This window comes from Bacillus sp. RE35 (genome assembly GCF_052146655.1).
Lineage (GTDB): Bacteria > Bacillota > Bacilli > Bacillales > Bacillaceae_G > Bacillus_A > Bacillus_A cereus.
This window is the reverse complement of record NZ_CP197377.1, coordinates 1553719-1610469: the sequence shown is the minus strand read 5'-3', so window position 1 is coordinate 1610469 and position 56751 is coordinate 1553719. Positions and strand designations below refer to the sequence as shown.

The following is a 56751-nucleotide window of genomic DNA, read 5'->3' as shown; positions in this document are numbered from 1 at the left end:
GCGGCACGCCTCCGTACTTTTTCACATTGCCAGGACCAGCATTGTAAGAAGCAAGTGCCAATACTAAGTCACCGTTATTTTTCTTTAAATAACCACTTAACTCTTTCACGCCACCTTCAATACTTTCAGCTGGTGAAAAGGGATTCTTCACACCCATCTCCTTCACATTCGCTGGCATAAGCTGCATAAGACCCATCGCACCGGCATGTGACACCGTTTTCGGATTAAAATTAGACTCTACTTCAATCATTTTTTGAATTAACGTTTTTGGAATTCCATATGTACGACTTACACGATCAATAATATCCTCATACTTCCCTTCATTGGAAGAACGTATTTTTTGAATATTATACTTCTTCGTTAATTCCCACGTATCAGCAGCCTCATTTTTCGTTTCTGGGAAACGTCGTTCAAACTCTTTTTGCGCAACTTGCACTTCATCTGCTTTCTTCGTTTCAGCCTTTTCTTCAGGCTTACTCGCTTCCTCTACTTTATTAATAGTTTCTACGGGTTTATTAACAACCGCTTCTATTTTCGTAGATTGTACCGGCTGCGTAGTAGCCTTCGTCTCCTTCGCAGGTTCACTCTGCAACTTCTCTTGAAAACGACTACTAACGAATGCTTGTGGGCTACTTAGCTTTTGCTGAATTTGCCCTTTCTTATATGCAAGCACTTCTTTTACTATATTTCCAACTATCATAATATCACCTTTTCGGTAAACAAAGATAATCTAATATTAGAGTTTTTTTTTAAAGTTTGCAATAATCCTTTTAATAATTATGTAATAAAAAAATGAATATATTGTTAAACTGTTATTTTTTTATATTTATTAATTCGAATTTTTAGTTGACACCCGTTGTGGCAAGGATTACAATAAATCTCGAAATTGATTTTTTCGCATATTACCGTTTTTCAATTTGCAGAAAAGTCAATATAAAAAAATGGGGGTTTCTTAACATGAGAATTAATACAAACATTAACAGCATGCGTACGCAAGAGTACATGCGCCAAAACCAAGCAAAAATGAGCAATTCTATGGACCGTTTATCAAGTGGTAAACGTATCAACAGCGCAGCTGACGATGCAGCGGGTCTTGCAATCGCAACTCGTATGAAAGCTCGTGAAGGCGGCTTAAACGTTGCTGCTCGTAACACACAAGATGGTATGTCATTAATCCGTACTGCAGATTCAGCTTTAAACTCTGTATCTAACATCTTACTTCGTATGCGTGACCTTGCAAACCAATCTGCAACTGGTACAAATACTACAAAAAACCAAGTTGCTTTAAACAAGGAGTTTGCTGCATTAAAAGAGCAAATCACTTACATTGCTGACAATACTCAATTCAACGACAAAAATCTATTAAAGTCTACACAAGAAATTAAAATCCAAACTCTAGACTCTGATGCAGCAGCTCAACAGATTGGAATTAAATTAGAGGGTGCAAGCCTTACAGATCTAGGTATCGCAGACTTAGCAATTGAACCTCCTTTAACAGATGATGCAAAAAAATCTAATGATGCTTATAAAACATTACAAGAAGAAATGGCAGCAGCAGGTACAGATGTGGATGCGCAAAAAGCAGCTGTAGCTAAATTTGGAACTGCTTTTAAAGCAGCTGGATTTGAAAGTGCAGATGCAAGTAAAGTTGGAGCAGCAGCTACTGCTTTTGCAACAGCTGCAACAAATGAAACAACAGCAGCTACTGCTTACGCTAACATTGTAAAAGCATTTGATGCAATTAAAGATACTGCAAAAATAGATACTACAAAACCATCAGCTTTAACTGCAGTTGGGCAACTTGATGCCGCTCTTACAAAAGTGGCTGATAACCGAGCTACTCTAGGTGCTACATTAAATCGTCTTGACTTTAATGTAAACAACCTTAAGAGCCAAGAAAACTCTATGGCAGCTTCAGCTTCTCAAATCGAAGACGCTGACATGGCGAAAGAAATGTCTGAAATGACTAAGTTCAAAATCTTGAACGAAGCTGGTATCAGCATGCTTTCTCAAGCAAACCAAACTCCACAAATGGTTTCTAAATTATTACAATAAGCCATTTGAGTTAGTTTCCTAAATAAACCTCTCTGCTTGCAGAGAGGTTTATTTTTTCTATATAGATAGATTATTTATAAAACTTTCTTTTTTGATGTAAGAGAGCATCTGCGGTGCATAGAAGCGGTTAGTGCTTATCTTACCCCCCTCTTATGTGAAAACACAAATAGCAAATAAGCATAAGCCTTTTTATCTTTTCATAACCCTTTATTAGCTTCAGAACACTAACTATATTAATCTATAAGGAGTGTCTATTATGCGTATTGGTACGAATGTTTTAAGTATGAATGCTAGGCAGTCGTTGTATGAGAATGAGAAGTGTATGAATGTGGCGATGGAGCATTTGGCGACTGGTAAGAAGTTGAACAACGCTTCGGATAATCCAGCGAATGTTGCAATTGTTACTCGGATGCATGCCAGAGCAATTGGTATGCGCGTGGCGATTCGTAATAATGAGGATGCGATATCGATGCTTCACACGGCGGAAGCTGCCCTTCAAACTGTGACAAATATTTTACAGCGTATGCGTGATTTAGCCGTTCAATCTGCGAACGGTACAAATTCAAATAAAAACCGTCATTCGCTGAATAAAGAGTTTCAGTCTTTAACAGAACAAATTGGCTATATTGGCGAGACGACTGAGTTTAATGATTTATCTGTATTTGACGGTCAAAACCGCCCTATTACACTAGACGATATCGGTCATACGGTAAATATGACGAAACATATTCCCCCTTCCCCTACACAACATGACATCAAGATTCCAACGGAACAAGAAGCAAGAACGGCAATTCGTAAAATCGAAGAGGCTTTGCAAAGTGTGTCACTTCATCGTGCCGACCTTGGTGCAATCATAAATCGTTTACAGTTTAATATTGAAAATTTAAATAATCAAAGTATGGCGTTAACAGATGCTGCATCTCGAATTGAAGATGCAGACATGGCGCAGGAGATGAGTGATTTTTTTAAGTTCAAATTATTAACTGAAGTTGCCCTTAGTATGGTTTCACAAGCGAACCAAATTCCGCAAATGGTCTCTAAACTACTACAATTATAAAAATTAATCTTCCATCTTTGGAACGATTCCATACAAAACAAAAGGGAAATACATATAAACTATGTATCTCCCTTTTGTTTTGTACCCAAATTTTATTACTGTGTTACCGTCATAACTTGTCCGCTACGGTCAACCATTATTTTCATTTTTCCGTCTTGTGCATTATATAGACCTAGTTTATGTAATTCCATTTTACAATCTTGTACGAAAGTTGGTAATTTACGTATTTGATCAATATCAGAACTTGTAATGAAATGAATTAAAAGCTGCGTCATACCTTTAATATCTTGTACAAGCTCTTCTTTCTCTCGTTTTAGCCTTTCATTTTCCAGTTGTAACGACTGCAATTCACCTTCTAGACTACGTGTATTCTTTGCTTCTCTAGAACGCCCTGCTGCCATGCTAGAAAGCTTATAAATACCTTCCATAAACTGATGTAGTTCGTCTTCTTTCCTTTCACTACATTGATTAATTGTTTCAAAGTTATCAACGATACCAGATATAACTGTTACAAGATTTTTTTCATCCTCTTTATGCTGGATTTCTTCTTTTAATTCGTACTCATTTTTTTGTTTTCTTGCAACGATTGTCTCTTTTACTGGTATATATTTTCGCTTTCGTCCTGGTTTTTGTTTTTCAATATTTTCAAACGGTATTTCACGTTTTTTCAATTTATAATACGTATTTTGCAATTGACTTTCTGTTTTTGGAAAAAGATTTAGTTCATTTTTACTTACGTATTTTGAAATATTTAAAATGTTTAAACCGTGACGTTGACAAAATTGATACACTTCATACAGTAGCTCTAGTTCAGACTTCAGCCATGTAATTGCTGATTTTTCATATGCTCGCATCCCGCCATTTTTTTCTATATCTATTTGAAATAATACCATTCTATTATGTAAATCAACTAATTCTTCATACTTTACTTGGAATTCTTTTTCTATTTTTTTAAATTCCACCTCTAGTTGCATATCGTTCATTTTATTATTTGACATGTTTTGTAAAAGACCTAATACATTAATTGCTGTGTGGTGATACATAATCTGTGCCACTCCCCCTCATCCTTTCACAATTCTCATCTGACTCCCATGTCTTTTAAGAAAATAGCAATTTTTACATATCCATATTATAACAGTTCGAAATTATCTGTCAAATAATTAACATACAAAAATGTATAGAAAGTATAAAAATTTGGAAAATGTTTTTTTATTAATATGTAAAATTGCATATTAATTACATTTAATTATATTATATGGTATTTTGAATATTTTTTCACCGAAAAAATTTGCGTTACCACGAAATGTTACTAAAATAACCTTCGAAAATACGTTTGCTTATATTTTCAAATCAAAAATCTTCATTTGAAGATTTTTTCATACATACAGCGCCAAACATCTCAGAAACCTTTCATTTTTCTGCCAGGTTAGAGTATAGAATACCAAAAAGGAATTAGCCAATGCTACATATGGCTAATTCCTTCCTCTCTCTAACAGAATAGAGTTATAAACCCAATCTTCAAATCCTCAATCAAAGTCTCACTTCTTCTTACCTAAAACTACTTCATACCTCTGAACTCACATCGCATGAGACTCTATTAATCACTGAAAACTTACTTACATAAGTAGTTTCCCCTATTCCTACTAAATAGAAAAATGTTATACACCAGCTCTTCTAGTTACCTATATCTCAACATCGCATAGGGCTCTATTAAGCACTGACCGCTCAACACTTAGCTAGAGCTTCTATTCTGGCTAAATAGAAGCTTTTAAAGCACTAACTTATCAACTAAACCAATTAGCTCTTGAATATCTGGCTTACTTACTTGAGCATTTGCTCCTACAGCTTCACCTTTATGGAATAATTCATTTGTAATTAATGAAGAGAAAATAATGACTGGTAAACGATTCATTACTTCACTATCCTTAACCACTTTCGTTAAATGATGTCCATCCATTTTTGGCATTTCAATATCCGTAATTAGCAGGTGAATATGTTCAAACATTTTTTCACCTTGCTCTTTCGCTAATTTTTCAATTTGTGCTAACGCTTCTGCACCATTGCTGAAGAAGTTCATTTTCGTATATCCAGCTGATGATAATGTTTCTTCTAATATTTGGCGAAGCATCGCTGAATCTTCTGCAATATAAATTACTTTTTCAGCTCGATCTGTTTTTTGTTCTAACCCTGCAATTGATTTATTGTCATAACCAGTGCCGCTAATTTCACATACAATTTTTTCATAATCTAATAGTAAGATGATTTTGCCATCTAGTTTTACAATACCAGATGTCGTTTCTTCTAGTCCCATAGATAATGAAGCTGGTTCATCAATTTGTTCCCACGAAATACGTTGAATACGATGCACTTCATCAACGCGGAAAATAACTTTCATTTGGTTTAATTCTGAGATGATAAATTTCGTTTGATCAAGTGGCTTTGTTGACTTTAAATTAAGAGCCATTGCCAAGTTAATAACAGGTAAAATTTCACCACGTACTTGAACAACACCTTCAACTGCATGATGAGATTCTGGCACAGTTGTAACAGGGAATGGATTAATGATTTCACGTACTTTCATAACATTAATACTAAATAGGTTTTCACCAACAGTATACGTAACAATCTCTAATTCATTTGTTCCGCTTTCTAATAAAATACTTTGTGCTTGTGACATAAAGGTGTCGCTCCCCTTCCATTAATTCCGTATATCTAATTATTAAGCTTTATAAAAGAGAAAAAGTCAACTACCTATATAAAAAATATAGATAGTCGAACGATTCATTTTATTAAAAAACAATTAATCTTGTATAAACGAAGCAAGTGCTTCTAACAACACTTCTTGCGCTCCTACAATTTCTGTCGGCATTGCTTCCCATTTTTTCGAAAGCTCCGTCTCTACTCTTATTCTCAGCTCAGAATTCATTTCTGCTAGCACATATTCTTTCGTTGCTATATCAACATCAAGTAGCGCGAGTGCATATAATTCCGGGTCATTTATTTTTTCGAATAATCGTTTTAATACTACCGGTGCTATATGTTTTAATTTTTCAATATGAATTTCCTTATCCGAAAATAGTAACTCATATTGAATAAACGTAACATTTTCTTTAATCACTTTAAAATAACAATTATTTTTTTTATCATTCACAAAATAACCGTTTGGATCGGCAATAATACTCTCTACTTTACGGATTAAATCTGGCAAACTATTCGCCGCCATTACAGTCCGCTGCTCAACCTCACTCGGCGAAATGAATGTAACGCGATACTTATTTTGCGCCATCCTCCTCACCTCTCCTTTTATAGAAATTCAGTCTAATTGTATATACAACTACCTTAAATTAACTTAAAACTATTTTATATTACCACTTCTTACACTACCACACTACTCTAGTAACGCTACATATCTCTGGTCTTACACATCGGTCGGGACTCTATTAGGCACTAACCGCTCCAAAACATCGCCAGGTCCTCTCTCAAAACCTAAAAAGTGCTTTTAAGAACCTTTCAATAACTCTATGTTATTAAACCAAAACGCTATCTGCTGATCCGTAATGTTTGGCAACATAACAAAAAACTCACGACACTTCATCTCATCCTTAAACAGTTGATACTTCCAAACGCTATCGCTACCAACACTTATGAAATAAAACTCATGGATACGGCCAATGATTGCTTGTTTTTCACCAAATGAATACGGAGGCACTTGCTTAATTTCAAATTGATCTGGTAAATATACATGCTCTTCTCGTTCTATTTTTAATACTTGCTCGGCAAGTTCACGTTTATTTTCGAAAAAAGGCAATTGTAAAATTCGCTCTTGTCTTGTCATACGAATAAAAAACCCTTTCTACTCCATTACATTTTTTCTTTACGATATATTATCGAATTAAGTTTACAACTTCATTTAATACTTCATCTGAAACTTTAATTACTTTCGCATTTCCTTGGAATCCGCGTTGGTATAACATTAAGTCAACGAACTCTACAGATAAATCTACGTTTGCACCTTCTTGTGCACCACCGCGTACTTTACCTGCACCGTTTTGACCAGATGCACCAAGAGCTAAAATACCTGTTGTATTCGTCGCTGTATAGTTACCATTACCTGTTTTCATTAGTCCGCCTTCGTTCGGGAACATCGCAACAGCTAATTGACCAGCTGATTTCATACTTCCATCAGAATATTTTACCATTACATATCCACCGTCAGCAATGAAGCAATCTTTAACCGTCGCTGCTGCTCTACCATCTACGTCTGTTACTGATAATGTTTTATCTGTTGGATGATTTGTTAATTTACTAAAATCTAAATTTACTGTTCCACCAATAAACGGAATATTCGCTCCTTGTTGCGGCGGAGTTGGATTTCCCACATTATCAAATTTCAATGTACCTGTTGATCCTGCACCTGTAACATCTTTAAATGTTGTTTCTTTTTTTGAATCATTACGCATTTGTACTTTATATGTATACTCATGTTCATTAGTTTTCGTAAATTCTACACGCATCGTCCACGTATTACCAGCATTATCATAAACAGGTAAATCTTGTGTGATTTTATTTTCACTAACCGGAATATTCCCTTTAATTGTCCCTTTCGTTGTTTGAATACCACCAATTGCTGTTCCCATTGGAATTTGCAACGGTCCTGGAATTCCAGATAAATCAACTTCACCAGTTGCCTCATTTGCAGGGTATGCAAATACGTATTGACCTTCAGTATTCGTAATATAGTAATCTGAAGATATCGCAAACGTACCTTTACGAGTAAATTCCATATTTCCGCCATTTGAATCACCTACAACGAAGAAACCATTACCTTCCATTGCTGCTTGTGTTTTACCACCTGTTAACGTAATTGTACCATCACTATAATCCGTAACCGTACCACTCATTTTCACACCGTTACCAATACTTTTCGGATTTGTTCCGGCGTATTTACCGTCACCTTTTGCACCAATCGAATTGTTATATAATAAATCATCAAACATTGCTTTTTGTTTTTTATAACCTACTGTTTGTGCATTGGCAATATTATTTGAAGTTACACTTAATGCATTTTGTGTTGCATTCATTCCTGTAATACTTGTATATAACGCTTTAATCATAACGTATGGACACTCCTTATGAATTTGTAGTTTTTACTTCTTCAGTTACTTTTTGATCGTCTTTCTTTGCGTCTTCTGGATTCGTTTCTCCAATCGGTTTATCAGACACTCTCTCAACGAAACGAAGAGATACAACTTTATTATTAATAACGAGCTGCACATCGTTATTTTCTGCAAGGCGAACTGTCTCTACTTGACCAGTTACTTTGTTTCCTTCGCCGTCAACACCTCTTACGTATTTCCCTAAAAACTTCATTCCACCATCAAGTGCTGTTGAATACATCGTTGATTGCAGCTTATCTACTGCTTTCGTCATATTCTGTACTTGTTCCATAAGAGATAACTGCGCTGTCTGATTCATCATTTGATTCATATCCATCGCATTAAATGGATCTTGATGTTGGAAACTTGATAAAAATAATTTTAGGAAATCATCTTTCCCCATTACCCCAGGAGTCTTTTGCGCTCCTGCCGAAACTCCATTACTTTGTTGCACTGGCGGTTGTACACCATTAACAGGTATATTACTTTTTTGCGCTCCTGCTTGTAACGGAATATGATTTGTACTCGTTGTATTTAATCCAACTGTTGGCACGCTTTATTCCTCCAATAATCCCGCAAATTCTGTTGATTGTTGTTTTTCATGATTTGTATTTGCTAATTTTTGTTTTTGCCTTTGCTCTTGTTCTCGCTGTTCTTTACGATTTTCATCTTTATCTGAATAGCTAATTTGAATATTGATTTCTTTTTCTTTTAACTTTAATCTCAATTCATCAAAAATGATTTCAACACGTTTTTTCGCATCGTGTTTTTCCATTTCTACGTGAACGTCAATTTGATCTCCGTGTTTTTTCATAAACACTGTTAATGTACCAAGTTTTTCTGGATTTAACTGGAATAAAACACGTTCTTGTTTCACTACAAATTTTTGCAGCGCTTCTACTTGCGCTTCCATTTTCTTTCCTAAGTCAGGTAATGAAACTTTCTCAGCACCACTATTTGATTTCCCTACTTGTTCGGTACTCGTCGTTTTATTTAATAATTCTGCACCTGCAGAGCTCGAATCGTTTAATGCATCAACTTCTGGCAACTCTACCTTTGCATCATCGCTCTCAAGTTTCGGAAGATCTACCTCTTTAGACTCTTCTTGTACCTTTGCAATATTACAAGTTTCTGTTTCTACAACCTTCAATGCTTGCATCATTTGCTCTGGCATCTTCATTTTGTCTAATACCATTTGCATTGTATCTTCTAAACATATAGCATTTTTGATATTCATATTTGAAAGAAGTTCTTGTAATTGTTGTAATTCAGCTGCAGGTAATTCATTAAGTTTAATATTGCCATATTCTTTATATAGCTCTTGTATTTTTTGTATGTATTGATATAACAATTCCGGCTGCACATGTAATTGCTCAATTGCAACCATTTGCTCAGATACAGCTAATAACAACTGTTCTGTCTCTTTTTTTTCTTCTTTCTTTACAATTGGTTCTTCTTTCGTTACCGATGGTTTAGAAAGGTTATATTCTTTTTTCTCTTCTTTTGGTGCTTCTTCTCGTTTCGTTTTCTCCGTTTTCGGCTGCTTTTTATTTTCGATTCTCATCGTACGATCGAATGAAGAATCTTCATTTTTCGATTGTACTTCTAGCCCTTTTTCTTTTTGCGGAGGTAAACTTTGTTGCACCGGTAATACAGACTGTATCACTACATTCACCTCATCCATTCATACACATTTTCAAATCCAGAAGCATTTTTTCTTCCAGCTTTTCTTGTGCTTTCGCAAGCTTTCTGCAATCTTCTTGATACATCTCATCAATGACACGTTCTTTTTCTTTTACTTGCTCTAAAAGGCTTTCATTTTTTTGAATAAAACCTTCTGTTTTTTTAATTTTTCGATTCCATTCTTCTATTCTTTCAGGTGAAAACGTATGTGAAGAAAGCATGCCAGCCATAATACGTTGCCCAGTTTGTACGACTTTACTACGCGATTTCACAACATATAAATCATATTCTTTTTTTTGTTCTATTTTTCTTTTTTCAGCTGTTAATTCATACACTTCTTTTAAAATATGCTCTTTTTCTTGATTTATTTGCAATTTTATTGTGTCGTACTGCTGTTTATCCACCTGTTTTCATAGCCCCTTCCTATTATAACGTTCTCTTTTTCTATTATATAGTTTTTTTCCAAAAAAATCTGTGAAATATTAAAAAACAAAAAAATAAGACCTCTTGGGCAGAGGCCTTATACTATATGGTGTATCGCTTCAACGATATCATCAAATGGGAAACTATCCGATCGGCCTTGCTTTAAAAATGTATTTATGCCTTCTACTTTATTTTTACATTCAAAAATATAAGCATTTTCTTCATTTTCTTGAATCGTTCCTAACTTAAAATACAATTCATTTTCTTTATAAATTGATAAAATCTTTCTCATTTCATTTGCAAGTTGCCAATGATGTGGTGAAACGATTTCTTCCATAATCCTACTTACTGAATCTAATACTGAAATTGCAGGATAATGACTAAGCGTTGCAAGCTCACGCTTTAATACGATATGTCCATCTAAAATACCACGTGCTAAATCTGGTACAGGACCATTTAAATCGTCCCCATCAACAAGTACCGTATAAATACCTGTTATAGATCCCTTTTGTGTTTTACCGGACCGCTCTAACAGCTTCTTCATATAACTTTCCATTAATAGTGTTTTACCACCAATCGGTAACTCTTTAACAGCAATATCAACACTTCTTCGTGCATCGGCAAAACGAGTAACAGAGTCCATCATAAGTAATACGTTATTACCTTGATCACGGAAGTATTCAGCAATAGACGTTGCGAGTTTCGCTGCACGAAGTTGCATAAGATGACTTTCATCTGACGTCGCTACAACAACGACGCTTTTTCGCATACCTTCCTCGCCTAACTCTTTTCGAATAAAGTCTTTTACTTCCCGGCCACGTTCTCCTACTAAACTAATAACGTTTATATCAGCTTTTGCATTTTTTGCTATCATTCCAAGTAAAGTAGATTTACCAACACCTGACCCAGCAAAAATACCAATCTTTTGACCGATACCAATTGTTAGCATAGAATCAATTGATTTTATTCCTGTTTCAAATACATCGGTAATCTCTTCACGTTCAAATGCATGTATAGGCGGTGCATCTAGTTTTATTTTCTGTAATGGAATGTTTTCAGCTTTCTCATTTAACACTTCACCATTTGCACTTAACACTTTTCCGAGCAAGTGATTACCACGTGGTACAACAACATCTTCTGAAACTAGTGTCACTGAATCTCCATAACATACTTTTTCTGTCTGTTCAAATGGAAGTAGCATATTATTTTCTTTTTCAATAGCAATCACTTCACATAAGACGTTATGTTCTCCAACGAAGCAAACATCTCCGATCTTCGCTTTCGGCCCTTTTGCTACGAAAAACTGTTCTTGTACACTATGAACTTTACCTACTTTCGTATACAGCGGTGTTTCAATGAACTTATTCCATTTTTCGTTCTCATTCATTAACAGGCGGCTCATACATTTTGCTCCTCAAATAACTTCTCTTCTTCCCATTTCTGACGAAGTTTCGCAAATATAGGTGCAAATTTAAATTCAAAGAACTCTTTCTCTTCTTCCAGAACAAATTCACCAAACTGCAGGGAGAAATCATATTTCCATTCTACTAATTGTAGTAACCAATATTCTTTCGTATTCTCCTTCTCTTCTTGAATACGTTCAAACGTTTCTGGATGTACTGTAATGATTAATTTTTCAAACGAAGTTGGCAATGTTTGCACGATGCCAGTTAAAATAGGTAGCACATCAAGCAATCGTGAATCTACCGCTTGATTCACGATTTTTTCTGCTAAATGAAATGATTGATCCCATAATAACTCTGTCCATTCATATGCTATTTCTTGTTGTTCTTTTTGAAACTGCACACGCGCTGCTTCCATCTGTTCCATTTGTTCATGAATATGCATTTGAAATTGTTCTTTATCTTGTAATAACTGCTGACGCTCTCGTTCTAGCATTTGCTGCTCTTGCCTTAGCTGATTCATTTCCATATGTAATGATTCTTGCTGGGCGCGAAGCTCTGCATGATCTGCTTGTAATTCTTCCTCTTCTATTTGGACTGAAGCTGGTTTTGGAAATTGTAATTCATACGTTTCTTCAGAAAAAGAAACAGAATTCTTCGGAATTCTGTTTTTAAATAAGGACATCCTCTTCACCTCTTTGAACGATAATTCTTCCTTCTTTCTCTAGCTTTTTCACTGTACCAGTGATCGTTTGCTGCGCTTTTTCAGCATCCGTCATCTTAAGCGGTCCTAAGCCATCTAATTCTTCTAGAATCATCTCTTTACGGTTTGAAGACATACATGTAAATAATTTCTCTTTAATTTCTTCTTTTGCAATTTTAAGTGCTTTCGCAAGAACACCGTTATCTGTAATTTCTTCTAATACACGGCGAAGCGCAAGATCTTCAAGACCAAGTAAGTCTTCAAAGACAAACATATTTTCTTTAATTTTCTCAGATAACTCATAATCGACTTCATCCAGTTTTTGAAAGACTGTTTTTTCAACACCTCGTGAAACATTATTTAAAATGTTTACGATTGTTTTCAAGCCATCAGTTTTATTAATTGCACTAAATGCCATATTATTTAATTTCGTTTTTAACAACTCACCAATTTGATTAATTAATTCACCATCAACTTGTTCTAGTTTCGCAATACCCATTACCGTTTCTACTCGCTTATGATCTGGCAATCTCTCAATTAATTGAGACGCAAGTTGCGGTTTAATATAAGAAGCGATAATTGCAATTGTTTGTGGTGACTCATCATTAAGCACTGTAAGAAGTGGTTCTAAATCTGTAAGTGAATTTAAGAATTCAAATGGATTATCTTTGTTATACCAAAGGTCTTCCAATAATTTTTCCAGTTCGTCTTCTGGCATGTTTTTAAATATACGACGAATATACTCTTTATCTGGAGTGACTAAGTTCAATTCTTTTACATTTAGTTCATATAAGAACTCTCCTAGTACATTCTCTAACGTTTCTGGTTTATATACACGAAACTTCGCAATTTCACGAAGTAATACTTCTTTTTCCTCAGCTGTCATATATTCAATGACTTTTGCTGCCACCCCTTCGTCTAATGTACGAATGAGGATGGCAGCTTTTTCTTTGGAGGAGATTTCATCTAACATCGTTGTTCCTCCCTTACTGTCCGTTTAACCATTTTTTAATTACTTTTGCAGTACCTTCTACATGTTCTTTCGTAGCATCCTGCACTTGTTCATCTAACGTTGGTTCTTTCGGTTCTTCTGGTTCAGGTTTTGGCTCTGGCACTATTTTTTCTTCAGGAATTTCCAAGATACTTTCATTACTTGCAGCAATTTCATCTTCTGCTAAGTATTCTTCATATTCCTCTTCTTCTTTCTTTCTCTTACGTCTTGCTAATAAGAACCATACTAGACCACCGATTGCTAATAAGCCAGCTGTAATTCCACCGAATAACCACCAGTTCATACCACTTTTTTCTGGCTCTTTCTCTTTTTCAGCTTTCGGCTGATCGAACTGAACAGTTACAACGTTAACTTGACCATTTATAAAGTTACCGTTCGGATCAGCTTGAAGTCCTGCCGCTGTTCCAATTGCTTCTTTGAAAGTAGTCATATCAATTCTTCGTTTTACTAACGTATCATTATCTACCCATACAACAACATTTGTTTTCGTTAATTCTGGGTGTTTCTTAATTGTTTCAACTGTTTTATCTATCTCATAGTTTTCGATTTTGTTGCCATTTTTATTATCGTAGACAACTTTACCATTTTGATTATTGTTCGTACCGTAGTTTGGCACTTCACCGTTCGCTGTAATACCAGCACCTTGCTTCGTATCTGCCCCTTCTTGCGCAGTAGAGCTTTCTTCTTGCTCTTGTTTACTACGAAGTACACCTTTATCACCATACTTCTCTGACTGACGTGTAACTTCATCGTAGTTTACAGATACTTTCGTATTCACTTTATATTCATTCGGTTTAAACATCGTCATTAACGTTGCATCAATATCTTGCTTTAATTTACCTTCAAGTTGGTGCTGCATCTCTACTTCTTTCTCATAAGAAGAGGAACTACTAGAATGTGCTTCATCTGCTCCTTTTGAGATAACACCTTTTTTACTATCAATAACACTTACTTCTTCTGCTTTCACACCAGGAACCGCTGCACTAATCATTTGCTGTATACCTGCAACTTGATCAGCCGTTAACAATTGTCCACGTTTCACTCCAACCGTAATCGCCGCTGTTCCTTTCGCTTTTTCTTCATCAAAAATTGTCTCTTTTTCAGGCAATGTAATTTGAACATTTGCCGTTTCAACTGTCGCAAAGTTTCTTACAATATCTTGTTCCAATTGCTTCTTCGTACCGACAATTTGCTTCATTTTTTTATCTTGTTCACTTGAACCGAGAGAGCTTTCTAATAAAATTTCTTCACCGCTTTTCGAATTAAACGGTAAGCCCATCCCATTCATTTCTTTTCGAACCCATGGAGCATCATTCTTTTGCACACGAATTGAACCATCGGCCGCTAATTGGTAATCGACACCTAACTTCGATAATTCTGCTGTAATCTCTTGTTTATCTGCATCATTTAAATTTTGATATACAACAACATATTTATCTGGCAAGGTGAAGTATAAAAGCGCTCCTGTTACAATCGCTAAAAGCGCAGCACCGATTACTAACTTATGCCACGTTTTTAACGATTGGATAACATTTTTCATCTTTTCCATTTAAACACACCCGTCCACTTTCCTAAATTTGCATATTAATTAGTGACTTATAATTTTCAATAAGATTATCACGTACGAGAGCAGCCGTTTTCATTTGAGACTCAGCTTTCTTTTGCTGAATTAAAACGTCATGTGTTTCTCCTACCCCTTTAGTTAGTAAATCATATACTGCTGTTTGTGCATTGTTTTGCGTTTGATTCATATCTTCCAATAAATCAATAAACTTTTTCTCCGGAGCTACCGATGTTTGAGAAGTTTTCGGTGCACCAATTGATTGAATTGCTCCAAATGGTTGTGTATGTAACATTGGTTGAATTTTCATATTACGATTTTCCCCCTTATCCTCGGCCGATTTCTAAATCTTTATCAAGCATTTTTTTATTCGCATTTAATACACTCGTATTCGCTTCATACATTTTTTGAGCAACCATTACATTCGTCATTTCAGCAGTTACATCAATATTTGGATAACGTACATATCCTTCTTCATTTGCGTGCGGATGCGTCGGATCATACACTAAATTTTCCGTTTTGTCTGCTTCAATACTTTTTATTTTTACTCCATTAGTAGGAGCCCCATCTAACATACTTGCAAAACTATTGTTTGATTCTAACACCACACTACGACGCTCATATAAATCTGCCCCCGGAGCCGCCGTCGTATTTGCATTTACAATATTGTTAGAAGTAACTTCCATCCACTTTCTCGCTGTCGTTAGCCCTGAGCCACTTGCATTAATTGCCTGAAACATCCGTTGTCTCTCCTTCTACTTTTAACGTCCGCGTGCCGCTTGGTTAATTGCATATTGTGTATTAATTGCGTTTATTGAAATACCGTATAACTGATTTGCTTTCATTAAATCTAGCATTTCTGTCGTTACATCCACACTATTTCCGTCTTTATTCGTTTGCATTGATTTCGTTTGAATCTTTGCATATGTATTTTTCGTATTTACTGTCGGTAAGTGCATTTCATTCGTTTGATATAAATCTGGATTGCTCTTTAAATCAGCCGCATTATTTTTATATAAGGCACTACTTTTATTCATCTGCTCAGCAAATGTTACATCTTGTGCTTTATAGCCAGGTGTATTCGCATTTGCAATATTACTAGAAACAGTATTTCGTTTCGTCACTAAATAATTCATATAATGGCTTACATCACTCACTAAATCTGGCATATTCCACACCCTTCCTTTTCTAACGTAATGATCCACTGATAGAAGTTTCACTTCATTATTTATTTTCTTATATGCGTTTATTAAAATATTTACTATTATGTACCCTTACATATTTTATTCCATTTTTTCATTGTTGTCTTTAGAAAAATACAAAAATATAAAAAAGAATGCAAAAAACTGTATACACATAGTAATCTATAGAACATTTCAATATATAAACTACAAACTAAAGTCCATTTTTCTATTATTTAGATTACTATTATTTTTTCATCACAGTCATAAAATGAAACCTCAATCAGCGGAGTTCTTTATGTAAACGAAGGAATAGACCCCCTTTTAAAAGGGGAATCTGTTTCCAAACGTTATTATTAATATTTACCGTAAAATGAATTAGCCTTCATTCGCCCATCATTTGTCATAATCATTTCTTCCAAAATCTTTTGCTTATCCCGAATATGCTGAGCTGCCTTAATAATGAACGGGCTTACTTCTGCTGCAACTTGCGCACGCGTTTCTTCATCCAATGTCATCATCCAGCGATTTAACATCTCACTCTTCTCAGCAAACTCTCTGTCTGACACTTGCAATTCACCGATTTCATTAAAACAGCTGACAAACGTCCGATAAATATCATTGTTCATTTTCAAGTGCTCCGCGGTAACCGTCTATTAAATCTTGTAACACTTTCACAATTGCATCAATATCTTTCGCTTCACGCGTTACTTTCATCGTTTGAATTTGAATGCTAATCCAATCATATAAACCATAGAGACTATCATATAAATCTTTCGTAATTTCAGGATTTAATTGAAGCTTTAGCTCTTCAAAAATACGTTCTAATTTTTCAAGAAGTGCGTCCCCTTCTTGTAGTTTAAAAGTATGTAAAAGTTCTTCTAAATTACGAAACTCTACAATACATCTTTCATAAATAAAAATTGTATTTTTAATCGGATTACTCGTCATAATATCATTTTGCATATAACGTTGCCATGCTTGCATACGATCACTTCCTCAACTTTCATTAATCATCACTTTTTTGTTTTGTCATTGCTTTAATTGTTTTTAGTTGGCTATCAAGCGCCGCTAATGTACTCTCTAACTTTTGATACTTCTTCACAATTTCATCTTGCTTTTGCAAGTTTTGCGTTTCAATATCTTTAATCTTTTTATCTAAATCACTTACACGTGAATCAATATTTTTCACACGTTCTCCAACTACACCTTTATCACCGAATATTTTATCAAGTGGTTCTTCCATCATTTTTCCTAAACCGTTAGAACTAAAGAAAAATTGCTTCGCTGCATCAGGTTTTTCTTTTAATGCTTGTGTTAATTTTTCATCATTAACTTCCATCGTTCCATCTTGCTTTAATTGAATACCGAATGTGAATAAATAATTACCATCTTGAGAAAATGTTGCAACATTGTTCATCGCTTGACGTACGCTTTGCATAATTACCTGCCCTTGGAAAACTCCATCTTTCCCAGCAAAAAGGTCAACTGTAGAAACAGCTTTATTATACTCTGCTACCATCTTTTTAATAATATTGGCTGTGTCTGTTACATTAGAATCACTTACCGTAAATTTTAATTCTACACCTTTTGTTTTTGGATCTGTTGTTGTACCGGCATCTGGTGTCCCTTCTACTTTCGGCTCAGTTACTTTTAACAATTCAATTTTCACACCCGGAAGAGCCTCAATTGTATTAGTAAAACTTTCAGCTTCAATACCATTAATACTATATTTGGCATTTTGTGCTTCATTGATTGTATTAAGCGCTGTGCCATCCGCATTAGCTAAACCAATATCTTGAAATAGTGTAGATGTGTTCCCCTCAAACTTAATTACTCCATCTGTTCCTTCTTTTTTCGAGGTCATGAAAATTTTATTTCCAAGTGTATAAGCTGATACGCCATAATCTCCATCATTAATCTTATTAATTAAATCTTTATATGTCATATCAGTTGTTACTTTTAGTTCTTTACCGCCTAGTTTTAATGTTTCATCTTTAGGAAGCTTCGCATTTATATCTTTAATGTCATTTGAAGCTATTTGATGACGCTGCGCAAGCTGTGTAATTGTCATATTAAAAGTTCCTGCAATCGCCCCACCATCAGCTTTCACATTAATGTAGCCGTCTTGTGTTGTCGTTACTTTTTTCTCATTCCCTTTAAAAGCTGCTAAATCTTTAAACACTTGAGTAAAAGGAGTAAATTGTGTCTTTAAACTTGCATATACTTGTTTATCTTGCGTAAGTTTTTGCTTCTCAGTAGTATACGGTGTTTTTCTCATATCTAACGCTTGCATCTCTAATTCTACTAGGTTAGAAGTATCGATCATATTATTTCCGAGGTTCCAAATTTGTTGTCTACCACCAATACCTGTCATCGTTGTTCCTGCCATTTTTCTCACTCCTTATAGATTACATGTAGTCTAAAATACTTGTTTTACTCATCGTACTAACCGCTTTAAGCGTCGCTTCATACGTTGCATTTATATATGCCAAGTCAGAAATCGCGACCGCTAAATCGACATCCTCAATTTCTTTACGGTTTTCTTGAAGCGCTAAGTTTTGCTCGCTTAAAATTGTTTTAAACGTCTCCATCGTGTTCATTGTTGAACCAACTTCAGTTGTACGGTTAATGATGCCATCTAAGTTTTTCTTATTTTCCCCTAATAACGGTTGTAACGCTTTTTGGTCACCTTTTTGCATCGCTTCGCTCATCTGTTTTAACGTTTTTATAACCGGGGATAATAATGCTTCTCCGTTACGGAACGCCTTGAATTCATAACCGTCATTTAGTTGCCAGTTCACATCATTTTTTCCGCCCTGGTACGTACCATCTTCTGTAAATGGTGGATTCTCTGCACTATCACCACCGAAAATATAACGACCTTGCTCTTTCGTATTCGCTAAATATACAACTTGTTTTAAAATTTGATCAATCTCTGCACCGATTGCTTTCAATTCTTTTTCACCATTTTGCTCACTTAATGCTTGTACTGTTAATTGATCTGCTCTCGTTAAAGATTTCAAAACACCTTGTAAAGTATTTTCAGTTTGTGTTAGTACATTTTTCGAATCCGCTATATCTTTTTGCATTTGCTCCATATTTGCCAATGAATGTTGAATCGCAAATGATTTACTTGCTGCAAGTGGGTCTTCACTCATAAGAAGATTTTTCTTCCCTGAAGTTACTTGGTTTCTATGGTATTGTTGTTGCACATTCAAATCCATTAACTGATTCTTTGCCCAGTTTGCATTTTGAAATGTAGATACTCTCATTTCTATCTCCTCCTTATATATTTCCAATCAATTATTATCACTTATCGAATAATCGAAAATAGACTATCAAACACTTCATTCATCGTAGTAATAGCTTTAGAGTTTGCGACGAAATATTTTTGGAAGGCCATTAAATTTACCATTTCCTCTTCCATATTTACACCTTCAACGCTCATTTTTTCTTGTTGAATACCTTCTAGTAAGTCGCCATGAATTTTTTGATAACCATTTACTGCACTTTTATCAGATGCAACACGAACTATAAATTGGTCTAATGCTTGTTTATAAGAAAGACCTTCTTTATAATCGTCATCTGTAACTGCTGCTAGTTTATTTGCTGTTTCAGCAGACATTTTCATTTTCGAAACATCTTTTTGGAATTCTGGATTTAACTTCATCTCTTTCGCATAATCTCCAACGAAGAAATCTTTTCCCATCACTGTATTCACTTGATTTTTCATCGAACTCATTAAGTCTTCGAGATTTTTTTTATAATCAACAATCTTCGCTTTTGTATCAATCGCTGATTTTATCGCCCCGCTAGTTACAGAGATTTCTGAACCGTAAATCTCAACTGACATTGGGTCTTTTTCTTTATTTAATTGAAGTGGATATGTATCTTGTCCATTTACTGTTAAAATACCATTCATTCTAACACTCGCGATATTAGGATTCATAGATTCATAAGATACTTCGATGTTTGCATACTTAGACATCTCTGTAACGATGCGATCTCTTTCGTCTAAAAGTTGATTCGGCACTTGTGTACCTGCTTGTCCAATTTTATGATTCGCTTCTGCTAAACTAGCAGCAAGACGATTAAATTCATTAACATGCGCCTCAATATCTTCTGCTGTCTGTGCTTCCACTGTATCTAAGTTTTTCGCAAGACGATTCACTTGACTTGTGAACTTCCCAGTTTCAGAAATTAATGTATCGTAGTAGTTTGGTTGTTCTGGATTTTTTGCCACTTCACGAAAGGCATTAAAGAAACCGTCCATTAAACTAGATAATGAATTCTTTCCTGTCGTTCCAACCATAGACTCTACACGTGATAAAGTCGAATTCATGTAGTTATAGTAAGAGAGTTGAGATAATTGATCATTAAACTGCTTCGTCTTTACCTCATCAGTAATACGGTCAACACCTAGCGTTTGTACACCGTAACCAATTCTCTGTTCTGGCGTATGACCATTGCTTGCTCCAACAGATCCGTAATTCACCATTTGACGCACATAACCCGGTGTATGAATGTTAGACAAGTTTTGTTTCGTTGTTTGTAACCCCATTTGAGCCGCTAACATGCCCGATAGCGGTGTATTATAATCAGATAATCTCATAAAGCTTCACTTCTCCTTTACAATAGTTCGTTCATAAAGATTTGCGAATTATTGTTTCGCTCTAAATTATATTCAGAAACAGAATCCACAATACTTTCTGTAGTTTTTAATAGTACGTTTAAGTAATATTGATTTTTCAAAAGAATCATTTTTACATTCTCTTCTAATCCAGTTACGTTTTTTTGTAATTCTTTCATTTTTTCAATTTCTTCTTGAGAAAAATACGAAAATAACGCACTTACACGAAACGATTCAACTCCTTGTTCTTTACAGAACTGAACAACCATTTCTTCAAATGAGCTTGATAACCCTTTTAAACCGTCAATGTACTGCAATTGCTCTACTTGCAACTTTTGAACTGCATTTACATTTTTATTTTTTAAATTCTCATATATTTGCTCTCCAAGCGCTTGAATATTTTCATACGCTTTTTGAATAATAACGAGTTTTTCATATAATTGTATGTACATATAGCTTCCTTCCTTTTACAAGACTAAATTCACAATTAAACCATGGATTTCTCCAATTTGATTTAACATTTCTAAATGTCCTGTTTTCGTATTAATTAAGTTCATCACATCTTCTAATTCATTCAATCCCATTTCTGCCTGTTTCACAATCGTCATTTTCTGTGAATATCCGTAACGTGGGTGACGAGACATGACATCTTTATACTGCAATACATTATCAACGTAAAAATTCAAAAATGATTTTACTGTATTTTTGTATTCCATTACATTATCAAGCGTTAATTCCATTTCAATTTTCTCTTTAATTTCTCCAATATTATCGACAAACGCTTCCATTTGTTCTAGTAATTTATCTTTTTTCGGATCTGCATGCAAATTATCCGAAAATGCAAGTCCTGTCCTGACATTTGCTTCTTTCGGCATTTGAGTAGCAGGTGGTATATGCGATAAAATTGGATTATGCGAGATAGAACGTAGCATATATATCACCTATTTATTTTTTTATTTCTTCCTAAACTTAATCGTAAAATCCAGTTATTTATAATTATACTCTGAACAGTAATATTTTGCAGTTATTTTTTATAAAAGATATGTTACAATTTAGCATGAGGTGGCACAATTCTATGAATATTTTCCTTTGTGGTTCAAATCAATTAACAGCATTAGATCAAGAAGAAATTAAAAAATTTTTAACTGACTATGCTCACAAACATAAAATTTACATATTATGTTATAAATCTATTGAAAATGAGGTTCTTCGTTTTTTCGTTGAGAATGAAAGACTCGCTCAAAATTTATGCCTTTACACGCTGCAACCATTGCAAGCAATTACAGATGAATTCCAAGAAGTCGTTGATTACTTAAAAAAACACGGAGCCGAATATGTTGCTTTTGATCATCCTTCTGACTCCATTTACCGATCAGATTATATGTTTTTTGTTAAACAAATTATTGAAGACACTGATTTAGTTCTCTGTTTTTATAATGGGGACAAACATACATCTGTCATCCCTGTCGATGTTGCAAAAGAAGCAGGTATTGATGCTGTCATTTATGATTTACCAGGATTACATGAAAAGCAAATGAAAAAAAGCTTTGAACAAAAAATTCGTATGATGTAAAGGGGGAGGCACAATATCATTATTGTGCCCATTGTAAATATGATAATTGAACAAGATTATGATCATTTTATCGCGAGTTTTAAACAACAATTCAATATGGACATCGCTTCATATAAACAAGATAGAATGCGCCGTAGAATCGATGCTTTCATTTCGAGAAAAGGCTTCGAAAACTACACTAATTTCTTAAACAAATTACGCGCTGATCAAAATTTATTTTTAAATTTTATTGACTATATTACAATTAACGTTTCAGAGTTTTTTAGAAATAAAGAACGATGGCAAACTTTAGAGTCGAAAGCACTACCAAAATTACTCGAACAAAATAGCGGAAAATTAAAGGTATGGAGTGCCGCCTGCGCTGCTGGTGAAGAACCGTATACACTCTCTTTAATTTTATCGAAGCATCTTGCTCCATTTCGTTTTGAAATTCAAGCAACAGATCTTGATTTTCATATTCTAGAAACCGCAAAACGCGGTCAATATACAGAACGTTCTTTAAAGGAATTACCTACTGATTTGAAAGAACGTCATTTCACAAAAGAGAATGATCTATATTCATTGCATCAAAACATTAAACAAAACGTCTCGTTTAAACAACATGACCTTTTAATGCAGTCATTCGATACAAATTATGATTTGATTATTTGTCGCAATGTAATGATATATTTCACAGAAGAAGCAAGAGTAAAACTTTACGAAAAATTTAGTCGTTCTTTACGAAAAGGCGGTGTACTATTTGTTGGTAGTACGGAACAAATTTTAACACCCGAGCGTTACAATCTTCAGCGATTTGATACATTCTTCTACGAAAAAATATAAAAGAGGTCGTCACAATGGAGTGACGACCTTTTTACATAACTCGAATTAAAATAATACCGACAATCCATATAAAGAGAAAAAGAAGCGTCATAGACCATTTATGTTCTTGCATCGTTTGTTTCAATGCCTGTGATAATTGTGTCATGTTCATTTCCGCAAGCGCTCTCCATACACTTACATCCCGATCTTTAGCAATGCGGTCTGTAACACTAATTAAAATTGTTTCGTTAGACAATTTCGTTATATAAGCAGTAATAACCGTTACCATCAAATTTATATTTCCTTCTGAAGAATCACTTTCCACTCTAGAGATAAGTGCACTCACATCTAGTAACGGAATATGTACTTTTCTACCAAATGATAGTTGTACTTCAGCGAAATCATATGTTCCATCTAACAAAGGAAGTTCTTTTATATGCGCCTGCTTAACAAGCCCTTGTAGGCTTCTAATTACTTGTTCAAATATTTTTTCTGTTTGCTTACCTTCTCCAGATAACGTATGTAACTTTTTAAAAAGTTGTAACACTGTATCCATCTCTTTAGAAAGCATTTCCTTCATAATCTTTCCATCACTTAAACTTGCAAGTAAAATACCTATTTCATTATTTTTCGAAATAATTTTAGACTGTCCAGTAAACACTAAATTGCTACGCTTTCGTTCTTTCTGGATTTCATGCTCTGAAATAGCTGCAGGCTGTTTTAATGGTTGTAACGCCTTATCTTCAATTGTCGTACGTTTAATCTCCATTTAAGCGCCTCCACTACTATGAAATAATTAGCCCCATTCTTTATTACTCTTTAAAACTAAAAACAGTACGAATAAACCTGACATGATAGTAAACACATCAGAAGCTTGCACTCCCTGTTCACCTTTTTCTTCTTTCTTGTCTTTCGGTTCTTCTTTTTGTTCTTTCTTTTTAGAGGCAACTTGTTTGTTATTTTTCTCTTTTTGGTCCTTCCCCTTATGTACTTCCTTGTTGTCTTCGAACGGCTCTTTTATAACGTAAGTAAATTCCTCTTTCTCTTCCAACGGTTCTTTTATAAACTTATTTACTTTCTCATCTCGCTTCGGAATTTGAACAACTGGCAAATTTTCTTCTGGAACCGGGTTTTTGACTTTGGAATCTTCTTGCTTCTCATTTTCTTTCTTATCTTCTAATTCATTTTCTAGTTTATTATCTAATTTATCTTCTTTCTCTTCTATCTTTTTATCATCTTCATTTTTTGGCACCAAAACAGAAATGGTATATTCACTTTCCTCAACAAGTTTATTACCTGCTGCATCTATTATCTCTACAAGTAATTCGTATGGCCCAGCCGGCAATGCTTCTGTTATTTCAAATACTTTTTGCCAATCCATATCATGCTTGTTGTAGTCTAATAAAAACGAAAGCTCTTTATTTTCTTTCCCTTTTAATGTAACGCGCACTTCTTTTACAACCGATTCTATATCTGATGCTTTTACTCGTATATGTATAGAATCTCCCTGTTTTCGTTCAACTAAGTTCTCTTTTACTTCATCAATAGTAACTTTCTGTAACTTTGGCAATTCTTTATCTATAGTTGGCGTTTCATTTTTAATACGAATGAGCGGGACTTTCACTTCATTTTTTATGAGCTCTTCTTTCTCATTCTCTTTGTAACTTTGAACGAGCTGAAGATTCCAATCACCTTGCAAATCAAAATCCCCTGCTTTATAGTTAGCAACCCAGCTCTTCGTCTCTTCATCATACTCAAAAGATAACATTCTTTCTTGCGCATATTGCTCCCCATTTTTTTGTAACTGCAATATACCTTTCATACTTTGAATGTTTTTCCCATTTGGTTCTACAGCAATTCGCACCTCTTCGCCAACTTTAAGCTCCGGCTTATTTACTGTAATAATTCCCTGTTCTGTTTCTATCTTTCTTTCACTCAATTGTTTATTTACTACTTCTTGTTGTTCTGCTTCTTTTTGTTTCTCTTCATCTTGCTTCGTTTCCACTTGCTCTGACGATTCTTGAGATTCCTTATTTTCTTCTTGTACATTCACTTCATTTATTTTTTGATCTGACTCAATTTGTTCCTCAGCCTGACTTTGCAAGGGGAAGAACAAGCATACATGTATGCATAGCCAACTCATTAGAAAAAACTTTACGTTTTTCATCTACTAGTTCAAACTCCTATTTCAATGCCTTATAGTGATTTCGTCACTTTTACTCCGAAAAATCCATCTACATTTACAAGTTCACCATACGCCACTAATACATCATTTACATAAATACGAATTGGTTCATCAATATCCTCATCTAGCACAACTGCTTCATTTTCTTGTAAACTTAATATATCTTGAATCGTTTTCACTGTACTTCCAAATACAAATTTCACGTTCATTTCTACATTTTGTAGAATGGACGTGTCCATATATACTGGTTCCATTTGTTTTACTTCTTTAAATTCAATAGGTTGCACAACTGGTTCTACAATTTTTTCTTCTTCAATTTCTTCTGTGGCAATCTCTTCTTCTTCCACCATTGGATACAGAAGTCGCCTTACCATTTCTTTCGCTTCAGAAATTGGCAAAATTTGATACATTTTCGATTGAAGCAGATCACCAATTTCAAGATTGAACGTAATTTGAACGAGTTCGTCCACTTCCATTGACTCTCCCAAATACTCCATTTCTTCTTTTAACGTTACAAATTTAACATTTGGCGGCGTCATGTCCATTTTTTCTTGGAACATTTCTGACATCGCCGTAGCAGCATGACCCATCATTTGGTTCATAATTTCTTTAATACCGCTCAGTTCTAATTCAGTAAGCTCTTTTTCCGGATCAACTTCCCCTGTTCCCATCATCATTAAATCTACCATTGTTAAGGCGACATCTTTCGTAAATACGAATACATTCTCATTCTTTAGCCCTTCAACAAAGTCAACATTTAAAATAACAAATGGCACTGGTACTCCATCATAATGACGAACATTGATTGCTTCCACATTTGGTGTACTAATTGTAACTGGCTGATTTAAAAGCGTTGACAATACTGTTGAAGCGGAACCAATTGAAATATTTGCAATTTCACCAAGTACATCTTTCTCTTCTTGTGTTAAATGCTCTTTTTCAACTTGTTCTTCTACAATCTCAGTTTCCACTACTTCTGCTGGTTCGACTGTTTCTTCTACTTCACCAGATAATTGCATTAATTTATTTACCATTTGTTTCGCATGATCAACTGAAACAATTTGTACAAGTTTAGAGTTTACAAGATTATCTATCTTTAAATCAAAAGACACTTTAACAATCGTATGATTCCCATCAATTTCAGAGATTTTCTCCATTTCTTCTGATAACTTTACAACTTTAATCGTCGGCGGAGACATATCTACTGTATCTTGGAAGAATTCCGACATAGATGTAGCTGCGAATCCCATCATTTGATTCATCGCTTCTTGTACAGCACTTAGCTCTAATTCACCAAGTTCTTTTCCGTCCTCGATTTCACCTGTTCCCATCATCATTAAATCAGCAATGGACAATGCAACATCTTGCTTAAGGACAAGAAGGTTTTCCATATCTAATCCTTTTGTAAAATGAATGTTTAATACAACATGTGGAACTTCGACATCTCTTGAATCATATAAATCTACCAACTCTATGCGAGGAGCAGTAATGCTTACTTGCCTATTTAAAATTGTTGATAATACAGTCGAAGCTGAACCAAATGATATATTTGCAATTTCGCCAAGAATATCGCATTCTTGAGGCGTTAAATGCTCATTTTCTTTTTCTAGCACAATCGTGCTCGTATCCCCTTTTGTGTGTTGCTCAGGCATTTTCCCTGCCTCCTCATTTCTGTTTTTCTATCAAATAATATAAACTCTTATTTTATTTTAGCAAACTCATTAGTATAAAACGTTACTATGTATCCCATTATTAGATTCGTAGCAATTAGCCAAAAAGCTCCCCAATTGTATACAAGTGGGGAGCTTTCCTTCATTCCTATTATAAACCTTCTGGGTTTAAAATGAGGACCACTCGTCCATCACCGAGAATCGTCGCACCAGAGAAATAGTTAGAACTCTCTGCAAAGAAGTCACCTAATGACTTTAAGACTATTTCTCTTTGACCGATAATTGTGTTTACAATAAGTCCATAGCTGCGATGTGTATTACGAACAATTAACACAGGAACCATTTGACCATCATATGACGCAAACGCCTCATCTACTGTTTTTTCACCAAATACAGTACTTAAATGTTTCACTTCAATAATTTGATTACGATAATTTAACACATCTTTCCCTTGTAAGGATTGGATGTCTTCTCTCTTAATTCGAATTGCTTCAACGATATTTCCAAGAGGTAAAGCATAACGCTTATCATTCGTTTGAACAAGCATAGATTGAATAATAGACAACGTTAATGGAAGTTCAATTCTAAATGTACTTCCCTTTCCTTCCTCAGAATCAATAATTAAATGTCCACCTAAACTATGAATCGTATGTTTTACAACATCTAATCCGACACCGCGTCCAGAAAGATCTGATACAACTTCAGCTGTACTAAATCCTGGTTGGAAAATAAGATCAAACACTTCACGATCTGTTAATCTATTCGCATCTGCTTCAGTTACAACGCCATTTTTAATCGCTTTTTCTAATACTTTCCCTTTATTAATACCGTTTCCATCATCCGTAATTTGAATAACGACATGATTTCCACTATGAAAGGCTTCTAATTTAATCGTACCTGTCTCATTTTTACCTGCATCACGTCGTTTTTCAACAGTTTCAACACCGTGATCGATTGCATTTCGAATTAAATGAACGAGCGGATCACCGATTTCATCAATAACAATTTTATCTACTTCAGTATCTTCACCTGTAATTTGTAAATCGATTTTTTTCCCTAAATCTTTCGCTAACATACGTACCATACGCGGGAAACGATTGAACACAGTTTCAATCGGCACCATACGCATATTTAATAGTACATTTTGAATATCTTTTGAAATATCGCCTAATCGATTTAAATGTTCAATTAGCTCCTTGTTTTGAATCGTTTGAGCCAATTCATCAATGCGCCCACGTTCAATTACACTTTCTTCAAACATATTCATTAATCTTTCGATTTTCTCTAATTGAACACGAATTGAACGATTCTCCACTTTAGCATTTTTCGTTTTTGTAGTACTTTTAGCTGGCATAGCACTTGAAGGTTGATTCGTTGCCTCTATTGGTGATTCTACCTGCGTAGCCACAGCTGGTTGTAGCTTTTCTTCTACTTGCACAACTTCTTGTGTAACGACTTTTTTAGAAGCTACTTCCTTCGATATAGGTTCTCCTTGCTTTACTTCCACTTTCTCAATTTCAGAAACATGAAGTACTACTTGTTTCAATTCTTCTATACTACAATCCGTATCCATAAATACTGTAAATTCAAATCCGAAAGCATCTGCTTCAATTTCTTCAATACTCGGAGCTGTTTTTTGTATATTCCCTACATTTTGCAATGCTTCAATACACATAATGGCACGTACTGCTTTTAAAATCGCTTGCTGTTCAACTGTTATATGCACTTCATGCGAAACTGCATCATCGGTGTCTATATGATTTTGCTCTATATGTTCCGTAGGAGTTTCTACATTGCCGTTCAATAATGCTTCTAATTTCTGTTTAGTTGAGGCTACATCAATATTGCCCATTCCACCTTGTTGCACATCTGCAACCATCTTCTCCAAATTATCAATGCACTCAAAAATCACATCAATAATATCCGCATTTACAACTATATTTCCATGACGAATTTCATCTAACACATTTTCCATCTTATGCGTTAAATCAGCCATTTCCGTAAATTCCATGCTCGCAGACATACCTTTGAATGTATGAGCGGATCGGAATATTTCTCCTACAACATCCATATCAGCAGGATTTTGTTCTAACACTAGCACATTTTCATTTAGCGACTGTAAATGTTCTTCTGACTCTTCGAAAAATATATTTAATAGATCTGTTTGCATTTTTATCCCCTACCTGTCTAACAAACATTTCATTTATGTATAACAATTTAGTGTTTTACAATGAGAAAAAAGGGGGCCACCCGTCGATCCGCTATCACTGTTTTGATTCCTTGTGGCACCCCTTCTATATTAACTATTTGCTACTTTTGTTAAAGCTTCAATTACACGATCCGCTTGGAATGGCTTTACAATAAAGTCTTTTGCCCCGCCCTTAATTGCATCTAATACCATACCTTGTTGTCCCATTGCAGAACAAATAACAACCTTTGCACTTGAATCAATTTTAATAATTTCTTTTAATGCTTCAAGCCCGTCCATTTCTGGCATAGTAATATCTAATGTTACAATATCAGGTTGAAGTTCTTTATACTTTTGAATTGCTTCTACCCCATTCTCTGCTTCGCCAATAACTTCAAATTCAGCATTACTTTTTAATAAGTTTTTAATCATCGTTCGCATAAACATCGCATCGTCTACTACTAAAATTTTATGTGCCATTCTTTTTAATTCTCTCCTTCTATGTATAAATATATCTTAATATTTCACCTTATCATTCTCACTCATTATACAAAATAAAATGATAAAATTTAATATTTTTTTAAAAGAATTTTCGTATTTTTATTATTTTATTATTAAAATAACAATATACTACTCTTTTATATAAATAACAACGCGACGGTTCTTTTCCCAGTTTTGCGGTGAATCATTTGGTACAATTGGCTTTGTGTCTGCATATCCTACCGCAGCTAGCCTTTTATCGTCCACATTATACACTTCAATTAAATGGTGAATCATATTTGCCGCTCGTGCTGAAGATAACTCCCAATTAGAAGGGAATTTCTCGTTATGAATAGGTCTACTATCTGTATGTCCCTCTACAACAATTGGGTTAGGTACGGATTGAAAAAATCCAACTAATTGACTTATTATCCCTTTCGCTTCGGGCTTAACGTTCGCATCGCCTGTATCAAATATTAAATTATCTACTATAACGACGCTTACCCCTGTATCCTCTCGATATACATTCACTTGACTAATACCGTTATTATCTACATACGCTTTTAACTTCTTATATAATTCATCCATTCTCTTTTTTGAAATCATTTTTTCATCATTTTTTTCATGTGAAATATCCGGTATTGTATTTTCCATTACTTTTGCATCTACTTGCTCCGTATCACTAAACTTTTCAAGCATCTTTGACAATTTTACTGCATCTTGCTTTGATGTAGCAACTAGTAATACAAAGAAAGTTAATAATAACATCGTTAAATCTGTAAAAGTCGTCATCCAACGAGGCGATCCCTTTTGCGGTCCTTTACTCATCATACCACTCCTTGAAATATTAGGCTGCTCCTTTTACCTTTTTTACCTTTGTTTCGTATACGTATGTATCCAGTTTCAACTTTAATTTAGAAGGGATTTGTCCACGATACAATTCTGAAATAGCTTCTATTACAAACTTCTTCTCTGTATATAAATCTTCAATACCACGATATACTTTTTCCGCAAGAGGGATTGCAATCATATTCGCAAGTACAGACCCATATAATGTCGTTAACATCGCAACTGCCATTCCTGTACCAATTTGCGATGTATCTTGTAAGTTTTGGAGCATAATGATAAGACCGATTAACGTACCAATCATTCCCCAAGCTGGAGCAAAATCACCAATTTTATCTAATAATGCTGCTCCTTTTCTTAACTCATACACTTCCGTTTCAATATCTTTCAATAACACTTCTTTTAATTCATCTTCATCGTAACCGCTTAACATTAATCGAATTCCTTTTTGAATAAAAGGATTGTCTACTTGCTCTCCATCTACCTCTAAAGAAAGCAAGCCGTGCTTTTTAGACTTTTTCGAAAAATCGACAAACAAATCCGTTAACTGTTCTAAATCTTCTTCTCTTCTATGTAAAACAGTAAAAATGCTTTTCGTATATTTTTTTATTTCTCCAAATCGATATGCCACAACAATTGTCGCTGTTGTTCCCCCTATGACAATTAAAATAGATGAAACATCTAAAAAGTTTTTGAAAGCTTTTATTCCACCGCCGCCAAGCATAATTGCCGCTATCACTATAATGAAACCTACTATAATGCCCACTGGGCTAGAAATATCAAACTTCCTTTTTCTTCTTTGTGGTCTAGCTAATACTTGATTTTTCTCTCCCATATTTCTGCCCTTTCCTTTCCATTTTTATATAACATTTTTTTATTTTAATAATACGTTTTCACATATAACATGTATTATACGCTTATCATCTGTTTATCGCAATATACTCATGAAATTGACACATTTCATTTCTATATTAGAATTATGGTATGAATAAATGAGGAGGATCACGATGGAACACAACATTTTACAAGTCATTGCATTAGCAGAAAAACTAAAATATGAAATGCGACATAGCTGGCTTTCCAACGGACGTCAAGAAAGTGTTGCCGAACATACATGGCGTATGTCTCTAATGGCCATTTTAGTTGAACCTTATTTGGATCAAAAAGTAAATATTGAGAAATTACTTAAAATGGTTATTATTCACGACCTAGTCGAAGCCGAAGCTGGTGATATCCCTGCATTTGATACAATGAATAGTTATGAATTACAGCTACAAAAACAAAAAAATGAACTAGAAGCTATTTTAAATATTAAACAAACATTAACAGGTTCTCTCGGTGAGGAATTATATGACTTATGGATGGAGTTTGAAGCGAAAGAAACGTACGAAGCAAAAGTTGCTAATGCACTCGATAAACTTGAGGTGAAAATCCAGCATAACGAAGCTGATATTGATACGTGGCTACCAATTGAACATAAAATGACGTTCCAAGTAGCAAAGCATACAAACTTTGATTCTTTCCTATCTAAATTACAAAAAATTATTGAAGAAGATGGAGAAAAGAAGTTAATTGCTGCCGGCATTGATGTTGAGGCATGCAAGCAATAATGAAATAAGACACTCAACAAGAGTGTCTTATTTCATTATTGTTGATATAGCCTGCTTATAAATAAGCTGTTGTTTTCCATCCACTAAGATTAAAACTGTAAATTTATCCACTCCAACAACTTCTCCTACTATTCTAACGCCACTCTTTAAGAAAATTGTAACTGTACCTTTTTCTTCTTTTATTTGTTTATACAATTCTTCCTGTAAATGTTCCAATTACTGTCCTCTCCTTTCTGTGAAACATCTTAATATAAAAAACTATAAATTTTTTATTTATGCACTTTGTCTTTTATGTTCATAAACTTATTAATAAGTATATCTAAATCACGACTAAATAACAAAACTTTATCATGATCCAATCCGTGTCTCGCAACAAGTTGAATTAACTCTTTCTTTTTGTTTTCTATTTTATTTTTTAATTGTCCCATCTCCATCTCTATACTAAAACTCCCTTTTCCCATAATATTACTTGTAAAATTATAGTACATATTCTCTCATAAAAAAATAAGAAAATGGTTTTTTTTACAATTTTTTATTTTTTATGCCTAAATTATGAATTACGTAAAGGTTTATTTACAAATCACTAACATGCAATCCTAATGAATCTACAGGCATTTGTCTAATTATAAATGAGACTGGCTCGTTTTCTATACAAAAAACATACTGTATATAGTAGTCCATGAACCATATAGATTAACTTACTAAAAAGGAGGAAAACATATGAGTTATGGTGGAAGTTGCGCTGGTTTCGGCGGTGGATTTGCTTTGCTTATCGTACTATTCATCCTTCTAATCATCATCGGATGTAGCTGTTGGGGTGGCGGCGGATACGGATATTAATATATCCTATCCTTGAAAAATGAATTAAAAACTATAGAAAAACAGCTCAAATATGAGCTGTTTTTTTTCATACTTTCGTATGAATTTATATCCCTCTTATTTGCGATTTCAACTAGCAACATATTGTTTACTATGGAATAAGAACCATTTTACTAAGGAGGATTACGATGATTAAAGGTCTTTACGAAGCACATTTACCTGTCCGCAACTTAAAAGTATCAATACCTTTTTATGAATCACTAGGGCTAAAATTATATAAAAAAGGAGATAATATTGCTTTCTTTTGGATTAAAGAAAATGAGAGTTGGCTCGGCCTTTGGGAAGGCACAGAATACAAAGTGAATTATCACCCCTCTTTACGACATATCGCCTTTCAAGTAAGTTTACATGATTTAGAAAATGCGATTCATTGGCTAAATCAAAAAGGAATTTCAGCACGAAAAGACTTTGGAATGGAACCAATTGAACCGATTGTTTTTCCGGAATTAGCACGTGCAGCCGTATACTTTAACGACCCTGATGGAAATAGTTTAGAATTGATTGCACAATTACCTGTTGGACTTCCTACAGCGGAAAAAGTGTATTTAAGTGAGTGGAAAGAACAAATTCAAACATCGTCATTACATAAGGAGTAATCTATTTATGTCAGTTTCTTATTCCACACTTCTTAAAACAAATAAAAACTTCAATAAACTATTTTATGGGCAAACATTAAGTGTACTTGGAGATTGGTTCCATACGGTAGCTTTATTAACATTTGTCTACAGCATAACGGAATCGCCGTTTATGATCGCACTTACTTTTATAAGTAAAAGTTTACCACAGCTTCTTCTTAGTCCATTCATAGGCGGAATTGTAGATCGTTTCTCTAAAAAGAATATTATGATTTTCACCGATATTACACGGGGAATTCTAGTCCTTACATACTTACTCGCAGGCTATAAAATTGAGATTATTTTCATTGCCAATATATGTTTATCCGTACTTTCTTGTGTATTTGAGCCGGCTAAACAAGCAGCCTTAAAAAATATCGTACACCAAAACCATTTCGTAACTGCTAACTCTCTTTCTAGTACAATTACTGGTTTTATGTCTATTATAGGTGCTTCTTTGGGCGGGATACTTACACAATCTTTACATATTGAGTTCGCTTTTTTAGTAAATAGCCTATCATACTTTATTTCAGCCTATTTTATTTATAACATGAGTATTCCTGCTCATGATACTTGTAACAAGAACAAAGCATTTTTCACTGATATAAAAGGTGGTTATACATACATATTACAAACAAAAATCATTTTAACATTAATTCTTGTCGGCATTTCATGGGGCATTATTGGAGGCGCTTATCAACTACTTCTAACGATCTATGCCGAAAAAATTTTCCATACGAACATTGGGATTTTATATACGGTTCAAGGGGCTGGGCTTATGATAGGAAGCCTTCTCGTTAATCTTTATATATCCCATAATAAAGAAAAAATGAAAAAAGTATTCGGTTGGGCCTACTTATTACAAGGAATTTTCTTTCTCGGATTCATTCTATCCGATCAACTTATTATCGGTATCATTACTTTATTCTGTATGCGTATAGCAGGAGGAATCATCGTTCCACTTGATACGACATTACTTCAAACTTACACACACGAAAATATGATAGGTAAAGTTTTTTCATTCCATTATTCTATTTACGGATCTCTTATTCAGTTATCGATGTTTTTTGCAGGAGGGCTGTTAGAAATTCTTTCTCCTCAAATGATTGGCAGTTTATTAGCTACATGCTGTATTTTTGTAAGTTTTATATGGCTGTTCTTGTTTTATCGCGGGGATCTCAGTGAATAATTTAATGATAATCAATACATTTTGATCCCATTCATTATTTGTTTCCCCATAATAAAATTGTTTCAAAATGTAAGTCGGATTTTTTAGTTAAAGAGCCTTATATGGCAATACTATTTGAGAAAAAACTAGATATTTATGTTAAAATACAAATGAGTTTGTGAAATATTGCACTTAAATAATAGACTTTAACTAGTTAAACTTGATTAAATAGGAGGGCTGTTTTGGGTATCACATTCATTTTCGTATGTATTATATTAGTGGCTTCTATTCTGCAAGCAAGTACAGGTTTTGGCTTTTCCATAATGGCAACCCCTTTCTTACTTATGTTATTTCTACCACAAGAAGCTATACAAATAAACATTATTTTATCTTTAATTATTTCCATTTCACTCATTTGGAAAATAAGAATGGACGTTGATTTTGTTCTACTGAAAAGGTTTATTTTTGGAAGTATAGTTGGTGTTCCTTTTGGCATTTTAATTTTCATTTCCGTTAACATAAACACTTTTAAATTAGCAGTTAGCATCCTACTCTTACTATTAACATTATTGCTAATATGCAACGTTAAGGTTAGATCAACACAATCTAGAGATTTCATAGTTGGTGGATTATCTGGTCTTTTAACGACAAGTATCGGTATGCCCGGTCCACCCCTGTTACTTTATTTTACAGGAACTGATACTGAAAAAGAGAAGTTAAGAGCAACTACATTAGCTTTTTATTTGTTTATATATTTCATTAGCCTAGTAACTCAAATACTCTTTACTGGCACAAACAAAACCATTTGGGAATCAAGTTTTTATGCCATTCCAATTGTATTTTTAGGTTTGTTTATAGGTCAAATTATTTTTAAATGGCTTAATCAACGGATTTTTAAAATATTTACGTACATTCTTTTAAGTTGTACAGGGGGTTATCTTCTTATTGAAAGTTTGAACTTGTTATAGAAGATGCTTTAGATTGTGCCATAACAGATATGTTCAAACAAAATTATTGCTGTATTTTCCGGCAGGGTATTCCATATCAAAACTTAAATAACTTTATTGACAGTTTACAATTAGCAATAATCTTTCTTTCATAAGATAAACATTTCAAATCAAATACTAAATAAAACGATAAAAAGCGGCTATTATGCCACTTTTACTTACTATTGGCATTTCATTCTCATTTTCTATCACTTTTGTAAAAAATTATTAATTTTTATTTCTATGTATATGATAACAAACAAAATACCTAAGTTCAGAAAGAATAAACAACTTTCTGGCCTTAGGTATTTCTCCTTCCCAAAAAGACAAACCTACATCACAGGTTTGCCTCTTTACTCACTTCTTATTTAATCCTTTTTCACTTAAGAACTCTTTCATATGCATTCTTTTTTCTTTAGACATAAACGAACTCATTGATTCCGTCCATGTTACGTTTTTCTTGTTTGATGATCTTTCTTTATAATACGCATTCATCGTTTCATCATATTCGTTTAGTAATTCATCATATTTTTGTTCATCATATCCATTTTCATGAAGAACTGCTGCTACCGGTAAACGTGGTTTCACTCCATGATCTTCATCTGGTACGCCGACTGTCATTCCGAATACAGGATATACTTTATCAGGTAAATGAAGCAGTTCACTCACTTCTCTCGGATTATTACGAATACCACCAATATAACAAATACCGTATCCTAACGATTCTGCTGCTAGCGCTAAGTTTTGCGCAAAAAGTGCAGCATCTACCGTCGCAACGATAAAGTCTTCTACTCCCTCATGCTTTATCTCTGTACTATGTTTTTCACATGCAATTTCAAGTCGTTTTAAATCTGCACAACAAACAAAAAATGCTGCACAGTCCTTCACATGACGATTTCCGGATAGCTCTGCTAGTTTAGCCTTTAATTCCTGATCTGTTACATATATAACAGAATACGCCTGTACAAAATGTGATGAAGCTGCATGTTGCGCAGCGTGCACCATCTTTTCTACTACATCTTTCGGAATTGATTCTTCTTTATATTTACGAACTGAAACATGTTGCTCCATCTTATGTATGATCTCATTCATGAAAATCACTCCTTTTTTCTCTTCATAATGAAAAATTAACATATCTTTTTCAATTTTCACAACTTATAAGCACAAAAAGAGCAATTCTTTTTGAACTGCTCTTTTTTAAAACGTTTATCGATACGGTAAATGAAATTATACTTATCATATTACGCCGTTTTCAAAACTTTAATACCTTTTACGATATTCCAAATGAAGTAGTAAATTCCTACAAGAATGAACACTGCATATGTGATAGCCATTCCAATTCCAGCACCGTCAGATTGATTGAAACCTAAACCGTACATACCTGATACTGCTAGTCCTCCAAATAAGATTGCGTATGGGAAAACATGTGACCAAAATGCTTTTTTCGCGTGATACTTCACTTCATCTTCTGCAACAAAGTACACGATAATTGGTAGTAAAAATGGTGCAAAAAAGATACTAAAGTAACATAACGAAGATAAAATATTATTTCCTTTCATCCGATTCACCTCTAAATAGTTTTTGTTACCTTCATTATGTCAGGAAATCATTCTAGAAACTATCGCTTTACCTTTCACGAACGTGACATATTTGTAAGATTTTCCTCAAACTAAATCCCGCCTGAAGTTTCAGCCGGGATCACTTTCACTATATTCGATTCATAAACCAGTACTGTGTGATTGCTAAATATTCTCGTACATTCGATGGAATGATGATTGGTTTCGGTGTTTTTGCCGGAAGACCTTCTAATTGTAAACCTTGTTTTGCCGCTATTTTTTTCGCTCTAAACATGTGAAAATCGTTTGTTACAATCATACCTTTTTTCATATCGGCTGGAATTAACGGTTTTGAGAATGTAATATTCTCATCTGTACTCGTAGATTTGTCCTCCATTATAATGCGATCTTCTGCGATATTTTGTTTTATTAGTCCTTGTTTCATTGCTAATGCTTCTGAAATGTCTTCACCTTTTCCTTGTCCTCCAGATACGATAGCGATTGTTTTCTCATGTGATTTTAAATATTCAACTGCTTTATCAATACGATATTGCAATGAATAAGATGGTTTCGTCCCATTTACTTTCGATCCTAGTACAATTATGTAATCAGCATCGTAGGTTGCATTCATATGCCCATGCTTATAAATGTGATATTGTAAAAACCCCGCATACACGGCGCAAATCATTATAACAACTAAAATACCCTTCATTATTTTCTTCTTTCTCATATTCATATACTCCTATTTTCTTTTACTTCCTTCATGATAATATCCATTTATTTGTTTGTATACAGACAGATTCCAATAAACCCTAATTTATCCTCTGAAAGGTAATATTTATATTACTTTCGGGAATAGTAAGTACAACTTTACACGAAGGAGTGTCTCTATTGCTTCTCTTTTTATGTAACGTGTCGTTCTTTTTTATCTTATTTTTACTATCGCTTAAGTTACTCGGTAAATCCGCGTTAGCACAACTAACTCCTCATGATTTTGGGGCTATAATCTTTTTATCTTATTTAGCTTTCCAAGCCATACCCGTCTCTGGTGCTTTACAAGCATTTCTCGGTATGGTTATTATCACATGTTTACATTTACTCCTTACAAAATTAAGCCTATTCAACAAACTAAATCGTTTTATTCTCGGACACCCTATCATTTTAATTAAACATGGTGATATTATTTTTGAGAACTTACAAAAAAGTAGATACCCCATTGCAGAACTGCTTTCTAATCTTCGCGTTGCAGGATATCCAAGTGTTCATGAAATTGAATACGCTATTTTAGAAGCGAACGGCGCTATTAGTATTTTACCAAAAAGAGAACTTGTACCATTAACTCCAAAAGATTTAAACATAGAAGTTAAGTATGCTGGATTACCAATTGCACTTATCGTCGATTCACAAATTCAATATGATAACTTAAAGTTAATACATAAAGATGAAAAATGGTTATATAAAGAATTAAAGGAAAAAGGAATTACAAATATTAAAAACGTTGCCTTTGCTTCTGTTCAAGAAACGGATGGATCTTTTGCGATTAGTTTAAAGGAATAAAAAAATCCCCTTAATTGCTTAAGGGGATTTTCTTCATCATATCGCTTCTTTCTCTCCTGCCATATTTAATGGAACAGGATGTTTCATACGATTCATCGTAAATACGATAATCGCTGTCATTACTTCTGCAACTGGCATAACGAGCCAAATTCCGTTTATCCCAAATAATTTCGGCATAATCCATAACAATGGAATAATAAATAGTAATCCTCTGCTCATTATAATAAGTACTGATTTCTTCGTTTGTCGCACTGATTGGAAGTACTCTCCATACACAATATTATAACCTAAAAATACGTATTGGATAAAGAATAAGCTAATACCTGTTAAGGTTAACTCCAATAATTCTGGAGATTGGACATCAAATAAACCAATGATATATTTCCCGAAGAATAATCCGACAATTATCGCAATGCCTCCGAGGACAACTGCAATTTTCACAGCAAACTTCAATCCTTCACGAAGTCTCTCTGATAAATTTGCCCCGTAATGGAAACTAGCAATTGGCTGTAATGCTGCTCCAACACCAAAGAATAATAGTAATGTCATTGCATGAATACTATTCACCATCGCATAGGAAGCTACTCCTACTTCTCCTGCATATTGAACGAATGCGATATTAAAACCAATCGTTACGATTGCAACCGTACTTTCTGCTGTAAAACTTGGGAAACCAATCACCATAATTTGTTTGACAGTATCCCATTCAAAATGGAATTTCGTCCACTTTAAAATACTACTTTTTCTAAAGAAATGAGTTAATAATACAAGGAAACCAATCGCTGCCGAAAGAATAGTCGCTGAGGCAGCACCTGTTACGCCCCATCCAAAGATAAAAATAAAGATATAGTCAAACACTATATTTAATACAGCTGTTACAACAAGACCAGCCATTGCTAAATTAGGATTTCCATCATTTCGTATGAATGTACTTAAAATATTTTCTAAAACGTATATCATTCCAAATGTTAATAATACGTGTAAATAGTCTAACGCATATGGTAGAATTACTTCATTTGCACCAAATAAGTATGCTAAATCTTCTATTCTCCATAAGCAAATAGCCGCTAAAACACCTACGATAACAACTGCTACCGTCATGGATTGAGTAAAAATAGACCTTGCTCTCTCTCGTTTATTTTCACCTAATGCAATGGAGTATAACGTTGCCCCGCCCATTCCGATCCATAATGAAATAGAGAAGAAAATCGAAAATGCTGGAATAGCCACGTTCACTCCTGCTAAACCGTTCGCCCCAACTCCTCTACTAATCATGACCGCATCAATTACAATATTCACTGACATTAATACCATTCCAAGAACGGCTGGTATTAAATAAGAAATAAATAAGCTTTTTATCGGTTTTTCTCTTAATTTTTCTGTTGCTTCCATACTCTAATATGCTCCTTTTTTTCAACTCTCTTTTCTTAGTTTAAACCTTCAAGTAACTTGAAGGTCAAGAGAGAATTAAAAAAACAGGTAACTGACTTATACTAATGAATGTAAATTTGTAATCAATTCAAAGGTTTTCATCTTATTTTTTTACTACAGGAATTTGAATTTCTGTTACTTGCTCCTCTGGATTTTCTGTTACAGACCAATCAATCAATCCAATCTCAATCGAATCTCCATGTACTTCGTAACCTTCTTTATCAATGTATGTAAGTAACTCCTTGTACGTTGCATCTGTTTCTTCATACGGTCCATGATGATAAGAGCAAGCATATAAACCTTCTTTAATTTCATCTGAAGTATGCACTTCATACGGCATATAATCCAAAAGAATAAATACACTGCTATATGCTTGAAACTCATTTTGCATTAATCCTTTTTTCGCAACAGTTACACCAATATCTCCAGAAAATAAACTATCATCCATTTGCCTCATATTTTTTTGTAACGAATGAATGTAGTACTCAAACATATCATCCGTCGTATTTGGAGCAACCGCAATTGCTGTAATTTTTCGCTGCGGAATCTCTTTAATTACCATTTGTTCAGCTTTTGCTTTTGTTGCTTTCTTAATTAAATGAATTCTATGCTCCATTTTCGCCAAAGCATACTCAATTTCTCTTTGTTTCTTCAGCATCATCTCTTGTTGTTTTTCCAGTAAATTGAGTGCGTATGCTGGATTTCTTTCATCAATATATTTCTTAATTTCCTTTAACGGAATATTTAACTGGCGTAAAAATTTAATCGTATCTAACAGTGAAAATTGATCGATTGTATAATAACGATAATTCGTTTGAGGATCCACAATGGACGGATGAAAAATTCCTTTTTCATCATAATACCTTAATGTAGATTCTGCGATATTATGCATTTTCGCCATTTCTCCAATTGTAAAACGTTTATTTAATAACATCTTTTATTTCCTTCCATTTCTATTTATTTCATTATATGTTCATTTTCTCTTCAAAACAAAAAAGAATTCCCATACGAGAATTCTTTTTTACTATTAAACCTCTATTATTATAGGAAGAATCATCGGCTTTCGTTTTGTATTTGTATATATATACTTCCCTAATGCTTCTCTTACCTCCCTTTTCAAAATACCCCAGCTATTCACATTCTCTTTCTTTAAATTATTAATCGTAATAACAGCTAATTTATTTAATTCTCTTAGAAATTCTTCTGAATCACGGACATAGACAAATCCACGAGAAATAATATCTGGACCTGAAATTATTTCTCCATCCACTTTATTAAAAGTAATAACTATAACGAGCATTCCATCTTCTGAAAGTTGTTTACGATCACGTAATAATGCATTTCCAACATCTCCAATTCCTAATCCATCTACATATATATTTCCTGCCTGTATTCTTCTAGATTGAATTGCCACTTCATTACTTATATCTACAACATCTCCATTACGTACAATAAAGATATTTTCCTTTTCAATACCAATTGATTCTGCTAACAAACTATGGTGGTGTAGCATTCTAAACTCTCCATGAATTGGAATAAAATATTTTGGCTTCATTAATGTAAGCATTAACTTCAACTCTTCTTGATATGCATGACCGGATACATGCACTCCAGTAGAACTACCTGATCCGTAAATCACCTTTGCTCCTAATGCAAATAAATTATCGATAATTCGAGAAACGTTACGTTCATTTCCTGGGATAGGGGTCGCGGCTATAATAACCGTATCTTCTGGTAAAATATCCACTTGTCTATAGTTTCCACTAGCTAAACGCGCTAAAGCTGCCATTGGTTCTCCTTGACTTCCTGTACAAAGTATTGCAACCTGCTTTGGATCTAAACGATTTACCTCATTTGCTTCAATTAACATACCTTCTGGAATATGTAAATAACCTTTCTCTAGAGCAACCTCTACTACATTTACCATACTTCTCCCTAGCAAAGCTAGTTTTCGATTTGTTTTTATACATGCTTCAACTATTTGCTGAACACGATTCACATTAGAAGCAAACGTAGAAATAATTACTTTTCTATTTGCTTTCATAAATATTTCCTCTATCCGTTCTCCTACTGACCTTTCTGATGGAGTAAAACCTGGACGTTCTGCATTTGTGCTTTCAGATAATAAAGCTAGTACACCTTCACTTCCTATTTTAGCCATTTTATGAATATCAGGATGTTGATTATTTACTGGTGTTAAATCAAATTTAAAATCACCTGTATGTACTACAGTACCTTCTGGTGTATGAAAAACAATACCGAGACAATCCGGAATACTGTGGTTCGTTTTAAAAAAAGTTGCCTTAATAGAACCACAATCAATTTCTGATTCTGAATGAATAACGATTAATTCCGTATCATTTTGAAGATTGTGTTCCTTTAATTTAATTTCAATTAAACCTAACGTTAACTTTGTTGCATAGATTGGTACATTTAGTTGTTTTAAAAAATATGGTATTCCGCCAATATGGTCCTCATGCCCGTGCGTTACTATTAAACCGCGAATTTTTTCTTTATTTTCTTGCAAATATGTGACGTCTGGAATTATTAAATCAATCCCTAATAAACTTTCATCTGGAAATTTAGATCCACAATCAATGACGACAATATCATTTTCATATTGGATAGCATACATATTTTTTCCTATTTCATTTACTCCACCTAAAGCAACAATAGACAAGTTATTTTTTAATGCCTTCAAATTATAAATCCTCCCTTTCACAGTTATAGTTCGTGAAATAGTATGTAGAATTTATTATTTGTAATGGAAAAGGACTTCATACTATTTTATACATATAAAATTCACACACTACTCTTACACCTATATCCCAATAAGACAGCTTCTTCCTCAAAAAGCTCCCATTTTTTCATTGATTTTTTATAAAATCTATTATATATTAATTACAGGTTCAAATTACGAGTTCAAAAGAACTTGTAATCAGACCCTTTTGTTTAATGGGTTTTACATATTTTCATTAGGCAAATTCCGAGAAATCGTATGATAAAATTAAAAATGACGAGGAGAGGATCAGATGGAATTCGAATTTTTCTTTCAAATTGCACTTATTTTATTAAGTACAAAGCTTGCTGGTGATCTTAGTGTTAGATTAGGTCAACCTTCTGTACTAGGTAAATTAATTGTCGGTATCGTTATCGGTCCAGCTGTATTAGGTTGGATTGAAAATTCAGAGCTTCTAACTCAATTAAGTAATGTCGGAGTTATTCTTTTAATGTTTATGGCTGGACTTGAAACAGACTTAGAAGAATTAAACGCAAATCGTAATTCTTCTTTAGCAGTTGCACTCGGAGGTATCATTCTTCCATTCGTAGGTGGTTACGTTTCCGGTCTTGTGATGGGAATGGAACAAGGAAACGCTGTATTCTTAGGATTACTTCTATGTGCGACAAGTGTTAGTATTTCCGTACAAACACTTCGTGATTTAGGTAAAATGAAAACACGTGAAAGTACGACGATGCTTGGAGCCGCTGTATTTGATGACATTCTTGTTGTTATTTTATTAGCATTTGCAATGAGCTTCTTAGGTACTGATGATGTTAACTTAACAATGGTTATCTTGAAGAAAGTAGTATTCTTCGCTTCTATTATTTTAATCGGATGGAAAGGTGTTCCTGCGATTATGCGCTGGTTATCACCACTGCGCGTATCTGAGTCTATCGTGAGCGCGGCTCTTATCATCTGTTTCTCATTCGCATATTTCGGCGAATTATTAGGAATTGCTGGTATTATCGGTGCTTTCGCTGCTGGTATTGCAATTTCTCAAACAAACTACAAACATGAAGTAGAAAAGAAAGTAGAACCAATTGCTTACGCTATGTTCGTTCCAGTATTCTTCGTTAGTATCGGTATGAATATTACATTTGACGGTATCGGCAATCAAATTTGGTTCATCTTAGCATTAACTGTTATCGCTGTATTAACGAAATTAATCGGCTGTGGATTCGGTGCACGAATGACTGGATTTGACGCTAAGTCTTCTGCAATTATCGGTGCTGGAATGGTTTCTCGTGGTGAAGTTGCACTTATCATTGCAGGAACAGGACTTTCTTCAGGTCTATTGGCACAAGATTACTTTACAGCAATCGTTATTGTCGTTATTTTAACTACAATGATTACACCACCAATGTTAAAATACACTTTTGGTGCAAAAGATAAAGCAATGAAAGCAAGTAAATAAATTTACTATAATAAAAGGAGATTGCTATTTTATAAGATAGCAATCTCCTTTTTGTTTTATCTTTAAACAATCCCGTTCTTTTTTAACCATTTTTCAAAAATAATTCGTGCTTCATCATCATCAATATCATTCCCAAATGAATACACCATAATGCCATAATCATCTATATATTTACCTAGCTTCATTCCCTCCACTTTCTTATAAAAATCGTCTGCCTCATAGTGCGGAGTATAAGCATCCCAAACTGGTTCATTTATTCTTTTGTACGCCGTCACTTCTAAATCATATCCGTCTTCATAATATCCGATGTGATAATGTTTGTTAGGATCATATTTCTCCATTAAAAGTCCCCTCCTACTAAACAAGAGCGAGCCTTATATTACAGCTCGCTCCTCTCTCTATTTATTAAATACGCTCCATCGCTGTCTTCAACGTTCCAACAACGAAAGCAATCTCTTCACTTGAAATAACAAGAGGCGGCGCTAATGTTAAAACGTTATTATATCCTGCTGTTGTCATACCGTTTCGTCCTATAATTAAGCCCTTTTCTTTACAAGCATTTACAACACTTGCAATTTTGTCGTTATCAATTGGCTCTTTCGTCTCTTTATCATTTACTAATTCAATTCCAACTAATAGACCTTTTCCTCTAATATTCCCAACAAGCGGATGTTCCCCAATTTCATCTTTTAGTTGCTCTAATAAAAGGGAACCCATTTGCGCAGATCGCTCGATTAAATTTTCATTTTCCATAATCTCTAAGTTTTTAAGTGCTAATGCACAAGCTGCTGGATTTCCACCAAATGTATTAATATGGCGGAAGAATTCATATTCTCCTTTACCTTTAAAAGCCTCATATATTTCTTTTTTCACAGCTGTTGCAGATAATGGTAAATATGCGCTCGTAATGCCCTTTGCCATTGTAATAATATCTGGCTTCACATCATAATTCATAAACCCAAATGCTTTTCCTGTACGACCGAAACCGCAAATTACTTCATCACTAATAAGCAAGGCACCGTGTTTTTGACACGTCTCATGAACAGCTTTCATATAGTCTTGTGGTGGCATTAATATGCCCCCGCCTGTAATAATTGGTTCCATAATAAAAGCGGCAATTGTTTCACTTAATTCCCACGTCATAACACGATCGACTTCTTTCACACATTCTACATCATAAATATGCTGCCCTTCAATTTCAGGCATACGGTAACAATCCGGTGGTGTTACGTGTAAAAAACCTGAAGCAAACGGCTCATACTGATATCTACGCTGCGCTTGTCCCGTCGCTGCCATTGTCGCCATTGTATTCCCGTGATACCCACGGTAACGTGACATAAATTTATAACGATGTGGTTCACCTTTTTGAGCATAGTATTGCCTTGCTATTTTAAAAGCTGTTTCGTTCGCTTCTGAACCACTATTTGAGAAGAAAATAACATACTCTCCCCCAAGCCACTCATTTAACTTTTCAGCAAGCTTTATAGCTGGCTCATGGGATTGTGACATTGGAAAGTATGATAATGTTTGTAATTGCTTATAAGCCGCTTCTGCGAGCTCTTTTCTTCCATATCCACTATTGACACACCAAAGGCCACTCATACCATCTAAATATCTTTTTCCTTGTATATCTTCAACCCAGCACCCTTCAGCTTTTGCCCCTACCATTGTACTATTTGGACTAAAGGGACGCATTCCGTGCCAAACATATTGCTCATCTTTTGCTAATAATTCATCAGTTTGCTTCGTTTTCATCATTACTTCCACCTTCCATAACAACTTATTTTTCACAAAAGCTGCGCTGGTGCCATGATGACTTAAATTTCTCCCTGCTATTTTCATTCCACAAAATTAAGACAAATCCTACTTACAAATCAGTAATATTTACAAGAAAATGACAAAAGAAAAAAGAGCTTTTCTTATCTATCGAAAAGCTCCTCTTTTATTTAATGTGAAGACGCATCGCTAATGCCATGACCAGTATTAGATTTCACTAGAATTTCATCAAATTTCGCTTCATCTTCTTTCTTACTAGATAAAACCGTTCCTAAATATGCTGCAAGAAATCCGAGTGGAATTGAAATAATTCCTGGTGTCGTATATGGGAATAACGCTTCCCCAACAAAAATAGCTTTTCCAGCTACAGGGTTCCAAACATTCGGACTCAACGCTACGAGAACAATTGCTGATACGAGACCTACAATCATACCCGAAATAGCACCCGTTGTATTAAAACGCTTCCAATATATTGTAAATAAAATTACTGGTAGATTTGCACTCGCTGCAACTGCAAATGCTAATGATACTAAAAATGCTACGTTTAATGTTTGGGCAAATAATGCAAGTATGATAGATAGTATCGCTACTCCAATAGATGCATAACGAGCCATGGATACTTGCTCTTTTTCCGTTGATTTTCCTTTACGAATGATTTCATTATAAAAATCATGAGCGAATGCTGATGCTGCTGTTAATACAAGACCTGCCACTACAGCCAAAATCGTTGCAAAAGCAATTGCTGATACGAAAGCAAATAAGAAGTCTCCACCTAACGCTTTGGCTAATAAAGGTGCCGCCATATTACCAGCTGGGTTTGCTTTAATAATCGCTTCATTTCCTACAAACGCTGCCGCACCAAATCCTAAGAAAATCGTCATAATATAAAATGCACCAATTAACCACGTCGCATATACGACAGATTGACGTGCAGTTTTTGCATCACGTACTGTAAAAAAGCGGACAAGTATATGTGGTAATCCAGCTGTACCAAGTACTAGTCCTAAATTTAAAGAAAGTGTATCAAGACCATCCTTATACTTTACACCTGGATTTAAAAATGAATCTTTTAAAGGTGTAGCTGTTTTCATTTGAGCGAACATTTCAGTCACGCTGAAGTTGAATTTTGCGAAAACGATAACAGAAATAATAAACGTACCAGCCATAAGTAATACAGCCTTTACGATTTGTACCCAGCTCGTTGCTGTCATACCTCCAAAAATAACATACACCGTCATAAGTGTTCCAACGATTAATACAGATGTCGTATATTCAATCCCTAATAATAATTTAATAAGTGCACCCGCGCCAACTAATTGTGCAATCATATAAAAGATAGAAATCGTCATCGTATTAAGAGCTGCAACTCCGCGAACTTTTTTCGCATCAAAGCGTGCTGCAATCATATCCGCCAAAGTGTACTTTCCTAAATTTCTAAGCGGTTCTGCAACAAGATATAGTACAACTAGATAAGCAACTAAAAAACCGATACTATAAAAGAATCCATCAAACCCAGTTAATGCGATTGCTCCAGCTATACCGAGAAATGAAGCAGCAGACATGTAATCTCCAGCAATGGCCAGACCATTTTGCCAACCAGTTAATCCCCCTCCAGCCGTATAAAATTCACTCGCATTTTTCGTTTTTTTCGATGCAAAATAGGTTATGACGAGCGTACCAAGAACAATAATTAAAAATAGTGCAAATGCAGTAGTATTCAAGTTCAGCCCCTCCCTTTTTGCATATCTTGCAGAATTTTTCGGGAGATTTCATCAAATGATTCTGCTTTTTTGCTATAAATCATACATAGTGCCCATGTCATGATAAATTGGGAAAAAGCAAATACCCACGCCCATGTAACGTCTCCAAATGCAGGTGTATTAAGCACCTTTGAATACGATGTTAGAATAGGTAATGCGATAAAAAAACTAAAAAAGAAAATACTCATTGGAATGATAAACTTCTTTTTCGTATTTAATAACAATTGAAATTCTTCCGACTGAACGACCTCTGTATAATTCACCTCATTTTGCAACTTACGTGCTGACGTATCGTCTCGTTTCATTAACCGATCCCCTCTCTTACTTGAAATACACTTCCCCCTTGCATACCTAAAGACTAAATTTTATAAATATTCAGAAACTTATATTCATTTTAGACAATCCATGCATTCATGCAAAGATTTTTTGATAGACATTTTTCGGCAATTTCCCCTAAATTTTTAATATACTTTTTCAAAATAAAGTGACACTTTACTTATTTATCCTCATTAAGACAAAAGCAGTGCTTAACGCACTACTTTTGTCTTTTTTTCCTTTTCTAAATTACGAGCCGTTTCGCTTAGCTCAACATCTTTTCCGTCTTTCAGTGTTCCAAATATAAAATCGAATACTGGATTTGAAACACCAAACCAAAACTTTTCATTTTTATAATGGTGTAATATATGTTGTTTTTTTAGCCATCTTCCAAACTTAGTGACGGGACGAATCGGTCTATGAGCAATATAATGTTTCCATTCGTAAACGAGCAGCATAATAATCATTCCGATTCCAAATGAAAGTGTAATAGTAACACTTTTTGTAATACCATATGCTATAAGTAAATATATAGTAAAACTAGGTATACTAAACCATACAGGTAAAAACAAAAGTTTTAAATCATCTGGATATACGTGGTGATCATAATGCAATCTTCTTAACATTTTTAATAGAAATGTGTTTTTAGGTGGCTTTATATGGAATAAAAAACGATGTGTCATATATTCATTAAGTGTATAGAAAACAATCCCAAACATACATGCTAACATGCCAAACCACGTAAAAAATTGCATTTTTAAAATAATAATGAAAACAAATAGAATGCTATACATAATAACGATATCATGTTGTAAAAAGAACTCTTTCCCCACTTTCTTCATCTTGTTTCCCCCTTTTCCAAAAAAACAGCCGCAACATATCGTTACGACTATTTCTTTTCTATTCTTATTCTATTCACTTTACAAATTTGCCTGCTGTTCTATTGTCGAGAAAAAATTGTTTGGTCCAAATATATTTTGCTTCGGAATAATATGTTCCACTGCAAACACTGTTACTTCTCCTCTTTGCACTTCTCCAATAATGAGCCCAAATATTTCATGATTTACTGCAAACGTCGGTTGCTTTGTTTGTAACAATCTTGCAGCATTATGAAATACCGCTTCATATAGTGGATTTCTATCAGTAATTTCTTTTCGGATTTTTGGCGCTAACGTAATTATAATTTCTTTTCCGTCAATAGTGGTTCGATACATAAAAATCTCCCCTTCAATCTTATGTGAACAACTGTAAAGCTTTGTATGCAAAATGTATAGAGTAACCTACTAAAATAATACCTGCTCCGGCTGTTATGTAGCCAAGCGCTTTTGGTTTTAATAAAGTTCTTCCAAAATGTACAGAAAAAGCAATATTTAAATTCCATAAAATAATACCAACAATAATGCAAAGACTGTACAAAAAAGCCTCTTGTTTCGTTACCTTCGTAAGTAATGAGCTAAGTGTACTTCCGTATATACCAAACCAAAAAACAAGATTTAATGGATTGGATATCGCAATTAAAAATCCTGCCATAAACGATTGCTTAAGGCCACCTACCTCTTCTTTTTTATATTCCATATTCGAGTCGAAAATTCCTTGTTTTACACTTTGAAATCCTAAATAAAATAACAAGAAAAAACCCGTGCAATACATGAAGGCTTGTACATATGTATACATAAACACAGAAGATAAACCGAAATAAATGAGAAGCATAAATAAAACATCTGCAGTCATTCCACCAATTCCAACAACCCAAGCGTGCCAAAACCCACGTTCAATTCCTCGTTTTAACATTTCAATATTAATCGGCCCTACTGGCGCAGCTAATGATATACCTAATACGATTTGCTGTATAATTGCTCCAAACATCGCTCTATCCTTTCTACTCTCTTTACTACTAGTTAATGATGTAATTTGAAAAAATAGACTAGCTTTCATAATAAAATACCCTTTTTTATCCAAAATATACAAAAGAGCCATCTAGGTGATGGCTCTTACTTTTCTATCCTATGAATAAAAGGACATTTCCCTTTTATTGGCTCTACATCGTCTCCTATGAAATATTGTTTCCATTCACGATGCTCTGGGTCACCATAATGACTAATGTTAGGATGTTTCGGCAATTGATCCCACTTTTCAACTCGCTCACGAACCATTTGTCTTGAATATGCTCCTTTAGGACGATCTCCCTCTAATCCATCAAAAATAGTGCGTGGCTGAAACCCAATAACGAGAGAATTCCCTAAATGTCTAGTTTTTCGTTGTTTATAAGCTGGCGCATTTCCAAATGCGAATATTGGCTCACCACCAAATGAAAATTCCCATAAATAATGGTCTGGATCTTCAGGAATTTGCTTTGGCCATGCTTGATTATCGTTTTCATGTAAATACTGTAACACTTTCCAAAAGGAATCACGGTAATATTCGAGTGGCTGTTCTTCACATTCCGGTTCTACAAAAAGGAAAAAGCCCCTTCTTACAATCGGCCTCTCTTTCATTAACTCTAAAAAAGATAACATTGTATGTGGTAAATGACTCCAATCATTATGAGAAAGAAATGAATAACGAAGTTCATTCTTTTTCAAAGCTGTTAAACCGAAATAACATGGAAAAGTTGGTTCTAACACAACATTTGAAAAAATCTCAAATTCTTTTGCAACCCAATCCGGTATGTCGGTTCTCGTTCTCATTCCTTCATTATCTAATAAGTAAGACTTATTCATTCTTTCACCTCATTATGTATAGCATTCAATTAAGAATATTATATACTCAGCCTGTCCTATACCTATTTAAAAATTTGACTGAAAAATTATTTAAAAATACAAAAAAATAAAATCGCTTACTTGACTAAATTCTCCCAATTCGTGTATATTTAAATTAATCATTTAGCAGAATATTCAAGAATATAGCATTTTTAGTTTATATTATTTTTTTAAAATGAATTTCACTAAATGAAAATAGTAAACGCTTTTAGGAGGAATTGTAACATGCAAGGAAAAGTAAAATGGTTTAACAACGAAAAAGGTTTTGGATTTATCGAAATGGAAGGCGCTGACGATGTATTCGTACATTTCTCTGCTATTCAAGGCGACGGCTACAAAGCTTTAGAAGAAGGTCAAGAAGTATCTTTCGACATTACTGAAGGTAACCGCGGACCTCAAGCTGCTAACGTAGTAAAACTTTAATCCAACATATAACAGGAGGTTACCTTACTTGGTAACCTCCTTTGTTATTCCTTTGTATATTTCCGTTTTACAGAGCAAAAACTATGTGAAATGCGCACTATACAAAGGAGGAATTATTAATGGGATCAGAAGTAAATGATTTTGAAGAAGTGAAATTCCGTGTAGAAACAGCACAAAAAATGGTAGGATCAGCAACAATTTCAATGGATCCAGATACATTAGAACATGCTACTACTGCTGTAGAAGCAGCTCGCTCTCAGCTTGAAATTATGAAATCTGTTGCAACTGATTTAGATGAGCCATTTTTAATGAATGAGGAAAAAAAATTAAATAAATGTGAGCATCAACTAAACGAAGCAAGACACTAAAAAACATCCAGAGAATTTTCTCTGGATGTTTTTTCATGACAACTGTTCCCCATACTTTTTCAATGTTTCTCCCACTGTACATTGCCTTATACAAAATGAATGAGCGTAATACTTACTATTTGTCTTTCGATTATGTTCTCGCAAGAAACATCCTTCACAATACGTTTCTAATAAGTCATTTACCTCTGTAATGAGTTGCTTTTTATCCACCTTTGCACCTCTCTATTCGGTTATTTCTTTATGACTATCAATAACTGTTCCTTCTAATGCTTGCGTTGCTAATTGATGTGCTTCTTTATTTTGTTTTCTAGATATCGGCTCACATACAAGTTTTAATTTCATTTGCTTCGCCTTTTGTTCAATTTGATCTAAATAATGATTTAAATGTTCATCGTAACAAGGCCATTCTCCGGCTAATTGCTGCAGTACCACTTGTGAGTCTCCGCGAAGTGTAACTGCTTCATACTTAATCCCTAGTTCCTCGAGTATATTCATACCGTATAATAATGATGCATATTCCGCTTCATTATTATCATATATACCTTCTATATATGCATTGCGGCGAATGCGGTAGTTTGTATTTCCTTTTTTATAATACACACATATACCAACGCCAGCTTCTTTCGTTTGCACATCATACCCCCCATCAAAATAAACGAGTATTTCTTGGGGCTCTTCCTCTACTTGCTTACTTAACTTTTTCATCTCTTTTAATGACCATTCTGCGTCCATTTCATCGTAAAATAAAAGTTCCTTAGCTCTTCCTGTTTTCTCAAAATCCTCTGCAAATTGAAGTACTTCTTCTATGTTCATATACTCTGTTGTTAATTCCGTCTGCAATCCACGCTTCGTTTTATACAACCAATGAATTTTATATTTCATACTACATTCCCCTTATGTAAGACTTCTTATATATATCCGGCTAATTGAAGCCTCACTTTATTTTATTATATTTTATCTAGAGTCACAGCATTATATTCAATATGATTACATACAAAAAGAGCTATCCCTATAGGAATAGCTCTTTCATCTATTACATAAATCTTTCAAATTGTACTCGCTTATTAATCCAGTACATTACAGGCATACCGATCGCCATGACAACAAATTCACCGATTGCACAAGTTAACCAAGACAACATAAATGGTAAACCCAATGCAAGATGAAGTTCAATTGCAATCATAAACATTGTAATCGTAAAGATAACTGTATTAAAAATCATACGAGCCCAAACACCTTTAATAAATCGCATAGAAATAATCGTTGCAACTAATGCAAGAATAGATTGACCTACTCCAAATACTAAATCATAAGCGATCATAGGTGAGAACAAGAGATTCGTTAAAAATACACCTAATACAATTCCGTAAATTGCTTTCTTGTTAAATACAACGAGATGATTAAACATCTCTGAAATACGAAATTGTACATTCGTAAAGCCAAATGGCTGAATAAGCATAGAAACAGCAATATATAATGCCGCTAAAATACCATTACCGACTAAAGTTCTAATATTCATGACAAAATCTCCTTAGTTTTTTTACGTGGGATGGTTTCGAACCACGTTATTCGTTTTTTAAGCAACAAGATTATATTTTACGTCGTAGCCCCTCTTTCGTCAATAGATTCCTATCATAAACTACCTTTTTCCTTTTAGACAACGTATAATGAAACATATGAAAGATTTAGGAGGTTTCACTTCATGACAGCAACAATTCAAAATGAAAAAGTGATCGTTTCCATTTCTGACAAAGGTGCAGAATTACAGAGCGTTCGCTTAAAAGAAGACAACACAGAATATTTATGGCAAGGTGATTCTACTTATTGGGGACGCCGTGCACCAATTTTGTTCCCAATTGTCGGCCGATTAGTAGATAATACATACTACGTAGACGGTAAACCATATTCATTAACACAACACGGTCTCGCTCGTGATCTTACTTTCTCTGTGAAAGAACAAAGCGAAACAAAAATCACTTATATCGTTACTAGTAATGAAGAAACATTAAAAAAATACCCATACGAATTCGAATTACTCGTTTCTTATGAGCTAAATGGACAAAGCGTTCATATAACATATGAAGTAAACAATCCTACTTCAAAAGAGATGTTCTTCTCAATCGGAGCACATCCTGGATTCAACTTCCCTTTATTGGACGGTGAATCATTTACAGATTATCACTTATCGTTTAATGGTTCGGAACGCTTAGAAACAAGCGTATTAGAAGGACCTTATCTTTCAAACAAAAAGCAATTAATCGCTGAAAATACGACTGAATTGCCACTTACATATGATTTATTCAAAAATGATGCACTTATTTTTGAACATATGAATACGAATGAAATTTCGATTCGTTCTCATAAACATAATAAATTTGTAAAAGTAGAATTTGATGGATTCCCATTTGTTGGCGTATGGACACCAGGGGATAACGCACCTTTCTTATGTATTGAACCTTGGTATGGCATCGCTGATGAAGTAAATCCAGCAAAAGATTTCAAGAACAAAAAGGGAATTCAATCTTTACAAGCGAATGAAACATTTACATGTCGTTACAGCATCACAATCGGATAACTACTCTATCCCCTACTTCAAAAAAATATTTAAGTAGGGGATCATCTTATAATTTGGAGGTTTCTCATTTTGATTGAAGTATATATTGATGGTGCATCAAAAGGAAATCCTGGTCCTTCTGGTGCAGGAGTGTTTATTAAAGGCGTTCAGCCACCTGTACAATTATCAGTACCACTTGGAACAATGTCCAATCATGAAGCAGAATACCGCGCTTTACTTTTAGCATTAAAATATTGCATCGAGCATAATTATAGCACTGTCTCTTTTCGTACAGATTCGCAGCTTGTTGAGCGGGCTGTTGAAAAGGAATACGCAAAAAATAAAATATTTGCACCTCTTTTAGATGAAGCACTGCAGTACATAAAAAACTTCGATCTCTTTTTTATTAAGTGGATTCCAAGTAGTCAAAATAAAGTAGCTGATGAATTAGCTAGAAAAGCTATCTTACAAAATTAACGGGGGTATGAGTGTGAAAAAAGAGTGGATTGCTCCTCTTGCTTTATTATTTGTCTCTTTTATTTGGGGAGCTACGTTTGTTGTCGTTCAAAACGCTATGTCTTTCGTTGGTCCATTTACGTTTAATGGTATTCGCTTTTTATTCGCTGGAATTATTTTATTATTCGTTCAAATTATTTTCTCACAGAAAACTTCAAAACAAGAATTAAAACATAGTAGTTTAGCTGGATTAATGGTTGGGTTCTTCTTATTTGTCGGCTATTTATTACAAACATTTGGCTTACTCTATACAACTTCTTCAAAAGCAGGTTTCTTAACTGGGCTAAGCATTGTTATGGTCCCAATCTTATCATTTATCTTTTTAAAACAAAAAGCCACCATTTTCATCATACTTGGTATTGCTGTAGCTACAACAGGTTTGTACTTATTAACAGCTGCTGATTCTTTCCAATTAAATATAGGAGATATACTTGTTCTTGGTTGTGCAGTCGCTTTCGCTGTCCATATTCTTATTAACGGCTTCTTTTCTAAAAAAATATCACCTTTATTATTAAGCACATCTCAAGTATTAGCTGTTGGTATATTTTCTTCTATTTGCGCTTTCTTGTTTGAAGATTGGGAAAAGTTATTTTCAGTATCACTATGGACGAATCAATCCTTTTTATTCGCACTCTTTCTAACTGCCCTGTTTGCAACATCTATTGCTTTTTTCATTCAAACATCGGCACAAAAACACACTTCTCCAACGAGAGTAGCAATTATTTTCGCAATGGAGCCCGTTTTTGCTGCATTAACAGGCGTTCTCGTTGCAAATGAACAACTTTCTATTTCTGCTATTATCGGATGTCTATGTATTTTTCTAGGCATGATTTTTGTTGAATTACCTTCCAAAACAAAAAAAGAAGCGCAGGCTGCGTGAAGTTACGCTTGTAACTTCCGCATAAAAGCCTTAGCGCTTTTTTTATCTGTAATTTCTTCCTCTTTCAATCGTTCTAATAACGCAACGAAATAACTACCATCAAACTGCAATTGATGTTTAATTGTGGCTTCTATTGCTGCGTTCACAATCCCATCAGACGCACCAGTATATCCTTGTCCAAACATAATAAACCCTTGTGCTTCCTCTGATAATTTAAATCCTTTCGTATGTAAGAATGAAAGATAATCTTCTACTGTTTGCATGTTATTCCCACCTACTCAAAAATTCTCCATCTCCTATCATACATGTTTTTACACGCTATGAGAATGAAATTTCTTTGACAACTTTGTAAATCAATCTTCTACTTCTCTTACAATGGAGGATTTTCTAACAATCTGAAGGAATATGTACAGTGGAACTTATTTCATATTAAAGGGGAGACACGATGAAACAAGCACTATTAATTATCGACGCTCAGCAAGAATTAATTGATGGAAATGAGCAAGAAAATGAAGTTTTTCGTAAAACTGAGCTATTATCTACACTAAATATAGCCCTGCAGAAAGCAATAGATTCAAATGCCCTTATTGTTTTCGTAAGAGATATCGATGTTGCTTCTGGTAGTGGCGAAGGATTTGAAGTACATAATCAAATTCAAATACCTCAGTCTGCAATCTTTATTAATAAAGCAGCAACCAATTCATTCTACGGCACTTCTTTACTTGAACTTTTAAAAGAAGAAAACATTAATCATATTGTTATAGGCGGATGTAAAACAGAACATTGCATTGAC

Annotated in this window: 67 protein-coding genes and 1 riboswitch (2 of these 68 cut by a window edge); of the genes, 17 read left to right on the top strand and 50 right to left on the bottom strand. The window is 34.3% G+C overall.

Going from position 1 to position 56751, the window contains the following annotated elements:
* A protein-coding gene (locus tag ACTL4X_RS08455; RefSeq protein ID WP_086692848.1) for a lytic transglycosylase domain-containing protein crosses the window boundary here: on the bottom strand, positions 1 to 700 show its 5' portion. Its footprint begins 59 nt before the window's first position; 700 of the gene's 759 nt are visible here — the first part of the coding sequence; the start codon lies at positions 698 to 700; its stop codon lies off the left edge, out of view.
* Positions 701 to 957: 257 nt separating this feature from the next.
* Here ACTL4X_RS08455 and ACTL4X_RS08450 point away from each other — a divergent pair, with 257 nt between their 5' ends.
* The gene (locus ACTL4X_RS08450; RefSeq protein ID WP_086692850.1) at positions 958 to 2055 is read left to right on the top strand and encodes a flagellin N-terminal helical domain-containing protein; all 1098 of its coding nucleotides are present in this window, start codon (positions 958 to 960) and stop codon (positions 2053 to 2055) included.
* A gap of 256 nt (positions 2056 to 2311) precedes the next feature.
* A complete protein-coding gene (locus ACTL4X_RS08445; protein WP_086692852.1) occupies positions 2312 to 3112 on the top strand; it encodes a flagellin N-terminal helical domain-containing protein in 801 nt (266 codons plus the stop codon).
* A 95-nt stretch (positions 3113 to 3207) separates the two neighbouring features.
* Here ACTL4X_RS08445 and ACTL4X_RS08440 read toward each other — a convergent pair whose 3' ends face one another.
* The 22 genes from ACTL4X_RS08440 to ACTL4X_RS08335 all read right to left on the bottom strand — a co-directional run bounded on the left by ACTL4X_RS08440 (position 3208) and on the right by ACTL4X_RS08335 (position 21799).
* Entirely contained in the window at positions 3208 to 4155 is a 948-nt protein-coding gene (locus ACTL4X_RS08440; RefSeq protein ID WP_049108342.1) for a DNA-binding domain-containing protein, read from the bottom strand.
* A 725-nt stretch (positions 4156 to 4880) separates the two neighbouring features.
* Positions 4881 to 5789 carry a chemotaxis protein gene (locus tag ACTL4X_RS08435; protein WP_000075943.1) on the bottom strand — a complete coding sequence of 303 codons (909 nt, stop codon included), beginning with the start codon at positions 5787 to 5789 and terminating at the stop codon, positions 4881 to 4883.
* Between the two features lie 123 nt (positions 5790 to 5912).
* A complete protein-coding gene (locus ACTL4X_RS08430) occupies positions 5913 to 6398 on the bottom strand; it encodes a hypothetical protein (RefSeq protein WP_000068301.1) in 486 nt (161 codons plus the stop codon).
* Between the two features lie 213 nt (positions 6399 to 6611).
* On the bottom strand, positions 6612 to 6947 hold the full coding sequence (locus tag ACTL4X_RS08425) for a DUF3964 family protein (protein ID WP_000198166.1): 336 nt from the start codon (positions 6945 to 6947) through the stop codon (positions 6612 to 6614).
* Positions 6948 to 6996: 49 nt separating this feature from the next.
* Positions 6997 to 8226, bottom strand: coding sequence for a flagellar hook protein FlgE (gene flgE / locus ACTL4X_RS08420; protein WP_063536038.1), 1230 nt, complete (start codon positions 8224 to 8226; stop codon positions 6997 to 6999).
* Between the two features lie 16 nt (positions 8227 to 8242).
* A complete protein-coding gene (locus tag ACTL4X_RS08415) occupies positions 8243 to 8821 on the bottom strand; it encodes a flagellar hook assembly protein FlgD (protein WP_086692585.1) in 579 nt (192 codons plus the stop codon).
* 3 nt (positions 8822 to 8824) lie between these two features.
* Positions 8825 to 9934, bottom strand: a complete 1110-nt coding sequence (locus ACTL4X_RS08410) for a flagellar hook-length control protein FliK (protein ID WP_142285641.1) — start codon at positions 9932 to 9934, stop codon at positions 8825 to 8827.
* 10 nt (positions 9935 to 9944) lie between these two features.
* Positions 9945 to 10355 (bottom strand): hypothetical protein, encoded by a 411-nt coding sequence (locus ACTL4X_RS08405; protein ID WP_000360859.1) that lies wholly within the window; start codon positions 10353 to 10355, stop codon positions 9945 to 9947.
* A gap of 116 nt (positions 10356 to 10471) precedes the next feature.
* Positions 10472 to 11776, bottom strand: coding sequence for a flagellar protein export ATPase FliI (fliI, locus tag ACTL4X_RS08400; RefSeq protein WP_017672970.1), 1305 nt, complete (start codon positions 11774 to 11776; stop codon positions 10472 to 10474).
* Positions 11773 to 12462 (bottom strand): FliH/SctL family protein, encoded by a 690-nt coding sequence (locus ACTL4X_RS08395; protein ID WP_000051695.1) that lies wholly within the window; start codon positions 12460 to 12462, stop codon positions 11773 to 11775. The genes fliI and ACTL4X_RS08395 overlap by 4 nt, the downstream gene beginning before the upstream one ends.
* Positions 12449 to 13453, bottom strand: coding sequence for a flagellar motor switch protein FliG (gene fliG, locus ACTL4X_RS08390; RefSeq protein ID WP_000883356.1), 1005 nt, complete (start codon positions 13451 to 13453; stop codon positions 12449 to 12451). The genes ACTL4X_RS08395 and fliG overlap by 14 nt, the downstream gene beginning before the upstream one ends.
* Positions 13454 to 13466: 13 nt before the next feature.
* A complete protein-coding gene (locus ACTL4X_RS08385; protein WP_000413931.1) occupies positions 13467 to 15041 on the bottom strand; it encodes a flagellar M-ring protein FliF C-terminal domain-containing protein in 1575 nt (524 codons plus the stop codon).
* Between the two features lie 22 nt (positions 15042 to 15063).
* On the bottom strand, positions 15064 to 15363 hold the full coding sequence (gene fliE, locus ACTL4X_RS08380; RefSeq protein WP_000701670.1) for a flagellar hook-basal body complex protein FliE: 300 nt from the start codon (positions 15361 to 15363) through the stop codon (positions 15064 to 15066).
* 16 nt (positions 15364 to 15379) lie between these two features.
* On the bottom strand, positions 15380 to 15793 hold the full coding sequence (flgC, locus tag ACTL4X_RS08375; protein ID WP_000484680.1) for a flagellar basal body rod protein FlgC: 414 nt from the start codon (positions 15791 to 15793) through the stop codon (positions 15380 to 15382).
* 21 nt (positions 15794 to 15814) lie between these two features.
* Positions 15815 to 16273 carry a flagellar basal body rod protein FlgB gene (gene flgB, locus ACTL4X_RS08370; RefSeq protein WP_370445031.1) on the bottom strand — a complete coding sequence of 153 codons (459 nt, stop codon included), beginning with the start codon at positions 16271 to 16273 and terminating at the stop codon, positions 15815 to 15817.
* Positions 16274 to 16590: 317 nt separating this feature from the next.
* The gene (locus tag ACTL4X_RS08365) at positions 16591 to 16863 is read right to left on the bottom strand and encodes a hypothetical protein (protein WP_001058088.1); all 273 of its coding nucleotides are present in this window, start codon (positions 16861 to 16863) and stop codon (positions 16591 to 16593) included.
* On the bottom strand, positions 16853 to 17221 hold the full coding sequence (locus ACTL4X_RS08360) for a flagellar export chaperone FliS (RefSeq protein ID WP_001149516.1): 369 nt from the start codon (positions 17219 to 17221) through the stop codon (positions 16853 to 16855). The genes ACTL4X_RS08365 and ACTL4X_RS08360 overlap by 11 nt, the downstream gene beginning before the upstream one ends.
* Positions 17222 to 17243: 22 nt before the next feature.
* The gene (locus tag ACTL4X_RS08355; protein WP_000929308.1) at positions 17244 to 18626 is read right to left on the bottom strand and encodes a flagellar hook-associated protein 2; all 1383 of its coding nucleotides are present in this window, start codon (positions 18624 to 18626) and stop codon (positions 17244 to 17246) included.
* 19 nt (positions 18627 to 18645) lie between these two features.
* Positions 18646 to 19509, bottom strand: coding sequence for a flagellar hook-associated protein 3 (locus ACTL4X_RS08350; protein WP_001266416.1), 864 nt, complete (start codon positions 19507 to 19509; stop codon positions 18646 to 18648).
* A 41-nt stretch (positions 19510 to 19550) separates the two neighbouring features.
* Complete coding sequence (gene flgK / locus ACTL4X_RS08345; RefSeq protein WP_001239711.1) at positions 19551 to 20849, bottom strand: flagellar hook-associated protein FlgK; 1299 nt, start codon at positions 20847 to 20849, stop codon at positions 19551 to 19553.
* Positions 20850 to 20866: 17 nt separating this feature from the next.
* Complete coding sequence (locus ACTL4X_RS08340) at positions 20867 to 21319, bottom strand: hypothetical protein (RefSeq protein WP_044783891.1); 453 nt, start codon at positions 21317 to 21319, stop codon at positions 20867 to 20869.
* Between the two features lie 15 nt (positions 21320 to 21334).
* Positions 21335 to 21799: a YaaR family protein gene (locus ACTL4X_RS08335; RefSeq protein WP_000946323.1), complete on the bottom strand. Its 465-nt coding sequence runs from the start codon at positions 21797 to 21799 to the stop codon at positions 21335 to 21337.
* Between the two features lie 143 nt (positions 21800 to 21942).
* Between ACTL4X_RS08335 and ACTL4X_RS08330 the strand changes: the two genes are divergently transcribed.
* Together ACTL4X_RS08330 and cheR are read left to right on the top strand one after the other, a co-directional pair.
* Positions 21943 to 22440, top strand: a complete 498-nt coding sequence (locus tag ACTL4X_RS08330; protein ID WP_001020110.1) for a flagellar motor switch protein FliG — start codon at positions 21943 to 21945, stop codon at positions 22438 to 22440.
* Between the two features lie 39 nt (positions 22441 to 22479).
* Complete coding sequence (gene cheR / locus ACTL4X_RS08325) at positions 22480 to 23262, top strand: protein-glutamate O-methyltransferase CheR (protein ID WP_000582879.1); 783 nt, start codon at positions 22480 to 22482, stop codon at positions 23260 to 23262.
* A gap of 31 nt (positions 23263 to 23293) precedes the next feature.
* On the opposite strand, the gene ACTL4X_RS08320 is transcribed toward cheR, so the two are convergent.
* From ACTL4X_RS08320 to ACTL4X_RS08290, 7 genes are all read right to left on the bottom strand, one after another.
* On the bottom strand, positions 23294 to 24010 hold the full coding sequence (locus tag ACTL4X_RS08320) for a hypothetical protein (protein ID WP_000403950.1): 717 nt from the start codon (positions 24008 to 24010) through the stop codon (positions 23294 to 23296).
* A gap of 27 nt (positions 24011 to 24037) precedes the next feature.
* The gene (locus ACTL4X_RS08315) at positions 24038 to 25408 is read right to left on the bottom strand and encodes a transglycosylase (protein ID WP_086692581.1); all 1371 of its coding nucleotides are present in this window, start codon (positions 25406 to 25408) and stop codon (positions 24038 to 24040) included.
* Positions 25409 to 25437: 29 nt separating this feature from the next.
* Entirely contained in the window at positions 25438 to 27078 is a 1641-nt protein-coding gene (locus ACTL4X_RS08310) for a flagellar motor switch protein (RefSeq protein ID WP_001115001.1), read from the bottom strand.
* Between the two features lie 169 nt (positions 27079 to 27247).
* A complete protein-coding gene (locus tag ACTL4X_RS08305) occupies positions 27248 to 29266 on the bottom strand; it encodes a chemotaxis protein CheA (protein ID WP_086389326.1) in 2019 nt (672 codons plus the stop codon).
* Positions 29267 to 29395: 129 nt separating this feature from the next.
* Positions 29396 to 29764: a response regulator gene (locus ACTL4X_RS08300; RefSeq protein ID WP_000940568.1), complete on the bottom strand. Its 369-nt coding sequence runs from the start codon at positions 29762 to 29764 to the stop codon at positions 29396 to 29398.
* Positions 29765 to 29914: 150 nt separating this feature from the next.
* A complete protein-coding gene (locus ACTL4X_RS08295) occupies positions 29915 to 30592 on the bottom strand; it encodes an OmpA family protein (RefSeq protein ID WP_000033625.1) in 678 nt (225 codons plus the stop codon).
* A 19-nt stretch (positions 30593 to 30611) separates the two neighbouring features.
* Complete coding sequence (locus tag ACTL4X_RS08290) at positions 30612 to 31445, bottom strand: flagellar motor protein MotP (RefSeq protein WP_000504191.1); 834 nt, start codon at positions 31443 to 31445, stop codon at positions 30612 to 30614.
* 172 nt (positions 31446 to 31617) lie between these two features.
* Here ACTL4X_RS08290 and ACTL4X_RS08285 point away from each other — a divergent pair, with 172 nt between their 5' ends.
* Positions 31618 to 32220, top strand: coding sequence for an HD domain-containing protein (locus tag ACTL4X_RS08285; RefSeq protein WP_086692580.1), 603 nt, complete (start codon positions 31618 to 31620; stop codon positions 32218 to 32220).
* A 27-nt stretch (positions 32221 to 32247) separates the two neighbouring features.
* Here ACTL4X_RS08285 and hfq read toward each other — a convergent pair whose 3' ends face one another.
* The gene (gene hfq, locus ACTL4X_RS08280; protein ID WP_000400665.1) at positions 32248 to 32436 is read right to left on the bottom strand and encodes an RNA chaperone Hfq; all 189 of its coding nucleotides are present in this window, start codon (positions 32434 to 32436) and stop codon (positions 32248 to 32250) included.
* A gap of 53 nt (positions 32437 to 32489) precedes the next feature.
* Positions 32490 to 32708 (bottom strand): aspartyl-phosphate phosphatase Spo0E family protein, encoded by a 219-nt coding sequence (locus ACTL4X_RS08275; RefSeq protein WP_000291688.1) that lies wholly within the window; start codon positions 32706 to 32708, stop codon positions 32490 to 32492.
* 232 nt (positions 32709 to 32940) lie between these two features.
* Between ACTL4X_RS08275 and ACTL4X_RS08270 the strand changes: the two genes are divergently transcribed.
* From ACTL4X_RS08270 to ACTL4X_RS08255, 4 genes are all read left to right on the top strand, one after another.
* Positions 32941 to 33060, top strand: a complete 120-nt coding sequence (locus tag ACTL4X_RS08270; protein ID WP_000120179.1) for a YjcZ family sporulation protein — start codon at positions 32941 to 32943, stop codon at positions 33058 to 33060.
* Positions 33061 to 33227: 167 nt separating this feature from the next.
* The gene (locus ACTL4X_RS08265; RefSeq protein WP_071740372.1) at positions 33228 to 33695 is read left to right on the top strand and encodes a VOC family protein; all 468 of its coding nucleotides are present in this window, start codon (positions 33228 to 33230) and stop codon (positions 33693 to 33695) included.
* A 7-nt stretch (positions 33696 to 33702) separates the two neighbouring features.
* On the top strand, positions 33703 to 34902 hold the full coding sequence (locus ACTL4X_RS08260) for an MFS transporter (RefSeq protein WP_086692578.1): 1200 nt from the start codon (positions 33703 to 33705) through the stop codon (positions 34900 to 34902).
* A gap of 221 nt (positions 34903 to 35123) precedes the next feature.
* Positions 35124 to 35849 (top strand): sulfite exporter TauE/SafE family protein, encoded by a 726-nt coding sequence (locus ACTL4X_RS08255; RefSeq protein ID WP_046392533.1) that lies wholly within the window; start codon positions 35124 to 35126, stop codon positions 35847 to 35849.
* Positions 35850 to 36224: 375 nt separating this feature from the next.
* Here ACTL4X_RS08255 and nfsA read toward each other — a convergent pair whose 3' ends face one another.
* The 3 genes from nfsA to ACTL4X_RS08240 all read right to left on the bottom strand — a co-directional run bounded on the left by nfsA (position 36225) and on the right by ACTL4X_RS08240 (position 38153).
* Positions 36225 to 36959 (bottom strand): oxygen-insensitive NADPH nitroreductase, encoded by a 735-nt coding sequence (nfsA, locus tag ACTL4X_RS08250; protein WP_071740371.1) that lies wholly within the window; start codon positions 36957 to 36959, stop codon positions 36225 to 36227.
* 149 nt (positions 36960 to 37108) lie between these two features.
* Complete coding sequence (locus ACTL4X_RS08245) at positions 37109 to 37426, bottom strand: DUF4870 domain-containing protein (protein WP_000678055.1); 318 nt, start codon at positions 37424 to 37426, stop codon at positions 37109 to 37111.
* A gap of 148 nt (positions 37427 to 37574) precedes the next feature.
* On the bottom strand, positions 37575 to 38153 hold the full coding sequence (locus tag ACTL4X_RS08240) for a YdcF family protein (RefSeq protein WP_086692576.1): 579 nt from the start codon (positions 38151 to 38153) through the stop codon (positions 37575 to 37577).
* Between the two features lie 161 nt (positions 38154 to 38314).
* Here ACTL4X_RS08240 and ACTL4X_RS08235 point away from each other — a divergent pair, with 161 nt between their 5' ends.
* Positions 38315 to 38980, top strand: a complete 666-nt coding sequence (locus ACTL4X_RS08235) for a DUF421 domain-containing protein (protein ID WP_025709222.1) — start codon at positions 38315 to 38317, stop codon at positions 38978 to 38980.
* A 36-nt stretch (positions 38981 to 39016) separates the two neighbouring features.
* On the opposite strand, the gene ACTL4X_RS08230 is transcribed toward ACTL4X_RS08235, so the two are convergent.
* The 3 genes from ACTL4X_RS08230 to ACTL4X_RS08220 form a co-directional block, all read right to left on the bottom strand.
* Positions 39017 to 40372 (bottom strand): MATE family efflux transporter, encoded by a 1356-nt coding sequence (locus ACTL4X_RS08230; RefSeq protein WP_000388399.1) that lies wholly within the window; start codon positions 40370 to 40372, stop codon positions 39017 to 39019.
* Positions 40373 to 40514: 142 nt separating this feature from the next.
* On the bottom strand, positions 40515 to 41345 hold the full coding sequence (locus ACTL4X_RS08225) for a MerR family transcriptional regulator (protein ID WP_000925935.1): 831 nt from the start codon (positions 41343 to 41345) through the stop codon (positions 40515 to 40517).
* A gap of 93 nt (positions 41346 to 41438) precedes the next feature.
* The gene (locus ACTL4X_RS08220) at positions 41439 to 43112 is read right to left on the bottom strand and encodes a ribonuclease J (protein WP_000645618.1); all 1674 of its coding nucleotides are present in this window, start codon (positions 43110 to 43112) and stop codon (positions 41439 to 41441) included.
* A 331-nt stretch (positions 43113 to 43443) separates the two neighbouring features.
* Between ACTL4X_RS08220 and ACTL4X_RS08215 the strand changes: the two genes are divergently transcribed.
* The gene (locus ACTL4X_RS08215; protein WP_000393901.1) at positions 43444 to 44607 is read left to right on the top strand and encodes a cation:proton antiporter; all 1164 of its coding nucleotides are present in this window, start codon (positions 43444 to 43446) and stop codon (positions 44605 to 44607) included.
* A 62-nt stretch (positions 44608 to 44669) separates the two neighbouring features.
* Here the strand turns inward: ACTL4X_RS08215 and ACTL4X_RS08210 are convergent, their stop codons facing one another.
* The 8 genes from ACTL4X_RS08210 to ACTL4X_RS08175 form a co-directional block, all read right to left on the bottom strand.
* The gene (locus ACTL4X_RS08210) at positions 44670 to 44948 is read right to left on the bottom strand and encodes a DUF3986 family protein (RefSeq protein WP_441395013.1); all 279 of its coding nucleotides are present in this window, start codon (positions 44946 to 44948) and stop codon (positions 44670 to 44672) included.
* Positions 44949 to 45012: 64 nt separating this feature from the next.
* Positions 45013 to 46362, bottom strand: a complete 1350-nt coding sequence (locus ACTL4X_RS08205) for an aspartate aminotransferase family protein (RefSeq protein ID WP_000850962.1) — start codon at positions 46360 to 46362, stop codon at positions 45013 to 45015.
* 191 nt (positions 46363 to 46553) lie between these two features.
* Positions 46554 to 48104 carry a solute symporter family protein gene (locus ACTL4X_RS08200; RefSeq protein ID WP_001098240.1) on the bottom strand — a complete coding sequence of 517 codons (1551 nt, stop codon included), beginning with the start codon at positions 48102 to 48104 and terminating at the stop codon, positions 46554 to 46556.
* Positions 48105 to 48106: 2 nt separating this feature from the next.
* On the bottom strand, positions 48107 to 48448 hold the full coding sequence (locus tag ACTL4X_RS08195; protein WP_000817366.1) for a DUF485 domain-containing protein: 342 nt from the start codon (positions 48446 to 48448) through the stop codon (positions 48107 to 48109).
* Between the two features lie 222 nt (positions 48449 to 48670).
* Entirely contained in the window at positions 48671 to 49300 is a 630-nt protein-coding gene (locus ACTL4X_RS08190; protein WP_000755401.1) for a sterol desaturase family protein, read from the bottom strand.
* Positions 49301 to 49378: 78 nt separating this feature from the next.
* Entirely contained in the window at positions 49379 to 49672 is a 294-nt protein-coding gene (locus ACTL4X_RS08185; protein ID WP_000286361.1) for a hypothetical protein, read from the bottom strand.
* 19 nt (positions 49673 to 49691) lie between these two features.
* Entirely contained in the window at positions 49692 to 50435 is a 744-nt protein-coding gene (locus ACTL4X_RS08180; RefSeq protein WP_001196841.1) for a LysE family transporter, read from the bottom strand.
* A gap of 14 nt (positions 50436 to 50449) precedes the next feature.
* On the bottom strand, positions 50450 to 51178 hold the full coding sequence (locus ACTL4X_RS08175) for a YqcI/YcgG family protein (RefSeq protein WP_001043766.1): 729 nt from the start codon (positions 51176 to 51178) through the stop codon (positions 50450 to 50452).
* Between the two features lie 264 nt (positions 51179 to 51442).
* Here ACTL4X_RS08175 and cspB point away from each other — a divergent pair, with 264 nt between their 5' ends.
* Both cspB and ACTL4X_RS08165 read left to right on the top strand, forming a co-directional pair.
* Positions 51443 to 51640, top strand: a complete 198-nt coding sequence (gene cspB / locus ACTL4X_RS08170) for a cold shock-like protein CspB (protein ID WP_001161731.1) — start codon at positions 51443 to 51445, stop codon at positions 51638 to 51640.
* 119 nt (positions 51641 to 51759) lie between these two features.
* On the top strand, positions 51760 to 52008 hold the full coding sequence (locus tag ACTL4X_RS08165) for a DUF2564 family protein (RefSeq protein ID WP_000534392.1): 249 nt from the start codon (positions 51760 to 51762) through the stop codon (positions 52006 to 52008).
* A gap of 33 nt (positions 52009 to 52041) precedes the next feature.
* Here ACTL4X_RS08165 and ACTL4X_RS08160 read toward each other — a convergent pair whose 3' ends face one another.
* From ACTL4X_RS08160 to ACTL4X_RS08150, 3 genes are all read right to left on the bottom strand, one after another.
* The gene (locus ACTL4X_RS08160) at positions 52042 to 52218 is read right to left on the bottom strand and encodes a zinc-finger domain-containing protein (protein ID WP_000358801.1); all 177 of its coding nucleotides are present in this window, start codon (positions 52216 to 52218) and stop codon (positions 52042 to 52044) included.
* A gap of 12 nt (positions 52219 to 52230) precedes the next feature.
* Entirely contained in the window at positions 52231 to 52890 is a 660-nt protein-coding gene (locus ACTL4X_RS08155) for a ribonuclease H family protein (RefSeq protein WP_000875548.1), read from the bottom strand.
* 151 nt (positions 52891 to 53041) lie between these two features.
* A complete protein-coding gene (locus ACTL4X_RS08150) occupies positions 53042 to 53527 on the bottom strand; it encodes a QueT transporter family protein (protein WP_001026480.1) in 486 nt (161 codons plus the stop codon).
* 6 nt (positions 53528 to 53533) lie between these two features.
* Positions 53534 to 53578, bottom strand: a riboswitch (PreQ1 riboswitch).
* A 132-nt stretch (positions 53579 to 53710) separates the two neighbouring features.
* Between ACTL4X_RS08150 and ACTL4X_RS08145 the strand changes: the two genes are divergently transcribed.
* The 3 genes from ACTL4X_RS08145 to ACTL4X_RS08135 all read left to right on the top strand — a co-directional run bounded on the left by ACTL4X_RS08145 (position 53711) and on the right by ACTL4X_RS08135 (position 55958).
* Positions 53711 to 54583: an aldose 1-epimerase family protein gene (locus ACTL4X_RS08145; protein WP_086692574.1), complete on the top strand. Its 873-nt coding sequence runs from the start codon at positions 53711 to 53713 to the stop codon at positions 54581 to 54583.
* 69 nt (positions 54584 to 54652) lie between these two features.
* On the top strand, positions 54653 to 55039 hold the full coding sequence (locus ACTL4X_RS08140) for a reverse transcriptase-like protein (RefSeq protein WP_000573880.1): 387 nt from the start codon (positions 54653 to 54655) through the stop codon (positions 55037 to 55039).
* 13 nt (positions 55040 to 55052) lie between these two features.
* Complete coding sequence (locus ACTL4X_RS08135) at positions 55053 to 55958, top strand: DMT family transporter (protein ID WP_000712608.1); 906 nt, start codon at positions 55053 to 55055, stop codon at positions 55956 to 55958.
* Positions 55959 to 55960: 2 nt separating this feature from the next.
* On the opposite strand, the gene ACTL4X_RS08130 is transcribed toward ACTL4X_RS08135, so the two are convergent.
* A complete protein-coding gene (locus ACTL4X_RS08130; protein WP_001195212.1) occupies positions 55961 to 56221 on the bottom strand; it encodes a DUF6123 family protein in 261 nt (86 codons plus the stop codon).
* A 182-nt stretch (positions 56222 to 56403) separates the two neighbouring features.
* Here ACTL4X_RS08130 and ACTL4X_RS08125 point away from each other — a divergent pair, with 182 nt between their 5' ends.
* Positions 56404 to 56751, top strand: partial view of a cysteine hydrolase family protein gene (locus ACTL4X_RS08125; RefSeq protein WP_025688374.1) — the 5' portion only. The gene runs 213 nt beyond the window's last position; the window shows 348 of its 561 coding nt (coding positions 1-348); it begins with the start codon at positions 56404 to 56406; its stop codon lies off the right edge, out of view.

Coding starts and splice junctions, on each gene's coding strand:
- ACTL4X_RS08450 (WP_086692850.1), top strand. CDS start 958: ATGAGAATTAATACAAACATTAACAGCATGCGTACGCAAGAGTACATG.
- ACTL4X_RS08445 (WP_086692852.1), top strand. CDS start 2,312: ATGCGTATTGGTACGAATGTTTTAAGTATGAATGCTAGGCAGTCGTTG.
- ACTL4X_RS08440 (WP_049108342.1), bottom strand. CDS start 4,155: ATGTATCACCACACAGCAATTAATGTATTAGGTCTTTTACAAAACATG.
- ACTL4X_RS08435 (WP_000075943.1), bottom strand. CDS start 5,789: ATGTCACAAGCACAAAGTATTTTATTAGAAAGCGGAACAAATGAATTA.
- ACTL4X_RS08430 (WP_000068301.1), bottom strand. CDS start 6,398: ATGGCGCAAAATAAGTATCGCGTTACATTCATTTCGCCGAGTGAGGTT.
- ACTL4X_RS08425 (WP_000198166.1), bottom strand. CDS start 6,947: ATGACAAGACAAGAGCGAATTTTACAATTGCCTTTTTTCGAAAATAAA.
- flgE (WP_063536038.1), bottom strand. CDS start 8,226: ATGATTAAAGCGTTATATACAAGTATTACAGGAATGAATGCAACACAA.
- fliI (WP_017672970.1), bottom strand. CDS start 11,776: ATGAGCCGCCTGTTAATGAATGAGAACGAAAAATGGAATAAGTTCATT.
- ACTL4X_RS08395 (WP_000051695.1), bottom strand. CDS start 12,462: ATGTCCTTATTTAAAAACAGAATTCCGAAGAATTCTGTTTCTTTTTCT.
- fliG (WP_000883356.1), bottom strand. CDS start 13,453: ATGTTAGATGAAATCTCCTCCAAAGAAAAAGCTGCCATCCTCATTCGT.
- ACTL4X_RS08385 (WP_000413931.1), bottom strand. CDS start 15,041: ATGGAAAAGATGAAAAATGTTATCCAATCGTTAAAAACGTGGCATAAG.
- fliE (WP_000701670.1), bottom strand. CDS start 15,363: ATGAAAATTCAACCAATGTTACATACACAACCATTTGGAGCAATTCAA.
- flgC (WP_000484680.1), bottom strand. CDS start 15,793: ATGTTTCAGGCAATTAATGCAAGTGGCTCAGGGCTAACGACAGCGAGA.
- ACTL4X_RS08365 (WP_001058088.1), bottom strand. CDS start 16,863: ATGAACAATGATATTTATCGGACGTTTGTCAGCTGTTTTAATGAAATC.
- ACTL4X_RS08360 (WP_001149516.1), bottom strand. CDS start 17,221: ATGCAAGCATGGCAACGTTATATGCAAAATGATATTATGACGAGTAAT.
- ACTL4X_RS08355 (WP_000929308.1), bottom strand. CDS start 18,626: ATGGCAGGAACAACGATGACAGGTATTGGTGGTAGACAACAAATTTGG.
- ACTL4X_RS08350 (WP_001266416.1), bottom strand. CDS start 19,509: ATGAGAGTATCTACATTTCAAAATGCAAACTGGGCAAAGAATCAGTTA.
- flgK (WP_001239711.1), bottom strand. CDS start 20,849: ATGAGATTATCTGATTATAATACACCGCTATCGGGCATGTTAGCGGCT.
- ACTL4X_RS08340 (WP_044783891.1), bottom strand. CDS start 21,319: ATGTACATACAATTATATGAAAAACTCGTTATTATTCAAAAAGCGTAT.
- ACTL4X_RS08335 (WP_000946323.1), bottom strand. CDS start 21,799: ATGCTACGTTCTATCTCGCATAATCCAATTTTATCGCATATACCACCT.
- ACTL4X_RS08330 (WP_001020110.1), top strand. CDS start 21,943: ATGAATATTTTCCTTTGTGGTTCAAATCAATTAACAGCATTAGATCAA.
- cheR (WP_000582879.1), top strand. CDS start 22,480: ATGATAATTGAACAAGATTATGATCATTTTATCGCGAGTTTTAAACAA.
- ACTL4X_RS08320 (WP_000403950.1), bottom strand. CDS start 24,010: ATGGAGATTAAACGTACGACAATTGAAGATAAGGCGTTACAACCATTA.
- ACTL4X_RS08315 (WP_086692581.1), bottom strand. CDS start 25,408: ATGAAAAACGTAAAGTTTTTTCTAATGAGTTGGCTATGCATACATGTA.
- ACTL4X_RS08310 (WP_001115001.1), bottom strand. CDS start 27,078: ATGCCTGAGCAACACACAAAAGGGGATACGAGCACGATTGTGCTAGAA.
- ACTL4X_RS08305 (WP_086389326.1), bottom strand. CDS start 29,266: ATGCAAACAGATCTATTAAATATATTTTTCGAAGAGTCAGAAGAACAT.
- ACTL4X_RS08300 (WP_000940568.1), bottom strand. CDS start 29,764: ATGGCACATAAAATTTTAGTAGTAGACGATGCGATGTTTATGCGAACG.
- ACTL4X_RS08295 (WP_000033625.1), bottom strand. CDS start 30,592: ATGAGTAAAGGACCGCAAAAGGGATCGCCTCGTTGGATGACGACTTTT.
- ACTL4X_RS08290 (WP_000504191.1), bottom strand. CDS start 31,445: ATGGGAGAGAAAAATCAAGTATTAGCTAGACCACAAAGAAGAAAAAGG.
- ACTL4X_RS08285 (WP_086692580.1), top strand. CDS start 31,618: ATGGAACACAACATTTTACAAGTCATTGCATTAGCAGAAAAACTAAAA.
- ACTL4X_RS08275 (WP_000291688.1), bottom strand. CDS start 32,708: ATGTACTATAATTTTACAAGTAATATTATGGGAAAAGGGAGTTTTAGT.
- ACTL4X_RS08270 (WP_000120179.1), top strand. CDS start 32,941: ATGAGTTATGGTGGAAGTTGCGCTGGTTTCGGCGGTGGATTTGCTTTG.
- ACTL4X_RS08265 (WP_071740372.1), top strand. CDS start 33,228: ATGATTAAAGGTCTTTACGAAGCACATTTACCTGTCCGCAACTTAAAA.
- ACTL4X_RS08260 (WP_086692578.1), top strand. CDS start 33,703: ATGTCAGTTTCTTATTCCACACTTCTTAAAACAAATAAAAACTTCAAT.
- nfsA (WP_071740371.1), bottom strand. CDS start 36,959: ATGAATGAGATCATACATAAGATGGAGCAACATGTTTCAGTTCGTAAA.
- ACTL4X_RS08245 (WP_000678055.1), bottom strand. CDS start 37,426: ATGAAAGGAAATAATATTTTATCTTCGTTATGTTACTTTAGTATCTTT.
- ACTL4X_RS08240 (WP_086692576.1), bottom strand. CDS start 38,153: ATGAGAAAGAAGAAAATAATGAAGGGTATTTTAGTTGTTATAATGATT.
- ACTL4X_RS08230 (WP_000388399.1), bottom strand. CDS start 40,372: ATGGAAGCAACAGAAAAATTAAGAGAAAAACCGATAAAAAGCTTATTT.
- ACTL4X_RS08225 (WP_000925935.1), bottom strand. CDS start 41,345: ATGTTATTAAATAAACGTTTTACAATTGGAGAAATGGCGAAAATGCAT.
- ACTL4X_RS08215 (WP_000393901.1), top strand. CDS start 43,444: ATGGAATTCGAATTTTTCTTTCAAATTGCACTTATTTTATTAAGTACA.
- ACTL4X_RS08210 (WP_441395013.1), bottom strand. CDS start 44,948: ATGGAGAAATATGATCCTAACAAACATTATCACATCGGATATTATGAA.
- ACTL4X_RS08205 (WP_000850962.1), bottom strand. CDS start 46,362: ATGAAAACGAAGCAAACTGATGAATTATTAGCAAAAGATGAGCAATAT.
- ACTL4X_RS08195 (WP_000817366.1), bottom strand. CDS start 48,448: ATGAAACGAGACGATACGTCAGCACGTAAGTTGCAAAATGAGGTGAAT.
- ACTL4X_RS08190 (WP_000755401.1), bottom strand. CDS start 49,300: ATGAAGAAAGTGGGGAAAGAGTTCTTTTTACAACATGATATCGTTATT.
- ACTL4X_RS08185 (WP_000286361.1), bottom strand. CDS start 49,672: ATGTATCGAACCACTATTGACGGAAAAGAAATTATAATTACGTTAGCG.
- ACTL4X_RS08180 (WP_001196841.1), bottom strand. CDS start 50,435: ATGGCTCTTTTGTATATTTTGGATAAAAAAGGGTATTTTATTATGAAA.
- ACTL4X_RS08175 (WP_001043766.1), bottom strand. CDS start 51,178: ATGAATAAGTCTTACTTATTAGATAATGAAGGAATGAGAACGAGAACC.
- cspB (WP_001161731.1), top strand. CDS start 51,443: ATGCAAGGAAAAGTAAAATGGTTTAACAACGAAAAAGGTTTTGGATTT.
- ACTL4X_RS08165 (WP_000534392.1), top strand. CDS start 51,760: ATGGGATCAGAAGTAAATGATTTTGAAGAAGTGAAATTCCGTGTAGAA.
- ACTL4X_RS08155 (WP_000875548.1), bottom strand. CDS start 52,890: ATGAAATATAAAATTCATTGGTTGTATAAAACGAAGCGTGGATTGCAG.
- ACTL4X_RS08150 (WP_001026480.1), bottom strand. CDS start 53,527: ATGAATATTAGAACTTTAGTCGGTAATGGTATTTTAGCGGCATTATAT.
- ACTL4X_RS08145 (WP_086692574.1), top strand. CDS start 53,711: ATGACAGCAACAATTCAAAATGAAAAAGTGATCGTTTCCATTTCTGAC.
- ACTL4X_RS08130 (WP_001195212.1), bottom strand. CDS start 56,221: ATGCAAACAGTAGAAGATTATCTTTCATTCTTACATACGAAAGGATTT.